Annotated in this window: 53 protein-coding genes (1 of these 53 cut by a window edge); 23 read left to right on the top strand and 30 right to left on the bottom strand. The window is 67.0% G+C overall.

Annotated elements, in window-relative coordinates:
- The first annotated feature begins 246 nt into the window (after positions 1-246).
- The 11 genes from GOY17_RS11625 to GOY17_RS11675 all read left to right on the top strand — a co-directional run bounded on the left by GOY17_RS11625 (position 247) and on the right by GOY17_RS11675 (position 10,903).
- Positions 247-1,413: a glycosyltransferase family 4 protein gene (locus tag GOY17_RS11625; RefSeq protein WP_232338412.1), complete on the top strand. Its 1,167-nt coding sequence runs from the start codon at positions 247-249 to the stop codon at positions 1,411-1,413.
- A gap of 8 nt (positions 1,414-1,421) precedes the next feature.
- Positions 1,422-2,717, top strand: a complete 1,296-nt coding sequence (locus tag GOY17_RS11630) for a lipopolysaccharide biosynthesis protein (RefSeq protein WP_198173671.1) — start codon at positions 1,422-1,424, stop codon at positions 2,715-2,717.
- Positions 2,714-3,898 carry a polysaccharide pyruvyl transferase family protein gene (locus tag GOY17_RS11635; RefSeq protein ID WP_157030530.1) on the top strand — a complete coding sequence of 395 codons (1,185 nt, stop codon included), beginning with the start codon at positions 2,714-2,716 and terminating at the stop codon, positions 3,896-3,898. Before GOY17_RS11630 ends, GOY17_RS11635 begins: the two co-directional genes overlap by 4 nt.
- On the top strand, positions 3,898-4,731 hold the full coding sequence (locus tag GOY17_RS11640; RefSeq protein ID WP_198173672.1) for a glycosyltransferase family 2 protein: 834 nt from the start codon (positions 3,898-3,900) through the stop codon (positions 4,729-4,731). The genes GOY17_RS11635 and GOY17_RS11640 overlap by 1 nt, the downstream gene beginning before the upstream one ends.
- The gene (locus GOY17_RS11645; protein ID WP_157030532.1) at positions 4,728-5,798 is read left to right on the top strand and encodes an EpsG family protein; all 1,071 of its coding nucleotides are present in this window, start codon (positions 4,728-4,730) and stop codon (positions 5,796-5,798) included. Before GOY17_RS11640 ends, GOY17_RS11645 begins: the two co-directional genes overlap by 4 nt.
- Positions 5,799-5,813: 15 nt before the next feature.
- Positions 5,814-6,578, top strand: coding sequence for a YdcF family protein (locus GOY17_RS11650; protein WP_157030533.1), 765 nt, complete (start codon positions 5,814-5,816; stop codon positions 6,576-6,578).
- A gap of 217 nt (positions 6,579-6,795) precedes the next feature.
- A complete protein-coding gene (locus tag GOY17_RS11655) occupies positions 6,796-7,920 on the top strand; it encodes a polysaccharide biosynthesis/export family protein (protein ID WP_232338413.1) in 1,125 nt (374 codons plus the stop codon).
- 141 nt (positions 7,921-8,061) lie between these two features.
- On the top strand, positions 8,062-8,718 hold the full coding sequence (locus tag GOY17_RS11660) for a glutathione S-transferase family protein (protein WP_157030534.1): 657 nt from the start codon (positions 8,062-8,064) through the stop codon (positions 8,716-8,718).
- Between the two features lie 63 nt (positions 8,719-8,781).
- Positions 8,782-9,678 (top strand): hypothetical protein, encoded by an 897-nt coding sequence (locus tag GOY17_RS11665; RefSeq protein ID WP_157030535.1) that lies wholly within the window; start codon positions 8,782-8,784, stop codon positions 9,676-9,678.
- 52 nt (positions 9,679-9,730) lie between these two features.
- Positions 9,731-10,207, top strand: a complete 477-nt coding sequence (locus tag GOY17_RS11670) for a VOC family protein (RefSeq protein ID WP_157030536.1) — start codon at positions 9,731-9,733, stop codon at positions 10,205-10,207.
- Positions 10,208-10,330: 123 nt separating this feature from the next.
- The gene (locus tag GOY17_RS11675; RefSeq protein ID WP_115841732.1) at positions 10,331-10,903 is read left to right on the top strand and encodes a mechanosensitive ion channel domain-containing protein; all 573 of its coding nucleotides are present in this window, start codon (positions 10,331-10,333) and stop codon (positions 10,901-10,903) included.
- Positions 10,904-11,402: 499 nt separating this feature from the next.
- Here the strand turns inward: GOY17_RS11675 and GOY17_RS11680 are convergent, their stop codons facing one another.
- From GOY17_RS11680 to GOY17_RS11690, 3 genes are all read right to left on the bottom strand, one after another.
- A complete protein-coding gene (locus GOY17_RS11680) occupies positions 11,403-12,170 on the bottom strand; it encodes a TerC family protein (protein ID WP_115841733.1) in 768 nt (255 codons plus the stop codon).
- Positions 12,171-12,474: 304 nt separating this feature from the next.
- Entirely contained in the window at positions 12,475-12,648 is a 174-nt protein-coding gene (locus GOY17_RS11685; protein WP_157030537.1) for a hypothetical protein, read from the bottom strand.
- 109 nt (positions 12,649-12,757) lie between these two features.
- The gene (locus tag GOY17_RS11690; protein WP_157030538.1) at positions 12,758-15,433 is read right to left on the bottom strand and encodes a PAS domain-containing protein; all 2,676 of its coding nucleotides are present in this window, start codon (positions 15,431-15,433) and stop codon (positions 12,758-12,760) included.
- 128 nt (positions 15,434-15,561) lie between these two features.
- Between GOY17_RS11690 and GOY17_RS11695 the strand changes: the two genes are divergently transcribed.
- On the top strand, positions 15,562-15,939 hold the full coding sequence (locus GOY17_RS11695; protein WP_181902740.1) for a response regulator: 378 nt from the start codon (positions 15,562-15,564) through the stop codon (positions 15,937-15,939).
- A 15-nt stretch (positions 15,940-15,954) separates the two neighbouring features.
- On the opposite strand, the gene GOY17_RS11700 is transcribed toward GOY17_RS11695, so the two are convergent.
- Positions 15,955-17,391, bottom strand: a complete 1,437-nt coding sequence (locus GOY17_RS11700) for a pyridoxal phosphate-dependent decarboxylase family protein (RefSeq protein WP_157030539.1) — start codon at positions 17,389-17,391, stop codon at positions 15,955-15,957.
- Positions 17,392-17,728: 337 nt separating this feature from the next.
- Between GOY17_RS11700 and GOY17_RS11705 the strand changes: the two genes are divergently transcribed.
- Positions 17,729-19,093 (top strand): cation:proton antiporter domain-containing protein, encoded by a 1,365-nt coding sequence (locus GOY17_RS11705; protein WP_157031705.1) that lies wholly within the window; start codon positions 17,729-17,731, stop codon positions 19,091-19,093.
- A gap of 30 nt (positions 19,094-19,123) precedes the next feature.
- Here GOY17_RS11705 and GOY17_RS11710 read toward each other — a convergent pair whose 3' ends face one another.
- Complete coding sequence (locus tag GOY17_RS11710) at positions 19,124-19,477, bottom strand: YciI family protein (protein WP_115841820.1); 354 nt, start codon at positions 19,475-19,477, stop codon at positions 19,124-19,126.
- Positions 19,478-19,643: 166 nt separating this feature from the next.
- Here GOY17_RS11710 and GOY17_RS11715 point away from each other — a divergent pair, with 166 nt between their 5' ends.
- The gene (locus GOY17_RS11715) at positions 19,644-20,819 is read left to right on the top strand and encodes a serine hydrolase domain-containing protein (RefSeq protein ID WP_157030540.1); all 1,176 of its coding nucleotides are present in this window, start codon (positions 19,644-19,646) and stop codon (positions 20,817-20,819) included.
- A gap of 306 nt (positions 20,820-21,125) precedes the next feature.
- On the opposite strand, the gene GOY17_RS11720 is transcribed toward GOY17_RS11715, so the two are convergent.
- Entirely contained in the window at positions 21,126-21,557 is a 432-nt protein-coding gene (locus GOY17_RS11720; RefSeq protein WP_157030541.1) for a VOC family protein, read from the bottom strand.
- A gap of 24 nt (positions 21,558-21,581) precedes the next feature.
- The gene (locus tag GOY17_RS11725) at positions 21,582-22,064 is read right to left on the bottom strand and encodes a BON domain-containing protein (protein ID WP_157030542.1); all 483 of its coding nucleotides are present in this window, start codon (positions 22,062-22,064) and stop codon (positions 21,582-21,584) included.
- A 204-nt stretch (positions 22,065-22,268) separates the two neighbouring features.
- Here GOY17_RS11725 and GOY17_RS11730 point away from each other — a divergent pair, with 204 nt between their 5' ends.
- A complete protein-coding gene (locus GOY17_RS11730) occupies positions 22,269-23,045 on the top strand; it encodes a hypothetical protein (protein WP_157030543.1) in 777 nt (258 codons plus the stop codon).
- A 45-nt stretch (positions 23,046-23,090) separates the two neighbouring features.
- On the opposite strand, the gene GOY17_RS11735 is transcribed toward GOY17_RS11730, so the two are convergent.
- The 3 genes from GOY17_RS11735 to GOY17_RS11745 all read right to left on the bottom strand — a co-directional run bounded on the left by GOY17_RS11735 (position 23,091) and on the right by GOY17_RS11745 (position 25,558).
- Complete coding sequence (locus GOY17_RS11735) at positions 23,091-23,999, bottom strand: dienelactone hydrolase family protein (protein WP_157030544.1); 909 nt, start codon at positions 23,997-23,999, stop codon at positions 23,091-23,093.
- 223 nt (positions 24,000-24,222) lie between these two features.
- Entirely contained in the window at positions 24,223-24,396 is a 174-nt protein-coding gene (locus GOY17_RS11740; RefSeq protein ID WP_115841744.1) for a DUF1328 family protein, read from the bottom strand.
- Between the two features lie 346 nt (positions 24,397-24,742).
- Entirely contained in the window at positions 24,743-25,558 is an 816-nt protein-coding gene (locus tag GOY17_RS11745; RefSeq protein ID WP_157030545.1) for an extensin-like domain-containing protein, read from the bottom strand.
- 64 nt (positions 25,559-25,622) lie between these two features.
- On the opposite strand from GOY17_RS11745, the gene GOY17_RS11750 reads away from it, so the two are divergent.
- Both GOY17_RS11750 and GOY17_RS11755 read left to right on the top strand, forming a co-directional pair.
- Positions 25,623-26,663, top strand: a complete 1,041-nt coding sequence (locus tag GOY17_RS11750; RefSeq protein WP_157030546.1) for a GGDEF domain-containing protein — start codon at positions 25,623-25,625, stop codon at positions 26,661-26,663.
- A gap of 74 nt (positions 26,664-26,737) precedes the next feature.
- Positions 26,738-27,286, top strand: a complete 549-nt coding sequence (locus GOY17_RS11755) for a peroxiredoxin (RefSeq protein ID WP_157030547.1) — start codon at positions 26,738-26,740, stop codon at positions 27,284-27,286.
- 335 nt (positions 27,287-27,621) lie between these two features.
- Here the strand turns inward: GOY17_RS11755 and GOY17_RS11760 are convergent, their stop codons facing one another.
- Positions 27,622-28,326: a hypothetical protein gene (locus tag GOY17_RS11760; protein WP_157030548.1), complete on the bottom strand. Its 705-nt coding sequence runs from the start codon at positions 28,324-28,326 to the stop codon at positions 27,622-27,624.
- A gap of 127 nt (positions 28,327-28,453) precedes the next feature.
- Between GOY17_RS11760 and GOY17_RS11765 the strand changes: the two genes are divergently transcribed.
- Positions 28,454-29,086 (top strand): DUF4136 domain-containing protein, encoded by a 633-nt coding sequence (locus GOY17_RS11765; protein WP_157030549.1) that lies wholly within the window; start codon positions 28,454-28,456, stop codon positions 29,084-29,086.
- A gap of 27 nt (positions 29,087-29,113) precedes the next feature.
- Here GOY17_RS11765 and GOY17_RS11770 read toward each other — a convergent pair whose 3' ends face one another.
- The 12 genes from GOY17_RS11770 to GOY17_RS11825 all read right to left on the bottom strand — a co-directional run bounded on the left by GOY17_RS11770 (position 29,114) and on the right by GOY17_RS11825 (position 39,563).
- Positions 29,114-29,404, bottom strand: a complete 291-nt coding sequence (locus tag GOY17_RS11770) for a hypothetical protein (protein WP_157030550.1) — start codon at positions 29,402-29,404, stop codon at positions 29,114-29,116.
- Between the two features lie 68 nt (positions 29,405-29,472).
- On the bottom strand, positions 29,473-30,657 hold the full coding sequence (locus GOY17_RS11775) for a glycoside hydrolase family 18 protein (protein WP_157030551.1): 1,185 nt from the start codon (positions 30,655-30,657) through the stop codon (positions 29,473-29,475).
- 283 nt (positions 30,658-30,940) lie between these two features.
- Positions 30,941-32,041, bottom strand: a complete 1,101-nt coding sequence (locus GOY17_RS11780) for a Gfo/Idh/MocA family protein (protein WP_157030552.1) — start codon at positions 32,039-32,041, stop codon at positions 30,941-30,943.
- 52 nt (positions 32,042-32,093) lie between these two features.
- Entirely contained in the window at positions 32,094-33,014 is a 921-nt protein-coding gene (locus tag GOY17_RS11785) for a M14 family metallopeptidase (protein ID WP_157030553.1), read from the bottom strand.
- Positions 33,015-33,135: 121 nt separating this feature from the next.
- Positions 33,136-33,396 carry a hypothetical protein gene (locus GOY17_RS11790; protein ID WP_147298579.1) on the bottom strand — a complete coding sequence of 87 codons (261 nt, stop codon included), beginning with the start codon at positions 33,394-33,396 and terminating at the stop codon, positions 33,136-33,138.
- 140 nt (positions 33,397-33,536) lie between these two features.
- Positions 33,537-34,094 (bottom strand): DUF3228 family protein, encoded by a 558-nt coding sequence (locus GOY17_RS11795; RefSeq protein ID WP_157030554.1) that lies wholly within the window; start codon positions 34,092-34,094, stop codon positions 33,537-33,539.
- A 314-nt stretch (positions 34,095-34,408) separates the two neighbouring features.
- Positions 34,409-34,948, bottom strand: coding sequence for a demethoxyubiquinone hydroxylase family protein (locus tag GOY17_RS11800; RefSeq protein ID WP_157031706.1), 540 nt, complete (start codon positions 34,946-34,948; stop codon positions 34,409-34,411).
- A complete protein-coding gene (locus tag GOY17_RS11805; protein ID WP_157030555.1) occupies positions 34,948-35,559 on the bottom strand; it encodes a hypothetical protein in 612 nt (203 codons plus the stop codon). The genes GOY17_RS11800 and GOY17_RS11805 overlap by 1 nt, the downstream gene beginning before the upstream one ends.
- Before the next feature lie 67 nt (positions 35,560-35,626).
- Entirely contained in the window at positions 35,627-36,277 is a 651-nt protein-coding gene (locus tag GOY17_RS11810; RefSeq protein ID WP_157030556.1) for a hypothetical protein, read from the bottom strand.
- Positions 36,278-36,310: 33 nt separating this feature from the next.
- Positions 36,311-37,201, bottom strand: coding sequence for a restriction endonuclease (locus GOY17_RS11815; RefSeq protein WP_198173674.1), 891 nt, complete (start codon positions 37,199-37,201; stop codon positions 36,311-36,313).
- A 26-nt stretch (positions 37,202-37,227) separates the two neighbouring features.
- Positions 37,228-37,986, bottom strand: a complete 759-nt coding sequence (locus tag GOY17_RS11820; RefSeq protein ID WP_232338414.1) for a hypothetical protein — start codon at positions 37,984-37,986, stop codon at positions 37,228-37,230.
- Positions 37,987-38,009: 23 nt separating this feature from the next.
- Positions 38,010-39,563: a DUF4034 domain-containing protein gene (locus GOY17_RS11825; RefSeq protein ID WP_157030558.1), complete on the bottom strand. Its 1,554-nt coding sequence runs from the start codon at positions 39,561-39,563 to the stop codon at positions 38,010-38,012.
- Positions 39,564-39,712: 149 nt separating this feature from the next.
- Between GOY17_RS11825 and GOY17_RS11830 the strand changes: the two genes are divergently transcribed.
- A complete protein-coding gene (locus GOY17_RS11830) occupies positions 39,713-40,435 on the top strand; it encodes an rRNA pseudouridine synthase (RefSeq protein WP_157030559.1) in 723 nt (240 codons plus the stop codon).
- A 12-nt stretch (positions 40,436-40,447) separates the two neighbouring features.
- Here the strand turns inward: GOY17_RS11830 and GOY17_RS11835 are convergent, their stop codons facing one another.
- The 6 genes from GOY17_RS11835 to GOY17_RS11865 form a co-directional block, all read right to left on the bottom strand.
- Positions 40,448-40,918: a YehS family protein gene (locus GOY17_RS11835; RefSeq protein WP_157030560.1), complete on the bottom strand. Its 471-nt coding sequence runs from the start codon at positions 40,916-40,918 to the stop codon at positions 40,448-40,450.
- Between the two features lie 344 nt (positions 40,919-41,262).
- On the bottom strand, positions 41,263-42,411 hold the full coding sequence (locus GOY17_RS11845) for an SDR family oxidoreductase (RefSeq protein WP_157030561.1): 1,149 nt from the start codon (positions 42,409-42,411) through the stop codon (positions 41,263-41,265).
- A gap of 305 nt (positions 42,412-42,716) precedes the next feature.
- Complete coding sequence (locus tag GOY17_RS11850) at positions 42,717-43,394, bottom strand: lysophospholipid acyltransferase family protein (RefSeq protein ID WP_198173675.1); 678 nt, start codon at positions 43,392-43,394, stop codon at positions 42,717-42,719.
- A 254-nt stretch (positions 43,395-43,648) separates the two neighbouring features.
- The gene (locus GOY17_RS11855; protein ID WP_157030563.1) at positions 43,649-44,410 is read right to left on the bottom strand and encodes a hypothetical protein; all 762 of its coding nucleotides are present in this window, start codon (positions 44,408-44,410) and stop codon (positions 43,649-43,651) included.
- A 708-nt stretch (positions 44,411-45,118) separates the two neighbouring features.
- The gene (locus tag GOY17_RS11860) at positions 45,119-45,373 is read right to left on the bottom strand and encodes an XAC0095 family protein (RefSeq protein ID WP_157030564.1); all 255 of its coding nucleotides are present in this window, start codon (positions 45,371-45,373) and stop codon (positions 45,119-45,121) included.
- A 607-nt stretch (positions 45,374-45,980) separates the two neighbouring features.
- Positions 45,981-49,424 carry a methylmalonyl-CoA mutase family protein gene (locus GOY17_RS11865; RefSeq protein ID WP_157030565.1) on the bottom strand — a complete coding sequence of 1,148 codons (3,444 nt, stop codon included), beginning with the start codon at positions 49,422-49,424 and terminating at the stop codon, positions 45,981-45,983.
- Positions 49,425-49,916: 492 nt separating this feature from the next.
- Here GOY17_RS11865 and GOY17_RS11870 point away from each other — a divergent pair, with 492 nt between their 5' ends.
- The 4 genes from GOY17_RS11870 to GOY17_RS11885 all read left to right on the top strand — a co-directional run bounded on the left by GOY17_RS11870 (position 49,917) and on the right by GOY17_RS11885 (position 54,956).
- Entirely contained in the window at positions 49,917-51,182 is a 1,266-nt protein-coding gene (locus GOY17_RS11870; RefSeq protein WP_157030566.1) for a 2OG-Fe(II) oxygenase, read from the top strand.
- Between the two features lie 190 nt (positions 51,183-51,372).
- On the top strand, positions 51,373-52,476 hold the full coding sequence (locus tag GOY17_RS11875) for a Glu/Leu/Phe/Val dehydrogenase dimerization domain-containing protein (protein WP_115841767.1): 1,104 nt from the start codon (positions 51,373-51,375) through the stop codon (positions 52,474-52,476).
- 428 nt (positions 52,477-52,904) lie between these two features.
- Positions 52,905-53,612 carry a carbonic anhydrase gene (locus GOY17_RS11880; protein WP_157030567.1) on the top strand — a complete coding sequence of 236 codons (708 nt, stop codon included), beginning with the start codon at positions 52,905-52,907 and terminating at the stop codon, positions 53,610-53,612.
- A 186-nt stretch (positions 53,613-53,798) separates the two neighbouring features.
- Positions 53,799-54,956 carry an isovaleryl-CoA dehydrogenase gene (locus GOY17_RS11885; protein ID WP_115841769.1) on the top strand — a complete coding sequence of 386 codons (1,158 nt, stop codon included), beginning with the start codon at positions 53,799-53,801 and terminating at the stop codon, positions 54,954-54,956.
- Positions 54,957-55,031: 75 nt separating this feature from the next.
- On the opposite strand, the gene GOY17_RS11890 is transcribed toward GOY17_RS11885, so the two are convergent.
- Positions 55,032-56,531, bottom strand: the 3' portion of a protein-coding gene (locus GOY17_RS11890) for an autotransporter serine protease (protein ID WP_157030568.1). 1,398 nt of this gene lie beyond the right edge of the window; only the last 1,500 of its 2,898 coding nucleotides appear in the window; its start codon lies beyond the right edge, outside the window — the gene reads right to left on this strand; it ends in the stop codon at positions 55,032-55,034.

A 56,531-nucleotide genomic window follows, 5' to 3' on the forward strand; every position in this document is an offset into this window, starting at 1 on the left:
GGGCAAACGGCCGGCGCAAGCCGGCCGTCTTTTTATGCGCGATCCATGACGCATCCGGCCGCGTCCGTGACGTGTCGCCCAACTGTTTCGCTTTCGATACAGGACGCGGCGCCCGTTTATCTCAGGATGCGAATGTGACAGCGCGGTGGAGGTCGGCAAAAAAGCATTCGTTACCATCGAGCGACCTCCACGACCGGACGTTCCGCCGCTTCCATCGCTGATCTTCCATGCGCTGGGCGGCCCGCCATGCCGATGCGAATCGTCTTCTTCGCGAACACCGACTGGTACCTCTACAACTTCAGGCTTTCCACGGCCCGTCATCTCCACGCGCACGGCGCAGAGGTGGTGATGGTGTCGCCACCGGGAGAGTTCGGCGCGCGGTTCGCCGAACACGGCATCCGCTGGGAGGTCCTGCCAATGGATCGCGCGAGCCTCAATCCCGCTCGCGAGGCCGTGACCATCCATCACCTTACCCGGCTGCTGCGCCGCGAGCGCCCGCAGCTGATCCACAACTTCACCGTCAAATGCGCCGTGTACGGCGCGCTCGCGGCCAGGCTGGCGAACGTGCCGGCCGTGGTCAATGCCGTGGCGGGCATGGGCTATGTATATGCAAGCGACACATTGAAAGCCCGCGTGCTGCGCCCGGTGGTGAGCGCGCTCATGCGATCGACGCTCGGCCACGGGCATTCACGCGTGATCCTGCAGAACCCCGACGACGCCGCGGCCCTGACCGAATCGAAGCTCGTGCCGGACGATCGCATCCGCATCATCCGCAGTTCGGGCGTGAACATCGATCGCTTCCAGCCCGTGACGCACGAAGGCGACGGGCCGCTGCGCGTGCTGCTCGCGGCCCGCCTGCTGCGGGAGAAAGGCGTCGGGGAATTCGTCGAAGCCGCGCGCATGCTGAAGGATCGGGGACGGACCGTGCAGTTCCTGCTGGCCGGCACGCCCGACCCGGGCAATCCGTCGTCCTACGCGAAGCACGAGATCGAGCAGTGGCATCGGGAAGGCCTCATCGACTGGCTCGGCCACGTCGACGACATGCCCGCCCTGATGCGCACGGTGCACGTCATGGCACTGCCCAGCTACTACCGCGAAGGCGTGCCGCGCTGCCTGATCGAAGGTGCCGCGAGCGGGCTTTGCCTGATCACCACCGACCTGCCCGGCTGCCGCGAGGTCGTCACCGGCCACGGCATCGACGGATTGCAGGTGCCGCCACGCGATGCGCCTTCGCTGGCCGCGCTGGTGATGCAGCTCGACGACGACCGCGCGCTGGTGAAGCAGCTCGGCGTCCGCGCGCGCGAGCGTGCCGAGCGCCATTTCGACGAACGGCTCGTCATCGACCGGACCCTGGAGGTGTACGCCGAGCTGCTCGCCGATCCGTTCCCCGCGCGCTCGGCCGTTGCTGGATGAGCGCCCGCATGAGTGCGAGCGCCTGGCGGCCGGCGGCGACCGCGATCGGCATGCTGTGGCTGGCCACGCTGGCCGGCGCGGCCATGGTGTTCCTCGCGCAGATCCTGCTGGCGCGGCGCCTGGGGCCGGATGACTACGGCCTGTTCGCGTCGTCGCTGGCGACGGTCACCGTCGTGGCGCCGATGGCCGGCTTCGGGCTGTCGCAATTCCGCCTCAAGGCCTACGGCGCCGAAGGATGGGCGGCCGATCGCTGGCTTCGCCCGTCGCTGCGCTTCTCGGCCTTCACCGGCGCGCTGGCATGCGCGGCGGTGATCGCATGGGCGCTGATGGGCAATGCGGTCGACGATGACACGCGGTTGACGTTGCTGCTGCTGGTGCCCGTGATCGCGGGCGTGTTCGCGGTGGACCTGGTGGGCAGCAAGCTGCGCCTGGAAGAGCGCCACGGTGCACTGGCCGGCTGGCAACTGCTCATGCCCGCTGGCCGCCTTGCGGTCGCGGCCACGCTGCTGGTACTGCCGATTGCGAGCGCGCAAGGCGCGGCGCTCGGGTACGGGCTGGTCGCGCTGCTGATCGCCGGCCTTGCGTTGCCCCAACTCATGGCGATGCAGCAGGGACGCGTGGACCTGAAGGGCCATGGTCCGCGACCGGCCGCTGCAAGCTTCGAGTCGACGCCCGGCGCGATGCAATTGTGGTCGAGCGCGTGGGCCTACGGTGTCGCGGCCGTTTTGTATCCGGTCTTCTTCCAGGTCAGCACGGTGCTGCTGAAATACCTGGGCAGCAACGCGCAGGCGGGCCATTACGGCGTGGCGCTGGCGGTCATGACGGCCATCTACCTGTTTCCCGCCACGGTCTACCAGAAGTTCCTGCTTTCGCGCCTGCATCGGTGGGCCGTGCACGACAAGGCGCGCTTCTGGCGCGTGTACCGGCTCGGCAACCTCGCGATGCTCGGGATGGGCATGGTCGTGGGCGTGATGCTGGCCGTCGTGTCGCCCTGGCTGGTGCCGATCGCGTTCGGACCGGCGTTCGTCGACGTCGTCGAATTGCTCACCATCCTCGCGCTGTGCGTTCCGATCCGCTTCCTTTCCACCGCGGTCGGTTCGGCGCTCCTCACCGAACACCACATGCGCTACAGGGTGGTGGCGATGCTCGTGGCCACGCTCGTCGCGGTGGCGCTCAACTGGGTGGCGATCCCTCGCTGGGGCCAGACCGGCGCGGCCTGGGCCACCGTATTGGCCGAAACGGTGTTGCTGCTCGCCATGTGGCTTGGCACACGCCGCCTGACCCGACCGGAGAAAGCAGCATGACGCATCGCCCGCGCGTGGGTTTTACCGGCTACTACGGGATGCGCAATTTCGGCGACGACCTGTTCGGCGTGCTGTGCACCGCCGCGGCGCGCCAGTACTGGAACGCGGACCCGCTGCTGGTCGGTCCTGGCCTAGATGGCGCCCCTGCGCGTGCCATGTGGCCGTCGGCGTTTCCGGCCGAGCTGTACGGCTCTGCCGGTCCCGTCGGAAAGGCCGCGCGCCTGGTCGGTTTCGTGCGCGGCCTGCACGCGAGCGACGTGCTCGTCATGGGTGGCGGCTCGGTCATCACGGCACGCGAGTCGTTCCGCAAACCCATGATGCTGTCCGCGGCACGCCGCAATCGCGTGCAGCTCGCGGCGGTCGGCGTGTCGGTCGGACCATTCCCTGACGCCGCGTCGGAAGCAGCTGCCGCCGCGTTCGTTCGCGAGTTCTCGTACCTGTCGGTGCGCGATCGACGTTCGTACGAGCTGGCCTGCCAGATGGGGCTGGAGCACATCGTCCACGAGGGACGCGATCTGGCCGGACTGTTGCAGAGCGTGGCGCCGCAAGTGCCGACGCGCGATAACGAGCGAGGGGGCGTGCCGCGCATCGGCCTGGCCCCATGCCGCTACCAGGTACGCGCCGACCATCCCGCGCCCACACCTTCGCAATGGCACGATGCGGTGGTGCATGCAGTGACGCGCATGGCGTCGAGCGCCCCCCTGCAGGTCGAGGTGTTCAGCCTCAATGGCCACCCCCAGCATGGCGACAACGCGATGGCCGAGCAGTTGCAGCAGCGCCTGCGCGAGCGCGGCGTCGCCGCCGAGCTTCATGCCTATGGCGGCGGCGATCCGCTCCGCACCGTGGACGCGATCCGCCGGTGCGATGCCTTCATCAGCGCCCGCCTGCATGGCGCGATCGTGGCCTACCTGTGCTCGGTGCCGTTCGCCATCGTGGATTACCACCCCAAGTGCCGCGACTTCGCCCAGGACATCGGCCTGCCGGCACATCTGCGCATCAGCGATGGCGCCCACGACACGAGCGCGTTCGTGCACGTGGTGGATGCGTTGCTGAATGACAGCGGGGCACGCGCCCGCCTTTCACCCGCCGTATACGCGCAGGAGGCGCAGGACATATTCCAATGCGCTCCATGGTCGAGTCCCGCCACCTTCCACACACGCGCGTCGAGCGCGCCCGCCTGATGACCGATCCCGCCACCACCGCCCCAGTCAGCGTCGTCGTGCCGTGCTACCGCTGCGGTGCGACCATCGCCGATGCCGTGGCCTCCGTCGCACGCCAGACCTTGCCTCCGCGCCAGGTGGTGCTCGTCGACGATGCGAGCCCCGACGACACCGTCAGCGCATTGCACGCGGTGGCCGCGCAATACGCGCCCGGGTGGGTGCAGGTGGTCGCACTGCCTGCCAATCGCGGGCCCTCGGGCGCACGCAACACGGGCTGGGAACACGCGACGGAGCCGTACGTCGCCTTCCTCGACTCGGACGACACCTGGGCGCCCACCAAGATCGAACTGCAGATGCGCGCCCTGCGTGCCGATCCGGAGATCGCGCTGCTCGCGCACCGCATGGCCGTACGCGATCGAGACCGTCCCGCGCCGCCACCACCGCGCCAGGCGCGCACGCATATCGTGCCGCGTCGCCGTTTGCTGCTGAACAACCCCTTCCCGACCGCCTCGGTCGTGCTTCGACGCGACCTGCCGTTCCGGTTCGACGAGAACTACCGCCGCGTCGAGGACTTCCTCCTGTGGGGCCAGATCGGCTTCTCCGGCTACCGTTGCGCCAAGCTCGACCAGGTGCTCGCGTACTGGCACAAGGCCAATTACGGCGCCGGCGGCCTGAGCGAAGACCTCAAGGCCATGCATCGCGCGGGCCGTGAGGTGCGGCGCGAACTGTTGCGCCAGGGGCTGGTGAGTTATCCCGAGCATCTGTTCGCGCGCAGCGTCGGCATGGTGCGCAAGGCACGCCAGCGCATGCTCCTCGCCCTGCGACGTGCCACCGAAGGAGGCGCCACCTCGTGAACGCCAATGTTCCCGAATACGGCATGACGCAGCGGCGTTCGACGTACATTCCCGCCACGACGACGCTCAGCGTGCTGCTGTTGATGGCGGTTGGGCTGTTCGGCTGCTGGCTCGTCGGCACGCGTCCGCTGGACGTGGGCACCGACACGCAAACCTACGCCGGCTTCTTCCAGGGCCTGAGTTCCGGCGGTGGCGAAACGCGCCTGGAGCCCGGCTTCGTCTACCTCACGTGGGCGCTGTGGAAACTGGGCTTCGGCGTGGTCGGCTACCAGACCGCGCTTTTCGCGTTGATGCTCGGCACGGTCTTCGTTGCGACGCGCCGTTACCAGGACTATCTCGTCGGGGACGACCCCGTGCAACGCCGGGGATTCCTGACGTTCCTCGGCGCGGCGATCATGCTGCTGTACGTCTCGCCGATGTTCGTCAACGCGACGATCAACGCGGTGCGACAGGGCCTGGCTGCGCTGCTGGTGTTCGCCGCGCTGCTGTCGTTCCAGCGCAAGCAATGGTGGAGTTTCGTCATCCTCGGCGCGGTGGCGAGCAGCCTGCACCTGTCCTCCCTGATGTACCTGGTGTTCGCGCCGGTACTGCTGTTCGGTACGAGGATGCAGCGCGTGATCGCGCTGATCGCGTTCGCGTCCTACGTCAGCGGCCTGTCGACGATGGTCATCCGCGCAACGATTCCCGCCCTGTACGAGCTGATGATGACCTACACCGCATCGGGGCGCTCCAAGGTCGGCGTACGCGTCGACTTCGCGGTGTTCTCCATCTTCTGGTACACGCTGCCCTACGTGCTCGCGCCGCTGGTACGCGCGGACTATCGCGAGAAAATCAAACGAAGCGCCGCGGTCTACCTCGTGATGACGCTGCCGTTCTTCGCCGTGGGCTGGGGCTACTTCTCCAACCGCTACCTGCTTCCGGCATGGCTGAGCGTCTCGTTGATCCTCGCCGCGATGCTGGTCCACAGCCGCGTCGCGTTGCTGCGCAATCCGTTGCTCCTGCGCTTCGGGCTGATCCTGTCGTGCGCGGCGTTCTACTACTATGTCACCAACGAAATCCTGATCTGAGGATGTCCGCCACGCATGCAGGCCCTGCAATCGTTGCTTGTCGCCCTGACGTTTCCCCCTGCCCTGTCCGTCGCGCTGCTCATCGTCGCGGCGCTGTTCGCACTCATCCGCTGGCGTCGCATCGCCATGGCCACGGCCGTGCTCGCCGTCGCATGGTCCGCATTGCTCGCCATCCCGAGCGTTTCGGACTGGGTGCGCGGCCGGCTCGAAAGCCGATATCCGCCCGTCGATGAATCCACCTTGCCGCAGGCCGACGCGATCGTCGTACTCGGCGGCGCCACGCACTTCTACTGGCTCGAACGCCAGAACGTCACGGCCTACGACCTCGAGAACAGCCGCCTCGCCGCGGGGGCGCGTGCATGGCTCGAGGGAAAGGCGCCGGTCATCGTGCTGTCCGGCGGCGGCGACAATGGTGGAAACGAAGCCGCGAGCGAAGCGCGCCTCATGGAGAACGCCATCCAGCGCCTGGGCGTTCCGCAGGATGCACTGCTGCTTGAAACAAAGAGCCGCAACACGCGCGACAACGCGCGCTACACCGCGCAGATCGCCCGCGAACACGGCTTCGATCGCATCCTGCTGGTGACCTCCTCGCTCCACATGACCCGTGCCGTGATCGAGTTCCGCAAGGCCGGTGTTGAAATCACGCCCGTGCCGGTTCCCGAAAGCGGCAAGCGCGAACGCTGGACACAACGCTGGCTTCCGTCGGGTCGTGCGTTATGGCGGAGTGGACGCGCGATCAAGGAAATGGGAGCGATCGTGATGTCGCGTCTACGGAACTGAACGACGTGTGGCACGGGTCACACCGCCATTCATTCGCTCGTTCGCATCACTGAATGCAACTGCACTGCCCGCTCATGGCATCACGCCGTGTGCGCCATGCGCGATCTAGGCTTCCGTGGCGAACACAAGGACATCGCTACGTTCACAACGTCGTTCCACCGGCCGCGTCCCGCATGGAAATGGTGACGAAGGGCATCGCGCAGCTGACCAGCCGCGCATGTCGCGCCAAGAACCCGAGGGCCATGCATTGAAGACGCTCACTCTTGCCTGCTCGGTCGCGATCGCGACCGTCATCACCGGGTGCACCGGCCAGCAGATGACGCGAGGCGACATACAGGATTCGCGCTTCGTCGGGGGCGAGGTGAAGATGATCCCGATCACCTCCGACGTCGTCTCCGCGCCCGCGCCCAAGGCCGTCGTACCGCAGGAACTGCTGGCGTTCCGCGGCGAGACCTACAAGATCCAGCCCGGCGATACGCTCATCGTCACCGTGTGGGATCACCCCGAACTCACCACGCCTGCCGGCAACCAGCAGCAGGCCGTGACCAACGGCCGCCTGGTGCAGCCGGACGGCACGTTCTACTTCCCGTATGCCGGCAAGCTCAACGTCACCGGCATGACGATCGAGGACCTGCGCAGCACGCTGACCTCGCGCCTGGCGAAGTACCTCACCAATCCGCAGCTCGACGTCAACGTGGTCGGCTTCGGTAGCCGCGTCGCACTGCAGGGCGCATTCGTCGACACCACGCCGCAGGACGTGACGACGGTTCCGATGACGCTGTCGCAGGTCGTGGGTCGCGCGCGCATCGACGTCGCGCAGGCCGATCTGTCGGGGCTGGTGCTCACCCGCGACGGACGCAACTACAACCTCGACCTGGATGCGCTCAACCGCGACGGCAACGTCGCGCAGGACATCTACCTCAAGCCGGGCGACCGCCTCTTCCTGCCGTTCAACGACCGCAAGGAGGTCTACGTCATCGGCGAAGTCGCGCGTCCGCAGGCGCTCACGTTCAAGACGACCGATGTCACGCTCACGCAGGCGTTGGGTCGCGCGGGCGGTTTGAATCCCATCACCTCCAAGGGTGAGGCGGTCTACGTGATCCGCGGGCTCGAAGACATGGGAACGCCGCAAGCGACGCAGGGCGCCACCACGGTGTACCAGCTCGATGCGAAGTCGCCGGTGGCCTTCGCGCTCGGCGACAAGTTCCGGCTGAAGCCCGGCGACGTCGTGTGGGTCGGCCCGGCCGGCGTGACGCGCTGGAACCGCTTCCTGTCGCAGCTGCTGCCGCTGTCCTCGCTCGTGACCAACGCCGCCTCGGCCCAGTACGACCTGACGCGGTAACGGCCAAGATTCAAGCGTGGGTGGGAGGAGAAAGAGGAGCTTCGGCTCCTCTTTCTCTTTGTGCGAATGCCGGATGTCGATTCGCAGGCCCTGCGCTCGTCGGGGAAGATGAGGCGAGCCGCCTCGTCATCCGGAGCGCCCATGCTGCAGCTGTATGCCCACCCGTTCTCCTCGTATTCGCAGAAGGTCCTGACCGCGCTGTACGAGAACGGCACGCCGTTCGAATGGAAACTGCTGGAGTCGCCCGAGTGCGACGCCTGGCGCGAGCTGGTCGCGATGTGGCCCGTGCGGCGCTTCCCGGTCATGGTCGAGGAAGGCCGCATGGTCGCCGAAGCCAGCTGCATCATCGAATACCTGCACGTGCATCATCCCGGCCCGGTGAAGCTGATCCCGGACGATGCCGATGAGGCGATCGAGGTGCGGATGATGGACCGCTTCTTCGACCACTACATCTCCACGCCGCAGCAGAAGTTCGTGTTCGATGCACTGCGCCCGGAAGCCGAACGCGACACGCGCGGCGTCGAGGAAGCGCGCGACATGCTCGAAAACGCCTACGGCTGGCTCGACGGCGTGATGGCGAACCGCGAATGGGCCGCCGGCTCGCGCTTCAGCCTGGCCGATTGCGGCGCGGGGCCGTTCCTGTTCTACGCGGACTGGACGCACCGCATCGGTCCGCGTTACGCGAACGTGCGCGCCTATCGCGAGCGCCTGCTTGCACGTCCTGCGTTCGCGCGCGCCGTGGACGAAGCGCGGCCGTACCGCTCCTACTTCCCGCTCGGCGCGCCCGATCGGGATTAGGCGCGACTGGACCCCGTTGCCGCGACACGGGCATCATGCGCGCTGCTCGTTCGGGGACCGCGCATGTTGCTCATCATCACCGCCATCGTGCTGCTGGCCGGGCCGGCACTGCTCGCGCTGGCGGGCCTGTTCGCCTCGAAGTCGACCACGCCGGCGCGCGCGGCGCGCATGCGCTGGAGCTGGAGGACCGTCCTGGTGTCCGCCCTGCTCTACGCGCTCGCCTTCAACCTGACGTTCTTCGTGCAGGAAGTCTTCCTCGTCGTGCCGAAGGCGCTCACGCCGGGATTGCAGCCGACGCTGTTCCACAACAACCACCTGTGGACCGGCGAGAACCCGCTGGCGAGCCTGTTCCAGGGCACCGGTGCGCTGGCGACCGCCATTGTCGGCCTGGCGTGCCTGTTCGCGGTGCGCGCGGGTCGTCCGCGTTCTGTTGCGTGGCGGTTGTTCGTCCTGTGGATGGCGTATTGCGGGCTGCTGATGGCGTTGCCGCAGGTGGTGATCGGCGCACTGAGCACGGGCAGCGACGTCGGCATGGCGATGGTGTACTTCGGCCTCTCGCCGGAGACGAAATTCATCGCGGCCTTGATCGCGCTGGCCGCCATCGTCGTCGTGTCGCTCGCGCTGGTGCGACCCGCGCTCGAGCTGGCCGACGAGCCGGCAGCCGTCGCCACGCCGGCGGCGCGTACGCGCTTCGTGCTGCAGACGATCGCGCTGCCGATGCTGATCGGCACGGCGCTGGTGATTCCCTTCCGCGTGCCGCGCGAAATGCTGGAAGTCGTGCTGCTGCCGCTGATCGTCGGCGTCCCCGGGGCGCTGTGGATGCTCGCCGGCGCATGGCGCGTTCGCGATGCGCAGGCGACGGGCACGCCTTTGCGCGCGATCGTGACGCCCCTGCTCGGGGCCATCGCGCTGCTGCTGGTGTTCCAGCTGGTGCTGCGGCCGGGCGTCGCGTTCTACTGAGGCATCACGCGCCCGCGCGCATGCTCGCGCTTTGCCGCCGGGAGCGCACGCCATGGCCGTCGATCCGATTCCGCCGGGACATCACCGCATCACGCCGGGCATCGTCGTGGGCGATGCGAAGGATGCGATCGCCTTCTACGAAGCCGCCTTCGGCGCAACGCTCACCTATCGCCTCGACGTCGGCGGCAAGGTCGCGCATGCCGAGATGCGCATCGGCGATGCGCGCTTCATGCTGTCGGACGAGTTCCCCGAATGGGACGCGCTGGGCCCGGAATCGCGTGGCGGCACCACCGGCAGCCTGCTGGTGTACGTCGACGACGTGGACGCGGCTTTCGAGCGCGCAATCAAGGCCGGCGCGACGGTTTTGCAGGCGGTGGAGAACCAGTTCTGGGGCGACCGCACGGGCACGGTGGTGGATCCCTTCGGCCATCGTTGGATGCTCGGCACGCATGTCGAAGACGTCGACGAGGACGAGATGCGCCGGCGTGGCGCAGAGTGGGCCAAACAGTACGAAACGGACCACACGTAAGCTCCTCGCGCTACTCGCCGCCGCGATCAGCGATTACGCTTGCGGCATGAACACCGCATCCCGATACGAACGCATCCCCTTGCACGCTCGACCGCATCGCGCATCGCGCGCAGGAACCACGCGATGAACGTGTTCTCTCCCGCAGGGCACCTGCCGAACGCGAAATGGGTGCGCGACGGCGTCGACCTGGTCGTGCCGCTGGGCGAAGCGGCACTGATCCTCGTTGCCGCGTGGTTGTTGCGGCTGCTGCTGCGCAAGGCGCTCAACCGCGTGTGCGCGCGCTACGAGTTGCCGGTCGAAATGACCATCGGCGCGCGGCGCGTGATGGGCACGCTGATCTACGTCGCGGCCACTTTCCTGATCCTGCAGCGCCTGGGCGTGTCGGCGTCGGTGTTGTGGACGGCGATCACCGGATTCGCCGCGGTCGCGGCGGTGGCGTTCTTCGCGGCGTGGAGCGTGCTGTCGAACATCTTCTGCACGTTCCTGATCCTCACCTCGCGCCCGTTCCGCCTGCACGACGAGATCGAACTGCTGGAGAACGGCGAGAAGCCGGGCCTCAAGGGCCGCGTGGTCGACATCAACCTGATCTACACGACGCTGCAGGAAACGCGGGCGGACGGCTCGGACACGACGCTGCAGATACCGAACAGCCAGTTTTTCCAGCGTTCGATCCGGCGCTGGCGGGGGGCGTCGTGATCGGTTGACCGTGATCGTGATTGGTTGACCGCGCGGCGCGGCAAGGAGCACAAGGGCGTTGTCGGTATGACATGCTTTTTCGCCGTCATTCCCGCGAAGGCGGCAATCCATCCATTCGACTTTGCTGTCATTCCCGCGCAGGCGGGAATCCATCCGCCCGACGCATCACGCTCTCCGGAAGCCATGACAGCGCCGACAGTTGGATCCCGCCTTCGCGGGGATGACGTTGCTATTAGCTGTCATTCCCGCGAAGGCGGGAATCCATCGATCCGACGCATCACGCCCTTCGGAAGCCATGACGGCACCGACAGTTGGATCCCCGCCTTCGCGGGGATGACGTTGCTATTAGCTGTCATTCCCGCGCAAGCGGGTATCCATCCGTGCGAGGCATCACGCTCGTCGGAGGCCATGACAGCACCGACAGTTGGATCCCCGCCTTCGCGGGGATGACGCCTCTTGGTGCGGTCATCCCGCTCAGGCGGGATCCATCCGTGCCGCCTCACTCCGACGGCACTTCCTCGTACCGCTCGCGCAGCTTGACCGGCTCGGTCTTGCGCGCTTCGCGCTTGCGGATCCACAGGTTGATCATCTCGACGAACACCGAGAAGGCCATCGCCGTGTAGATGTAGCCCTTGCTGATGTGCTGGCCGAAGCCGTCGGCGATCAGCACCAAGCCGATCATGATCAGGAAGCTCAGCGCGAGGATCTTCACCGTCGGATGGCGTTCGACGAAATCGCCGATCGGCTTGGCGAAGGCCAGCATGAAGACGATCGAGATCAAAATCGCGGCCACCATCACCCAGCGCTCGTCCACCATGCCCACGGCGGTGATGATCGAGTCCAGCGAGAAGACGATGTCCAGCACCATGATCTGCGCGATCACGCTGCCGAAGGTCGCGCCGACGACCTTGCCGGTCGAGACCGCTTCGCTGGCGCCTTCGAGCTTCTGGTGGATTTCGTGCGTGGCCTTGGCGATCAGGAACAGGCCGCCGCCGATGAGGATCAGGTCGCGCCACGAGAATTCGTTGCCGAAGACTTCGAACAGCGGCTTGGTGAGGCTCACGATCCACGCGATGGTCAGCAGCAGGCCCAGGCGGGTGATCGCGGCCAGCGCGATGCCAAGCTTGCGCGCCTTGTCGCGCTGGTGCGGCGGCAGCTTGCCGGACAGGATGGAGATGAAAATGATGTTGTCGATGCCGAGCACGAGCTCGAGCGCCGTCAACGTAGCCAGGGCGATCCAGATTTCGGGGTTTAGAAAGATGTCCATCGGATGGATTCGGTTCGGTGGGCGGGAGCCGCAACCCACGCGCGAAACGCATCCGTCGGATCGATCACCCGCCCTTCGCCGTCGCTCATCGCGAGCAACCGACGATCCTTCGATCGGGCTTGATCCGGACGCACCTTCGCCGTGGCTTTACGGCGAAGGTCTTGCTCACAGGCCTGCGGCCTGCTGCTGCACCGGGGCCGGTCCCGTTGCAGGACGACCCGTAATGACGGCGACAGCACGATGGAGCTACTCCCCTTCTGCGGCGATCCTAGCACGGGCGGATCACCGCAACGGAACGAGACGTTCAGGCATGACCCGCACTCAGCCGGCGCAGGCGCATCTGGTGTTCGGCGCGATCGGCGCGCGTGGGTTTGCGCGCGTCTTCCCTGCGCGGCAGACGAACCAGACGCGGCATCCGGGGACGGGTCGAGATCGCGGCCGGCGCCTGGGGAGGAGTCGGAAGCTTGCGGGTGGCCATGGGGGAAAAACCTGTCGGTTCGGGCAAACAGAATCAGGGCAGGCAGGTTAAGCCGGAGCGAAGCAGGCATTCGCCGCGACGTCGCCGGCACGCGCCATGTTTCATGCCTTCATAACCGCGCGTCATGACCGTGCGGTGACGCCATTTCGCGGCGCGAAATCGGCATGGCGATGGTGCAGTGGACGCCGGCATCGGTGAGTTCGTACGTCGTGCGCGCGCCGAACTGGTACGGCAGCGCCCGCTCGATCAGCTCGCGCCCGGCGCCGCTGCCGCGCTCCACGTCGCAGGCGGCCGGCGGCACCACGCCGGTCTCGCGCCAGTCCACGTGCAGCCACGGGCGGCCGTCCTCGTCCTGCACGCTCCAGGCGATGCGCAGGTACCCGGCGGGGTCGCGCAGCGCGCCGTACTTGACCGCGTTGGTGATGAGCTCGTGGATGGCCAGCGCCAGCGGCTGCACGCTGGAGGAGCGCAGCGTCACGCCGTCCGGCCCGGACAGCGTGAAACGCGAGCCGTCCTGCGCGTCCAGGTGCGCCGCCAGTTCCATGCGCAGCAGTTCGTCGAAGGTCACGCGCTGGCCTTCCTTCAGGCGCGACAGCAATCCCTGCACGCGCGCCAGCGAGCCCAGCCGTTCGCTGAACACGGTCGCGAACTGCGCCATGTCGGCGCTTTCGCGCAGCGTCCGGTCGGAAATCGAGCGCACCACGGCGATGAGGTTGCGCGTGCGGTGCTGGAGTTCGGCCACCAGCACGCGCTGGGCGTCCTCGTACTCGCGCCGAAGCGTGGTGTCGATCATCGAACCGACCATGCGCACGGGCCGGCCCGCGGCGTCGTAGAAGAAGCGGCCTCGTGCGTTGGCCCAGTGCACGCTGCCGTCGGGATGCAGGAAGCGCACCTCGCGCGCGTATTCGCCACCGGTGAGCATCGCCTGCCGCACCGCGGCTTCGGACGTCTCGCGGTCGTCCGGGTGCACGCGCGCGACCCAGGCGTCGTAGCTCGGCACGACCTCGCCGGGCAGATAGCCTTCGATGCGGTAGTGCTCGTCCGACCAGGCGACCTCGCCCGTGGTCAGGTTCCAGTCCCAGGTCGCCAGGCGGCCGACCTCGATCGCGCTGCGCAGGCGCTCCTCGCTCTCGCTCAGGCGGAACTGCGCCTTCTTCAGCAGCGTCGCGTCCTGCGCGATGCCGCCGATGCGGTTGATGCGGCAGTCGTCGTCGCGCATCGGGAATTCGGTGCCCAGCAGCCAGAGTTCGTCGCCGGTTTCGCCGTGCAGGATCCGGTACTCCTGTTCCACGCGTTCGCCCTGCTGCACGCGGCGCACCGCGCGGCGCACGGCTTCGCGATCGTCCGGGTGCACCATCGCCAGCCACGCATCGAAGCCGCTGCCGACCACCGCGTCGCAGCGCCGTCCGCAGATGGTCTCGAACGCCGCGCTGACGTATTCCAGCTCCAGCGTGTCGGCGTTGCGGATCCACAGCACGCTGGACGCGGCCTGGCCGAACTGGCGGAAGCGCTCCTCGCTGTCGCGCAACGCGAGTTCCGCGTCGCGGCGCGGCTTGATGTCCTGGAACAGGATGCCGACCTGTTTCTGCCGACCCTTCAGCCGGAACACGCGATAGCGGAAATAGCGCTGCACGCGCGCCGAAGGTCGTTCGAGCGAGCGTTCCTTGCCGGTGCGGATGACCTGCTCGACGATGTCCAGCCATTCCTGGTCGAAGTCCGGCACGACCTCCGACAACCGCCGGCCTGCGATGTCGCGTCCGATGTAGCGACGCGCCATCGGGTTTTCCTGCAGGAACTGCAGGTCGACGATGCGCCCTTCCTCGTCCTTCACGACTTCGCCGATGTAGAACGCCTCGCCCATGCTGTCGAACAGGTCGCGGTAGCGGCGCTCGCTGTCGTGCAGCGCCGAGGCCGCGCGCACCAGCCGCCCCTGCAGCAGCAACGCGTGGCGCAGCAGCAGCCCGAGCATCACCAGCGTGCCGACCAGCCCGTACACGCGACCGATGTAGAAACCCAGCTGATAACGGGCACTGATCATCATCCCGCTGAGCGCCAGTTCGATCACCGCCGCCAGCAGCGTCACGCACAGCCACAGGTCGAGCAGTCGTCGCAGCCGCGTGCGCCAGATCAGCAACGCGATCGCGATCAGGTGCACGGTCCAGACCGCGGTCCCGATCAGGCGCGTCATCAGCGGCCGGTATTGCACGCTCACCAGCAATTGCGGCAGACGATCGTCCAGGCGCACCAGCGCCAGCGCGATCAGCACGACCGAAAGGACCACCGCCGGATACGCGACGCGATGCAGCGGCCATCCGCCGTTGCGCCAGCGCCCGGTACCGGCCAGCGCATACGCGACGACGAACAGCGGCGACGCGCCATGCCAGAAGATCCACAGCCACACGGTGGTTTGCGAGTCGCCGAACAGGCTGCCGCTGACGAAGGCATCGGGGAAACTCAGGCCGTGCAGCAACGCGAACAGCGCGCCGTACAGATAACCGCAGGCCAGCCACAGGAAGCTGCGCTGGTGCAGGTCGCGATACTGCGCGTGCAGCATCAACGCGGCGATCGACGCCAGCACCATCACCGCCGCGTCGTAGGCCGGAACGAAGGTCGGCACCGCCGGTAGCGCGCGCCCGGCGAACGGCGCCGTCGCCGCGAAGGCCAGCAACAGCACGACGGCGACGCAGGCCGCGCGCCGGCGGTCGCCGCGATCGGCCAGCACCATGCCGAGGAAACTGGAGGCCTCGGCACCTGACGTGGACGTCGCAACGGGATGGACGGTCACGGGCGGGCTCCGGGCGGGCTCGCGGACACGATCCGCTCCTGTACCGTGGGCGCTGCGTGAATGCGTGGCCGTCTCGCGGCCTTAACTTTTCGGCGCGAACAATGCGGGTAAACCCGAGGAGAGATCCCATGCGCGACGCTGGCCTCCGCGGTCTCCACCTCCTGCTGGTGGAGGACGACTATCTCCTCGCCTCGGGGCTGCAGGAAGCGCTCGAACTGGAAGGCGCGACCATCGTCGGCCCCTACCCCGATGTCCAGGGCGCGCTGCGCGGCATCGCGCTGGCGACCGTGCTCGACGGCGCGCTGCTCGACGTGAACCTGGGCGACGAGACCTCCTTCGCGGTGGTCGAAGCACTGCGCGGACGCGGCGTGCCGATGCTGTTCCTCACCGGCTATGACGACAGCGCGCTGCCGGCGATCTACGGCGACATTCCGCGCTGCCGCAAGCCGGTTGGTCTGGCCGAACTGGTGCGAGAACTGAACTCGCACCTCGTCCGCGTGGGTTGACGTCGCCCTCGATCGTTATGCGGTTCCCGCCGCGGCGTGCAGCGCGTGGAACACGCGCAGGATCGCCGCGACGCTGCGCTCCGCATCGTCCTCGCTGGTCGCCCAGTTCGACACCGAAATGCGCATCGCGGCCTTGCCCTGCCACGTCGTGCCACCGAGCCAGCACGTGCCGTCGCGCTGCACGCCGGCGATCACCGCACGGGTGAGGTCGTCGTCATCGCCGAAGCGCACCAGCACCTGGTTGAGCACGACGTCGTTCAGCACCTGCACGCCATCGGCGGTGCGCAGCGCGTCGGCCATCTGCCGGGCGCGTTCGCAACTGGCGTCGATCAGGTCCTGCACGCCGCCCTTCCCCAGCGCACGCAGCGTCGCGTATACGGGAACGCCGCGCGCACGACGCGAGAACTCGGGCACCCAGTCCACCGCGTCGCGTTCCTCGCCGTGCGTCTGGATCAGGTAGGCGGCCTGCGAGGTCATCGCCTCGCGATGATCCTGCGCGTGGCGCACGATCGCGACGCCGCAGTCGTAGGGCACGTTGAGCCATTTGTGCGCGTCCGTCGCCCACGAATCGGCGAGTTCGATGCCATCGGCCAGGCCGCGCAGCGATTCGCTGGCGCGCGCCCACAACCCGAACGCGCCATCCACGTGCAGCCACGCGCCACGTTCGCGCACGACCTCGGCGACCTCGCGCAGCGGGTCGAACGCACCGGTGTTCACGTTGCCGGCCTGCGCGCAGACGATCATCGGCCCTTCGATTGACGCGACGACCTTGCGCAGGCGATCGGCGTTCATGCGCCCCTGCGCGTCGGTTTCCACGCGATGCACCGAACGCGTGCCCAGGCCGAGGTAACGCAGCGCGACGTCGATGGTGACGTGCGATTCGGCCGACGCCACGACGTGCAGCCGCGGCGCGCCCTGAAGGCCGTCGGCTTCGACGTCCCAGCCGGCGCGTCGCAGCATCTGGTGGCGCGCGGCGGCCAGGCAGGTGAAGTTCGCCATCTGGCAGCCGGTGACGAACCCGACGCCGCTTTCGCGCGGCAGGTCGAACAGGTCGAGCAGCCATTGCCCGGCGACCTCCTCCACCACCGACACCAGCGGCGAGATCGCATAGATGCCGGCGTTCTGGTCCCACGTGGACACCAGCCAGTCGGCGGCGAGCGCCACCGGATACGCGCCGCCGACCACGAAACCGAAATAGCGCGGCGAATTGCACGCGACCGCGCCGCGTTCGGCCTGCTGCGCGAGCAGGTCGATCACCTCGCCGCCTTCGTCGCCGTGTTGCGGCAGCGGTATGCGCAGCGCGGACAGCAGTTCGTCGCGACCGGCACGCGCGGCGACATGGCGGTCCGGCAGGCGCCGCAGGTAATGCCCGGCATGCATGCGGGCGTTGTCGAGGTATTCGTCGAACACGGCGGACTGGAACAGGCTCGACGGGATGGGATCGGTGGCCATGGCGCGCAGTCCTCGGGAGGAGGCCGAAGCATAGGCGCGTGGTGGGGGTTTGCCGTTAAGAATGTGTGGATCAGGGGTGTGCGGTGCTTCGCAAGTTGTCCGAAGCAAGACCGCAGCGCTGTGCCCAAGCGGCAGTTCGACGTGATCGCTCCGTTACCCCTCACCCCAACCCCTCTCCCGAGGGGAGAGGGGCTCATTGGCCGTCGCTCAAGCGAACGCTGGAATACATTTCGATCTTCGCGAGGACGCCAAACCACGCGCGAAACCGGGCGCCGGGCCGCTATAGTCCGTCGAATCGCCGCCGGAGCGCCCCTTGGCCACGTCCCACCCGCATCGCATGCAACCCAAGTTCCCGTGGCGTTACCTGTTGCTGGTCGTGGTGCCGCTGGTCGCAGCCGTGGCGATGTCGCGCCATGGGTTGCCGATTCCCGACGTCCTGACATCCGCGCCAACGCCGCCCTCCGCCGCACCCGCCGCCACGCACGGCCCGCTGACCACCCCGCTCGCGCGCTTCCTGCTGCAGCTGCTGGTCGTGCTGTGCGTGGCGAAGGGCGCCGGGTGGTTGCTGCGCCGGTTCGGGCAGCCAGCCGTGATCGGCGAAATGGCCGCGGGCCTGCTGCTTGGCCCGCTGTTGTTCGGCGCCGTCGCTCCGGACGTGCAGGGCTGGCTGTTCGCACCCGAAAGCCTCGGCGCGCTCGGCATGGTGAGCCAGCTCGGCGTGCTGATGTTCCTGTTCGTCGCCGGCGCCGAACTGGACCTGTCGAGCCTCAACGGCCGGCGCGGGTTCGCGCTGCTGGTCAGCCACGCGGGCATCGCCTTGCCGTTCCTCTGCGGCGTCCTGCTCGCGCTCGCGTTGTTCGCGGAACACGCGCCGGCGGGCGTGGGCTTCGCCGGGTTCGCGTTGTTCATGGGCGTGTCGCTGTCGATCACCGCCTTCCCGGTGCTGCTGCGGATCCTCTCCGACCGCGGCATCGCCCAGACCGAAATGGGCCGCATCGCGATCGCCTGCGCCGCGCTTGGCGATGCCAGCGCGTGGTGCCTGCTCGCGGTGATCGTCGCCACCGTGCAGGCCACCGGCTGGATGACGGCGGTGGTGAGCCTGGCCGGCACGCTGCTGTTCGCGGTGGCGGTGCTGGCGCTCGCGCGCCCGTGGATTTCCCGCCGCGAGATCACCGTCGAACGCGAAGGCCGCGCGCTCATCGCGTTGCTGCTGCTTGCGCTGCTGTGCGCGCTGGTCACCGAGGCGCTGGGCATCCACGCGCTGTTCGGCGCATTCCTCGCCGGCATCGCCGTGTCGGGCAATGCGCGGCTGCGGCACCTGCTGGTCGAACGCGTGGAGCCGTTCGCCATCTCGCTGCTGCTGCCACTGTTCTTCGCGATGACCGGCCTGCGCCTGCGCGTGGAGGGCTGGCAGGCGTCGGACCTGCTGCTCGGCGTGGTGGTCATCGCGGTCGCGACGCTCGGCAAGGGCGTGGGCACCTGGCTCGCCGCGCGCACCGCCGGCATGCCCAACACCGACGCGCTGCGCCTGGGCGCGCTGATGAACACGCGCGGGCTGATGGAGCTGATCGTGCTCAACCTCGGCTACGAGATGGGCCTGATCGGCGACCGCCTCTTCGCCGTGCTGGTGATCATGGCGCTGGTCACCACCGCCATGACCGGACCGCTGCTCGATCTGATCGAACGACGCGCGCGCCGCTGAGGGCAGCGGCGGCACGGCCGCAGCGTTGGATCAGATGCCCGGCTCCTCGATCTGCCGCACCTCGCACTCGATGTTCCATTCGTCGCCGTGGATCGCGACGAAGCGGCGCGTGAGTTCGGTGGCTTCGTCCAGATCGGCCGCTTCGAGGATGGCGTAGCCGCCGACGACTTCCTTCGCCTCGGCGAACGGGCCGTCGATGTTCGACAGCTTGCCGTCGTGCAGCCGCACGCGCCGGCCCTTCGCGGTGGGCTGCAGGCCGCCGGTATCGACGAGCTTGCCGGCCGCGCGCATCTCGCCGATGAGCACGGTCATCTCGTCGATCAGGCGCTGGCTCGGCACCTGGCCGGTGTTTTCGTCGACTCGGATCAGGGACATGAAACGCATGGGATCTCCTTCGGTTCGCGGGCGCGGGAGCGCGCCCTTCAGTGGGTACGACGAGCAGGACCGGGCCGAATCGACAAAACGTCCCGAAGCGACAGACGGCGTCGAAGTCGGCCCTCGCGCCGCCGGCTATGCTGCGGCGATCCTTCCGCCCCCTGCGACGCGCCCGATGACCCGCCCCGCCGCCCTGCACGCCCGCTTCGTCCTCCTGCTATGGCTGCTGCTGGTCGCTCCGGCGTTCGCACAGGGCTATTTCCCGCCACGCGGCGACTGGGCGCGGGCCACGCCGGCGCAGTCGGGCTTCGATCCGAAGCGGCTGCAGGAGGCGATCGATTACGCCATCGCGCACGAGGCGAAGGAACCGCGCGACCAGTCCGTCGCGCTGGCGCAAAGTTTCGGCGCGAAGGAGCCGTTCTTCGACGGCCAGATCGGCCCGACCGCGGTGCGCGCCGGGCTCAACGGCATCATCGTGCATCGCGGCAAGGTCGTGGCCGAGTTCGGCGACACGCGCAGCCTCGACATGAGCCACAGCGTCACGAAGACGTTCCTGAGCACGGTCGTCGGCATCGCGTGGCAGCGCGGCCTGATCCGCGACACGAACGACCGCGCCGCCGACTACATGCCGCGCGACGTCGACCTGTTCACCTCCGAACACAACGCACCGATCACGTGGGAGGACCTGCTGCGCCAGACCAGCGACTGGCAGGGCACGCTGTGGGGCAAGCCGGACTGGGGCGACCGGCCGTCGGGTCCGCCGGAACAATGGCCGAACCGGGAGCGCCACGTACCGGGCACGCACTACATGTACAACGACGTGCGCGTGAACGTGCTGGCGCTGGCCGCATTGCAGGTGTGGCGTCGCCCGCTGCCGGAGGTGCTGCGCGAGAACGTGATGGACCCCATCGGCGCAAGCACGCGCTGGCGCTGGCACGGCTACCGCAACTCGTGGGTCGAACTGGACGGGCAGAAGATGCAGTCGGTCTCGGGCGGCGGCCACTGGGGCGGCGGCATGTTCATCGACGCGTGGGACCTGGCGCGTTTCGGGTATCTCTTCCTTCGCGATGGACGCTGGGACGGGAAGCAGATCGTTTCGCGCGAATGGATCGCCAAGGCGCGCACGCCCGGCGCCGACAACCCCGAATACGGCTACTGCAACTGGTTCCTCAACACCGACCGCAAGTCGCTGCCGTCGGCGCCGGAAAGCAGCGTCACCTTCCGCGGCAACGGCCAGAACATCGTCTACATCGATCGCGACAACGATCTGCTGATCGTCGTGCGCTGGATCGATCGCGGCGACGCGCTCGATACGTTCATCGGGAAGGTGCTGGCGGCGCGGGTGAAGTGACCAGAGGTCCGGTGCCGCGTCCTGTTCCTATCATGCCGTCATCCCGGCGTAGGCCGGGACCGAGGCCTATGTCGTTTGGGCACTCCGACTTGAAGCATCAGAGATGCCGTCATTCCAGCGAAAGCTGCAACCCATTTTGATCTTCGCGATTCGGTGCGAAGCAACACCGCAGCGTTGCGCTGCAACGTTCGTTCACCGCTCCCGCTTCGTTGCCTGTCACTTCAACCCCTCTCCCGACGGGAGAGGGGCTAAAAGCCGACGACGTCGTCATTCCAGCGAAAGCTGGAATACATTTTGACCATTCGTTCAGAACGTCACCTTCACCGAAGGCGCGCTGCGGGTGTGCTCGCCGTGGTACACCGCTTCGATGTTGTTGCCGTCCGGATCGAGCACGAACGCGGCGTAATACCCCGGATGGTACGGGCGCTCGCCGGCGGCGCCGTTGTCGCGACCACCCGCGGCGAGCGCCGCCTTGTGGAACGCCTCCACCGCCGCGCGATCCTTCGCCTGGAACGCCAGGTGATGCCGGCCGGTGAGTTCGCCCTGCGCCGCTTCGCTGTCGGCGGTCGAGACGAACAACTCGTCGTACCAGAAGGCGCCATCATCGAGCGTGCCGCCGAGCGGCACGCCAAGCACCTTGAACACCGCATCGTAGAAACGGCGGCTGGCCGGCAGATCGCGCACGACCAGTTGCACGTGGTCGATCAACCGGCCGCGGTGGAGTTCCTGGGTTTCCATGTGCTCGTCCTTGTGTGATTGCGCTCAGTGCGGCGCCGATGGCGGCTGCGTTGACGATGTCGTGCGCAGCAGGCTTTCCAGATTCTGCACGCCGCGCATCGATCCGACCGTGTGCAGGAGGTCATGGAATTCCTCTTCGGCTACATGGCCCTTCAGCTGCACGCGTCCATCGCGCACGTGCACTTCGACGTTGTGCGGATGTCCGACCAGGCGACCCAGGCGCGCACGGATACGCTCGTGCAACAGATCGTCGTCGATAGGCTCCGACGTCATGCTCGCGCGCGTGCGTGCCGCCACGCCGCGCAGGCGATCGGCGGCGCGCTTGGACTTGCCGCGAACGTAGCGTTCGGCGTCGTTGCGCATCGAGAGACCGCGATCGCGCACGATCGCGCGGCGACGGCGGCCGGCGTTGGGATCCATGAGGTACATCACCAGGGCGCCGGCCGCGAATGTCAGCGCGGCGCTGGCGAGCGTGCCCAGGGCAGTGCGTGCGGATCGTTCGTGCATGGGATCACCTCGGTTGACTCGGCCTCGACAGGCTCGCGGGAGCCCCACCCTGCCAGAACGCACGGAAACATCGCGCGAAGGTTCGCCGACTCGAACCTTAACGGGGCTGCTCGCGCGCAATGCCCTGAATTTCGGAGGATTCCGAGAGATCGCACGCGATCGCGTTGCTAACGTTCGCGGCCCTCTGCCGCTGCCTTCGCCGCCGTGCCCACCTACATTCCTTCGAGCGCCGCGTCGCGCTTCTCCATCGCCGTGCTCGCCTGTTGCGCCGCCTTCGTGCTCGCATCGTGCGGTCGTCGCGATGCGCCGGTCGCCACGGCAACCACGCCGGATGCGCCCAAGGCTGAAACCTTCGCCGCACCGCAGGATGTGTTCGAACGCGATGCACGCGCGATCGTCGGCATCAGCTATCCGACCGGGCTGGATCGCTATCCGGCGCTCGCGAAGCTGCTCGTCGCGCACGCGGCTGCTCGCCGCGCCGCGCTCGATGCCGCGCTGGAAAAGACGCCGCGTCCGTCCGTGCCGTTCGAACTCACGCTGCGTTTCAGCACCGCCGCCGACGCGCCGCGCATGTTCGCGGTGATCGCCGACGAAGAGCTGTATACCGGCGGCGCGAGCAGTCGCCCTGGTCGCGAGGTGTTCCTCTGGTCGCCTGCGGAAAACCGCCTGCTGTCACCGGAGGAAATGATCCCGAACCCGGCGGCGTGGGCGAGGCTGCACGAGCAGATCCGCCATCTGGCGCTGGAGGAATCCGCCTCGCTGTCCGCGCCTGCCGCCGAACGTGCGATGCAGCACGTGTTCGTGCCGCGTTTCAATTCCAGCGGTCGCATCGCGGGCCTGCGCTTCCGCACCGACGATGGCGGCGAAGTCGAAGTGCCGGGCAGCGAACTCAAGCCGCTGGTCGCGCCGGCGTACTCGGGCTGGTTCGAGGATGCGCCGGCCGTCGCGGCCGAGTCGCCGGTCGCGACCGCGAAGCTCTGAGCGGATTCCGCCGCATCGCCGAACGCGACGCGGCGGCATCAACCATCACGCAGCCGGCTTGCGCAACGTTTCGTCGAACAGCGCCAGCGTTTTCTTCCACGCTTCGCGCGCGGCCGCTTCGTCGTATCGCGGCGTGGTGTCGTTGTTGAAGCCGTGCTGCGTGCCGGGCGGCTGGAACAATTCGTACTTCACGCCGGCCTGCTTCAGCGCGGCTTCGTAGGAAGGCCAGCCGGCGTTGACGCGTTCGTCGTTCTCGGCCAGCACGATCAGCATGCGCGCCTTGATGTTCGGCACGCCCTCCAGCGGCGCCGGCGCGCCATAGAACGGCGCGGCCGCATCGAGGTCCGGCAGCTGCGTAGCGAGGAAGTTCGACATCCCGCCGCCGTAACAGAAGCCCACCACGCCCAGCCGTCCGTTGCCGCCTTCGATCGTGCGCAGCATCTTCGCGGCGGCGATGAAGTCCTGCCGCGTCCTGGCCTGGTCGAGCTTGGCGAACTCGGCGCGTGCCGCGTCCTCATTGCCCGGATAACCGCCAAGCGGGAACAGCGCGTCCGGCGCGAAGGCGATGTAGCCCTCCAGCGCGAGGCGACGCGTCACATCTTCGATGTGCGGATTGAGACCGCGATTCTCGTGTACGACCAGCACGACCGGCAGCGGGCCGCTCTTCTTCGCGGGGCGGACGAGATAGCCGCGCGCGGTGCCGTAGCCCTGCGGTGACGGGAATTCGAGGTACTTCGCGACCAGCCGCTTGTCGTCCGGCTTGACCTGCTGCGCCGCGGCGAAGTTCGGCGCGAGCGCGGCGAGGATGCCGGCGGCACCGGCCGCTCCCACCGCGAAACGCGCCGCGCCGCTGAGGAAACCGCGCCGGTCGATGATGCCGTGCACGTACTGGTCGAACAGTCGCATCACTTCCGGATCGAAGTCGCTGGCCTTGCGACGTGGCGTGTCGGCCATGGGGAACCTCCGCGGCGTGGTCGGAACGTGCCGGCGAGGATAGCGGCCCCTGCGTGACGAAATGCAACCGTGCGGCGAGCCGGTGCGCTGGTGCGACGGACGGCGCCGGGATTGGGGTATCTGGAAGAAGCGAGGCGCCTTGCGCGCCCGGATCATCGGAGCGGGAATCCCGTCCGGAAAAGAAACCGCCGCCGACGCCCCACGCATCGGCGGCGGTGGCGACTTACGTCACCTTCTTGGCGATGGTCACGCCCAAGATGAAAAGCACGACTGCGATCACCAGGCCCACCCAGAACAGCAGCTTGGCAATGCCCATGGCCGCGCCCGCGGCGCCGCTGAAACCCAGCGCGCCCGCGATGAGGCCGATGACAGCAAAGATGATGGCCCACTTCAACATCGCAACCACTCCTGGCAACTTCGTTGCGAACGACGGTAGTCGCGGGGTTGTCGTTCTGGCGTGAGTGGCGTCGCGGGTGATTTATCGGTCGTTTCTTCGGGCAACGGGCGGCGTTCGAGCGAGCGGTTGCTTTGAGCCCCTCTCCCGCGGGAGAGGGTTGGGGTGAGGGTCGGGACGTGCGCGCACGGTGGCACTCGCAATGCCCTGCTTTTCTGCGAGACGAAGCAGTGGACTCCCAGCTTTCGCTGGAATGACGATGCCTTGGCTGAAAGACCGCCAGCCTGGATCCCGGCCTTCGCCGGGATGACAGTGATCGCGATGGCTCGCGCGCATCGACTGCGCAAGCTCACCGACAAGCCCGATACGTACCCCGATCGAAGTGGAAGTGATCCGCATGGGCCCGGTTGTAGTCCGGGCCGAGCACCACGTCGAAGTAGTCGCACGCGCCGTCGTGCACGGCGCGGAGGAACCGGGCTTCGTCCAGGTCGGACGCGTCTTTCGTCGCTTCATCGGTGACCACGGATGAAGCCGGTGCAGCGGACGTCGGCGTCGATCCGGCAGGCGCGGATTGCCAGTCCTTCAACACCCGCACTCGCCGCCCGTCGTCGAGCACGAAGCCGGCGATGTCGAGCGCATCGGCCGTGGCGTGCTGGCTGCGACGGCGCCCCTCTTCGCCGTAGAGGTTCCGGCACGCGTACGAACCCAGGTGTTCGATGCGCGCCACGCGTGTCCCCAGGTGTTCCTCCGCGGCCTGCTGCAGCACGTGGCGCTCCCACATCGCCAGCGACAGCGCCGTGCGGCAGCTCAGGGTGAAATCCGATCCCACCGCCACGCTCGTGCGCTGGATGCGGACTGCGTTGGTGAAGCCGCAATGCTCGCCGGTGACGCGGTCGTCCACCGGCGTCAGTTGCATGTCCGCCTGCGCGAGCGCGACCTGGCAGGCGGCGCGATCGCCCGCCGCGCGGTCGAGCTTGAAGCGCGTCAGCAGGTTCGGCGTCGCATCGATACGCAGCGGCGCCCAGGGGTTCCACGCCTCGGGAATCCGCACCCGCCCCGACCAGAGCGCCCAGCCCGCACCCAATGCGGCGGCCAGCAGGAGCAGCCACACCACGCGCAGGATCGGGAACGGCTTGCGGTTCGGACTCGGGTCGGGGGTCGCCATCGCCGGATTGTCGCCGACGCCACGTCAGGGTGAACGTAGCGGTCTGTCGGCCGATAATGGCGGCATGGAAACCGCAAGCGCCTCGATCACCGCCCTTCCCTTCGTCCGCGTCGCCGATGCGGTGACCGGCGCACGCACGCTGGAGGAACTCGTCCGCCCGCTGCTGGAAGTGCTGGAAGCGCTGACCGGCATGGAATCGACCTACCTGACGTCCGTGGACGCCGATGCGGGCGTGCAGCACGTGCTGTTCGCCCGCAACACGCAGACCTTGCTGATCCCCGAGCAGCTCACCGTGCCGTGGTCCGACACGCTCTGCCGGCGCGCGCTCGACGAGGCGTGCGCGTACACCGACGACGTGCCCTCGCGCTGGGGGGATTCGGACGCCGCGCGGGCGCTGGGCATCCACACCTACGTCAGCACGCCGGTGAAGCTGGAGGACGGTTCGCTCTACGGCACCCTGTGCGCCGCCAGTGCGCGCCAGTTGCCGCTGCCCGACGATGCGCAGCGCGCTCTGCTCATGTTTTCCCGCCTCATCGGCCAGCAGCTGGAACGCGAACGCCTCGTCGACCGGCTGCAGGAGGCCAACGCCGCGCTGGCCGCGAGCGCGCTCGTCGACACGGTGACGGGCCTGCCGAACCGCCGTGCGCTCATGGCCGAGATGACGCGCCGCATCGCGCACTGCCAGCGCCAGCATGAGGCGCTGGTGGTGGCCTTCATCGACCTGGACGGCTTCAAGGCCATCAACGACCGCCATGGCCACGAGGCGGGCGACCGCTTCCTCGCCGCGATAGGCCGCACGCTGCAGGGTGCGCTGCGCGCGGACGACTTCGCGGCGCGACTGGGCGGGGACGAGTTCGTCGTGGTCGGGACCGTCGCGCACGTCGAAGGACCCGGAAGCATCGAGGCCTTCCGCGAGCGGCTGGCCGCAAGCACGCGCCGTCGTTTCGACCTCGGCACGGTGACCGTGGACTACGAAGGCGCCAGCGTCGGCGCGGTCGTCGCCGCCGACGACCAGCCCGACCCCGACACCCTGATCGCCCGCGCGGACGCCGCCATGTATGCCGTCAAGCGCAGCCGAAAGATGCGCGATCGCGCCATCGCCTGACGGGCGTTGCGCCCGCCCGCGCGACCGGGGCGAAACCCGTATCGTATGGACACCCGTCCGCACTGGAGCGCGTCATGAAGCACCTGTTGAAGCAGGCCGCCGCCGGCCTCGTCGTCACCATCGCGCTGGCCGCGCCGGCCGTGGCTGCACTGAAGGCCGGCGCGAAGGCGCCCGACTTCAGCGCCCCGGCGTACCTCGCCGGTGAGGCGTTCACCTTCAAGCTGTCCGACGCGCTGAAGAAGGGCCCGGTCGTGGTGTATTTCTTCCCCGCCGCCTTCACCCCCGGCTGCAACCTCGAGGCGCACCTGTTCTCCGAGGCCATCGACAAGTTCAAGGCCGAAAAGGCGACGGTCATCGGCATCACCGCCGGCAACACCGACCAGCTGGCCGCGTTCTCCAAGTCCACCGAACACTGCGGCGGCAAGTTCCCCGTCGCCGCCGACAGCGGCGCGAAGATCGCCAAACAGTACGACGCCATCCTCGCCAAGAAGCCGGAATGGTCGGACCGCACGTCGTATGTCATCGCGCCGAACGGCACGATTTCCCACGTCTACTCGGACCTCAATCCGCAGAAGCACGTGAAGGAGTCGCTGGACGCGGTGGCGGCGCTGGAGAAGAAGTAAGCCTTGCAGTTCCTAGCTGCGGCTCCTCGCCCGTCGTGTTTGAGCCCCTCTCCCACCGGGAGAGGGGTTGGGGTGAGGGGCAACGGAGGGGCGGCGGTGAACCATCGCTGCGATGAAGCGCTGCGGTGTCGCTTCTTCCTTCTCGTACCCACGGAGCGCTGCAATCAAGATGGATTCCAGCCTTCGCTGGAATGACGAGATGGTTCGGAAAGGTGATCAGCCTGGATCCCGGCCTTCGCCGGGATGACGGTAAATGACGAGCGGTTTCGGAAAGGTCATCAGCCTGGATCCGACCTTCACCGGGACGACGGCCTTTCAGGCGACGAGTGCTCCGACTACCGCCCCTCCTCCGCGTCATCCGTCAGCCCCGCGCCGAGGCCCATCCCGACACCGCCCGCGGCGAGCCCGCCTCCCATTCCGCCGCCGCCCATCCCACCGCCACCGCCGCGGCCACCCTGCTTTCCTTCCTCGCGCGCGCCCTCGCCTTTTCCCTTCGCCGCAGACGACGGCCGGCTCGGACCCTGCCTCGGGATCTGCAGGTTCGACGGCACCGGATCCAGATCGAGCACGCCACGGATGAAGTCGCGCAGCGACACGACCAGCTCCGCCGTATGCACCGGCCGGCCCGCGACGAGTTCCGCCGCCGCGCGCGCCGCCAGCTTCACCTGTTCGTCGGTGCCCAGCAGCAGGATGTCCGACAGCGCGCCTTCCACCGCATCCCGGATGCGGCGCGAGCGGTCGGAGCTCGGCCACGCCAGCTCGGCATTGCCCGGCTCCGCAGACGCCTCGCCACGGCGCTGCACGTCGCGCAGATGGGTGGGGTCGACCGACAGGTCGCCCGTGAACGATCCACCCAGCGTCTTGTACGCGGCGATGAGCGTGCGCAGCCGCTCGTTGATCTGCCGGTTCTCGCGCTCGCGCCGGGCCTGGACGGTCTGCATCACGATCAACCGGATGCCCACGCCGATGAGCGTGATCACCGCCAGGCCGATCAGCGTCGACAGCACCGCCTGCCAGGAACTGAAATCCAGATTGCGCATGGAACCTCCTTCGCGGACGCCGGCAAGGTAGCGCATCGACCGCCCCGGTCCCGTGGACGAGCCCGCCTCACGCCGCCCTAATGCCAGCGCCACCACAGTGACGCCACCTTCCGGTCGGGGACGCACCATGAGGACGCTCGCCTTCGCGCTCGTTTGCGGCACGCTGCTCGCCACGCTGGTTCCGGTTGCCCATGCGCAGTCGCGCAAGCAGCCGGCGGCAGAAGTCGATGTTTCCAAGGGCGCGACGTCCATGCCCGGCCCGACCTACGCCTGGGTGCCGATGCCGGCGCGATTGCAGGCAGAGCTCGACAAGCGCGCACAGGATCCCGCCTTCCGCACGCGCCTGCAGGCCTCGCTCGACAAGGCCTTGCAGGCGAAGGGTTATCGCCGCATCGACGACGTGCGCAAGGCCGATCTCGCGGTGGCGTATCGCGTCGGCGTGCAGGACGTGCAGCAGACCAGCGTCACCGAGCGCATGCAGCAGGGCGGCGTGGTGCGCGAAAGCGCGGTGGAATGCGGTCCGTACGGCTGCTCGCAGATCCTGTCGAAGGGCACCGAAGGCGTGCCGACCTTCAAGGTGCACACCGTCGACACGATCGAAGGCGGCCTGCAGGTGGAGGTGATCCAGCCGTCGGACATCCGCGTACTGTGGCGCGCCCTCTACCGCGGCTCGATGAAGGCGAAGGACGCCGGCAAGCTCAACCTCGACGCCGTCGCGACGCAGACGCTCGCCTCGCTGCCACGCGCACCGGCGAAGTAATGCGCGAGCCAGAAGGCGGACGGCGTATCACTCGCCGTCCGCGGCTTTCTTTTCGTTCTCTGTGGCCTTCTCGACGATTTCCTCGTAGAGCTGCGCGACTTTCGCGCCGAGCGCGTGGAGCTCCGGATGGCGCGCGACGAAATGCTGTGCATCCTGCGCGTCTTCCAGCGATTCCTTCATGAAGGCGATGTCGGTATCGCTCATGCGTTCGCCCGCATCGACGCGCTCCTTCAGCGACATCGCGCGCGGCAGGCGGAACTTCACCAGACGTTCGAGCAACGCCTGCAACGTCGCCGTATCGTCGGTCGGATGTGACATGGAAGCCGGCCTCGCGCGCGGGAGCGTGATTGTGCCTTCGTCGCCGCGCGCGTGGCTTCACATGCGATTCACCGCGGCGGCGCGGCTTCGCGGGTTTCGAACGGCGCCGCCATCGCCTTCAACAGGCTGCGCTGGTCGTCGTCGCCGGTGAGTTCCCACATGAAGACACCGCGCAGTCCGCGCTCCTTCGCCAGTTGCGAGCGCAGCGCGATCGACTTCGCATCTTCAAAGCTCACGAACACGCGCTCGTCGGCGTTGAACAGGTACGGCGTCTGCGCAATCTCGTGCCAGTGCTGCGTCCACTTCGGATCCTTCAGCAGCTTCGACTGGATGTCGCGCCAGTCGCCGGCGGCATACGGCTCGGTGTACGCCTGGTAGAGCCCGTGGTTGTCGGCGCTATTCACGCGAAAGCCGCGGCCGTAGAACGGCACGCCGAGCACCAGCTTGTCTGCGGGCACGCCGTGCTGCAGATAGAAATCCACCGCGCCTTCGACATTGTTGGCGCGGCGCAGCTCCGGCGGCAGCGGATCCTGTGGCACTTCGCGTAGCGGCGCGTTGAACGTGGACACGGTGGAGAACGCGGTGCCCATGTCGTAGGTCATAAGGTTGATGAAATCGAGGATTTCGCCGAGTGCTTTCAGGTCGTAGCTCTTCGCCGGATCGTACGGACCCGCCGACTGCATGCGACCGGCCGGCAACGCGGCGGTGAGCAGGTACGACTGGCCGCGAGGCTTCGCCTTCGCGTCGAGCTGGCGGCGGAATTCGTTCGCCAGCAGCGTCGCGTTAACGCGATCCTGCGGCCGCGCGGCGATCTCCTTCGGGCCGCCGTACACCGGGAATTCCCAGTCCAGGTCCACGCCGTCGAAGCTGCCACGGTAGGTGTCGAAGAACATCGCCACGCACGAGGACACGAAGCGCTCGCGGCTTTCCTTCGTCAGCGCGGCATCGGAAAAGCCGCCAGCTTCCCAGCCGCCGATGGAGATGATCGTGCGCAGTTTGGGATGCTGCTTCTTCAGCGCGGCAAGTTCCCTGAAGCGGGCGGGCGCGTCCTTCTCGATCACGCAACGTCCGTCCTCGATGCGCGCGAACGCGTAGAACAGGTGCGTGACGGTGTCGGCCGGAATGTTCGACACCGGATAGCGCGCGGCATTCCCGCCCGGGTAGTACGCGCCGACGATCGGCTGTGCGGCGAAGGACGATGCGGAAATCGCGGAAAGAACGATGGCGACGGCGGCCAGGCGCTGGCGAAGCATGGGGGCGTCTCGTGTGTATGGGTGTATGGGGCTGTTAAGCCCCTCTCCCACCGGGAGAGGGGTTGGGGTGAGGGGCAACGAAGCGGATGCGTTGAATCAATGTCGCGGCACAGCGCTGCGATTTTGCTCCTTCAGCGGAGTGCCAAAGATCAAAATGGATTCCAGCTTTCGCTGGAATGACGGTCGATAGTTCACCGCTTCCGGCATTCCCCAGCGCTGCGGGCCTGGGTCCCGGCCTTCGCCGGGATGACGGAGAACGAAGCTGGTGAGCAAGCGCAACCCATCACCCCAACGTCACCGCCCTGCCCGTGCGCGCCGACTCGTAGATCGCCTGCATGATCCGCACGTCGCGCAACCCTTCCTCACCGGGCACCTTGGTCGGGCGGTTCTCGAGGATGCATCGCGCGAAGTCGTCCATTTCCGCGGCGAACAGGTCGATCTCGGGAAACCGGATCTCCTTCCCGTCGCTGCGGCGGCCATGGTTGCCGTCGTAGAAGAAGGCCGGGTCGAGTTCGAACCAGCCGCGTTCGGCGTTCACGCGCAGGTTCTGGATGCCGCCGTCCTTGTAGCTGGTGCTGCAGTACGCGACGACGCCGCTGGGGAATTTCGTCGTCCACACCATCGTTTCGTCGACCTGCGCGAACTTCACCGGATCGGTCTTCGTCTCGATGGCCGACACCAGGATCGGTTCTTCGCCGGTGAGATACCGCGTGGCCTGCAACGCGTAGATGCCCACGTCCATCAGCGCGCCGCCGCCGGCGAGGTCGCGCTTGAGGCGCCACTGCGTCGGCTCGCCCACATCGATCGCGAACCCAGCCTGCACGATGGTGGGCTTGCCGAACGCTTCCTCGCGCACCAGGCGGATGCATTCCAGATGATGCGGGTCGTACTGGCAGCGATACGCGGTGCCGAGCAGGCGGCCCGCCTTGCGGCAGGCGTCGATCATCGACTGGCAGCGCTCGACCGAGATCTCCAGCGGCTTTTCGCAGAACACGTGCTTGCCGGCCTGCGCCGCGGCGATGGTGTGCGGCGCGTGCAGCGCGTTGGGTGTAACCACGTAGACGATGTCGATGTCGGGGTTGTCGGCCATGCGATGCATCGTGTCGTACGAGTACACGCTGCCCTCCGGAATGCCGTACTTCGCCTTCCACGCCGCGGCCTTGGCGGGCGTTCCGGTGACGATGCCTGCGAGTCGGCAGTGCTGCGTCTTCAGCAACGCCGGGGCGATCTGGTTCTCGCTGAGACGGCCCAGGCCGCACACCGCGACGCCAAGTTTTCGCGACTGCTTCGATTTCTCGCGCGTCGCGCTGGTGCTGATGAACGGCGCGGCGGCCAGCGCGATGGCGGTTTCGGCGAGGAACTTGCGGCGATGCGGGTTGGGCATGGTGGCGTCTCGAAAGGATCGTCCGGTCACGCGATGCTGCGGGTGATACGGCTTACGGATGCGCCAGCGCGTACTCCAGCGCGGCGCACACGGCGGTGGCCTGCGCGAGGTTGCACTGCTCCGGCGTGGCGCGCGGGCTGTCCGGATACACCTCGGTCGTGGTCTTGTAGCGCGCATCCGTGACGCCCGCGCACAGGCCGAGCTTGCGCAGCGAATACTCGATCACGCCCGGCGCCACCACGGGCGAGCCGATGATGCGGCCCTGCGCGTCGGCCGGCGCGATGTGCGTGACCTTCGCCACCGCTTCGATCACGGCCTTCTGGAATTCCGGCTGCGGGTTCTCGCTGTCGTCGACCAGGTAAAAGCCGTCCGGGATGCCGTCCGGCTCGAACGGCTTGCCATCGCGCGCCGCGAGCGCAGGGCGGAGCTCGGTTTCATCGGTGTCGGTGGTTTCATGCAGGTCGATGTGGACCAGCACGCGATCGCGCACGGGTTCGACCAGCTTGATCAGCGCCGCCGATTCCTGTGCCGGGCTGTCGGCGCGGAAGGAGCGGTTCGGATCGATCGCGTCGGCGTTCCAGCGATGGATGCGCTCGTACGCCCACGGGCTGATGCACGGCGCGACCAGCAGGTTCACGCGCCCGGCGAAATCGGCCGCATGATCGCGCACGAACTGCAGCGCGCCATGCACGCCGCTGGTTTCGTAACCGTGCACGCCGCCGGTGACCAGCGCGACGGGCAGCGCGTCGTTCCAGTCGCGGCTGCGGATCGCCAGCAGCGGGAAGCGTTCGTCGCCGTACTGCAGCGTGCCGTACTCGACGACGTCGAACGTCGAACGCAGCGGCTCGATCGCCGCGACCACCTCGTCCGCATAGCTGCGACGGCGCACCTGCCCCGCGAGCCACTGCGCCTTCTCCGCGGAGCCCCAGGGCGTTCCGGGCGTGCCGATGGGATACGGGGCGGTGTGGTTCATGGCGGGCTCTTGCGGGGTTCGGATGAAGGCGGACTCTAGCATCCGGTGCGCCATTGGCGACGGACGCGGATGAGCGAAAGGCCCGCGTGGCGGGCCTTTCAGTGCCGGCGCAGCCCACGCGTCAGGGCGCGTCCGCTACTTCGCACGACCACACGGAACTGGCGATCCACTGGTTCGCCCGCGTCACGTGGTTGTAGACCTCGGCAATCGGCTCGCCGCCCTGCGCCGTGCATTTGCCGATCGCATCGGCGCGGGCGTCCTCCAGCGCGATGCCCGGATCGTAGCTGACGCCCGAACCGCTCACGTGCGTGATCGCGGCCGTCGCCGCGCCGGATGCGAATAGTGCGACCGCCATCGCGGCGGCGCTCCATGTCTTCCTCATGATCGATCTCCTGCGCTCGTGGTGAACGCAGGCATTCGATGCGTCGCCCGGCAACGCACCGGTGAAGATGCGGTAAGCGGCGTGTAAATCAGGCGGGTGGATGTCGCGCGACGTGACGCGCGTCGCACCGCGTGGGCGAGTCAGCCGCGCCAGTTCGCATGCGTCCGCCAGAACTCCACGCTGCGCAGGTAGGCGTCGCGATCCAGCGGGACGCCGGAGCCGCCCTCCTCCACGCCCAGCGCGTTGCGCATGATCGTGATCGGTGCCATCGGCGTCTCAACCGGCTCGGCGGTGTACATGCAGCCGACCACGCCCCAGTCGGCGTCGATCTCGGTGCCTTCCTTCGCCAGTTGCTCGCGGCTGTAGAGGATGACGATGAGGAAGTTCGCCACCGGCGGCTCGAGCCCTTCGAACCAGCGCACCAGCACCGGCAGTTCGTCGCGCGTGCGCGCGTCGTAGTCGGAGCGCAGCAGGTGGCGGTTGTCGTCGGTGATCGGCACCGCCAGGCACTTCGTCGAGGTCCAGTTGCGGTGCACGTGCAGCTTGCAGAACGGCGCGTATCCCTCGAGCACGGCCAATGGCGGCACCTCGTTCAGATGCCGCTCGAACTGCTCCGGCGTGCAGTCCTGGATCGTGTTGCGCCGCGGCTCGCGCGGAAACAGGCGTGGGCGGGCGAAGTCGGTGAGGGTGATGGTCATGACAGGGCTGGCTTGTGCTGAAGCCGCATTATTTGCGATGCGGCGTACTCGTGCGCATCAACGGGTGGCGTGATCCGGATATCGGCCGTGCGATCGTGCTGCGACGCTGGCGTCCGGCCTCCCGTCAACACGCCCCATGAACAGAATGCGCAGCGCCTGCCTGTCGATCTTCCTGCTTCAGAGCCCTGCTACCCACGCCGACTGCAACCTGGCGTTCGCACCGCCGGAGGTGCGGCGCGCCGCGATCGGGCACTACTACCGATTATCGAGACGGGATACGCCGCCGCCCGGAGGCCTAGCGACGCCCCCGCCGATCAAAGCTTCATCCCCAGCCAGATCACCGACTCCGTCGCCATCGACACCACCGGCCGCAACACGCGATACAGAAGCCCGCCTTCATCCACATGCAGCGCTGCCTGATCGTGATGCGCACGCTCTTCCTCGGTGATCGCGCTGATCGCTTCGACGGCGGCCGGGTCTCTTCCGCGCAGCATGTGCTGCTGATGTTCCAGGTGCCGGAGGACGACGCTCTCGACGGCCACCGTCGTGGCCGAGATGGCCGAACGGCCCAGCACGCCCGTCGTCAACCCGAGCACCAGACCGCCCAGTCCGCACAGCCAGTAGCTCCTGCACCGGCGACGTCCGCGCCGCGCCAGCTCCGCGCCGAAGATCTCGCGATGGCGGCGCTCATGCGAGCGGAACTCGATCAGCTCGGGCACCAGGTCGCGCGCGACGAGTCGCGCAATCGCGATCTGTCCGCTGTAGATGGCGATGGCGCCGAACTCGCCGGCATGGTTGACCTTGAGGATGCGGCTTCCCAGGTCGGTGACGCCCAAGTCAGCGGCGATGGCCATCACGCGTCCGCCATCGCCGCGCCGCGCAGCCGGCCCGCAGCGGAGGCATAGATCGCGCCCACCACGAGGAAGCAGCCGAAGTACACCGCCGCCTGCAGCCCGCCCGACCCGAACGCGAGCGCGGCCGTCGGCACGAACGCGAGGAAGATCGCGAACAGCAGCAGGAAGCGCTGCATCAGCGGCTCGTAATGCGTCGCCTGCCATTGCGGCCAGCGGCGCGCGAAGGCGAAGGCGTCTGCGTCGTTTGGCGGCAATCGCGATGCGATGCTCGCCTCCACGCGCGCGAGGTTGGCGAGGTAGTACTGCACCAGCGCCTGCTTGGCGAGCGTGCGCGTACCGACGATGGCGATGAAGAACAGGATCGCCACGAAGCCTGTCAGCGGCGCCCACCGCCCCAGAGCAGCAGCGGGAAACTGCGCCGACACCGGCACCCACGCCGCCATCGCGCCGGTCGAGAACAGCAGTCCGAAGTCCTCGAACGAACTGCGCGAATAGCTGTCGCACTTGTCGCCCAGGTAGGTGTACTGCTGCCACAGATCTCGCGGGACTTCGATGGGCGTGCCGGTCTGCGTCGATGCGGTACGTTGCGTCCGCTGTCCTGCTCCGTCCATGTCGTCTCCTGCGTAAGGATGGGTCGTGTGGTTCAAGCGGCCGTACTGCGAGCGCGTCGACGGAGCTTCAGCTGACCCAGACGCCCTGCAGCCCGGCAACGCGCCAGCCTTGTGGCGTCCGCTCGAGCCGGATCAGGGTTCCGCTGGCACAAAGACCGCTACACCAGTGGGTCACGTACATGACGGCGACGTTGCGATCGTCATCGAGCACGGGATGCGCGATCTGGACGTAGCCGGCCGCATCGGGAAACCGACGGTAGAAGTCCGACCACCATTCCAGCCGGAACGGCCCGGAGACATCCTCGTCGCCGATCATGGCAGTGCCCGGAATGCCGGACAGATCGAGCGGAGCCTGTGCCGCATTCGCCTGTACCAGCGCGTCGAGCAGTCCGCGTGGCGCGAACGCATCCACGTGGGGCGGCAGGTCGTCCAGGTGCGAGTCGCATTTCGCGTTCGAGCCTAGGCATAGCGTTCGATCAACGAGCAGCAGCACTCGCCGGGCAGGCTCAGCGTTGGAATCGCCCGCGTCCTCGGGGGGAGGCAACATATCGGCGAACCCCAGCGCCTTCAGTACCACCGACATCATTGCGCGGGTCTCCCGCATCGTCGCGAGCACGGGCGCCTTCTTCATCACCACTTCGGCCGCTACCGCGCATGGCGCCAATGCGCATGTCACCACGATGAAAAGCCCGAGCATGCCGAGTTGCTTCCAGCGCATCCGCATTTCTCCTGAAAACACGCTACGCGAAACCTAGAGTTCGGGAGTCGAATCAGCGATGACCTTCATCGCTTCCTCCGCGCGATGCTGCTGTTCGCGCGTCTGCGCGGCGCTCGGCGCGTGCACCGCCCCCTGCGCGCAGCGGTCGATGTAGCTGCCCGACTTGGCGTCGATGATCTCGCGGCAGGGATCGATGGTTGTCGCAAGGGGCGGCGCAACCGCAGGCGCTGCGGGCTGCGAGGCAGAAGCCGGCGGCGTCGAAGGCGCGATCGTGCGCATGATCGAATCGACGAGCACGCGATACATCAGCAGCATGAAGGCCATGAACACGATCGTGGCGAGCAGCTTGAGCGCAAGCACCGTCGCAAGACTGCGCGTTGTCGAACGCCGCTCCCGGCGGCCGGTTCCGTGGCGAATACGATCCTCCGTCGCCGACAGCAACCGCTCGCCGATGCGGCGTGCGACCGCTGCTGGAATGCCATCCCGCGCACCCATGCGTACCGAATCGAACGCCGGGGCCGGTTCGCGGATCGGTCCGAGCATCATCCGCAGCTCGTCGCCGTCGATCAGCTTCACGTGGCCCAGCTTCTGCGCGGCCTCGATCGCGACCTTGGTGAACTCGCCGCTGGTCGCGAGGATCGCACCCGTCGCGCCATGGTTCACCATCAGGCCCAGCAGCTGGTGCACGTCGTTGTGCGGCACCTTCATCGCGTTCCAGTGCTTGCACTGCACGATGACGAACTGCTCGCCGCGGCGCAGCTTCAGATCGATGCCGCCGTCGGTCTTCGCACCGGTCGCGCCCGTGCCGGCGTGTTCGACGTCATAGCCCTCGCTGCGGTAGTACGCCGCCAGCAGGAGTTCGAGCTGATCCCAGCCCACGCGCGAGAGGGCGTCGCTGCGGCGATGGGTTACGGGCTTGAGCACGTGCGTCCTCCTCCCTCGACGATGCGTCACCGCAGCCCGGCCACCCGCGGGCGACTGCGATCCGGAAGCTCCAGCGCCATCTCCGTGCGCCCGCCTACGTGCAGCACGTATTCGAAGTTCTGCACCATGCGGCCGTACCCGTCGTCACCCGCGTCGTAATTGGCGCCGATGGTCAGCGTGTGGCGGCCCGGCGGAAGCGGCTTGATCAGCAGCCAGTAGCCGTCAGCGGCGGTACTGGGGGACGTCTCGTCGTCCGCGACCAGCGGAAAACACCCGTCGCTTCGCACGCGATAGCGCGCGACATCGGTCACGCGCACGCCGTCGATCAACGCGATCGCGCTGCCCAGTCGCTCATTGTTCACCGCGGCCGACTGCTGCAGCACCTTGCACGGGATCGGCAGCGCGTCGGCGCCGTGACGTCGCACGTTGCTGTAACGCATGTTGATGATCGGCACCAGAATGTGCCGGTCGGCCGGGATCACGCACTCGCGTCGCGCGTTGAACGTGCCGTCGGTGCCGGCGAGGAACCACACCGGCCCCTCCTGCCCCAGTTCGCACAGGCGGCCGTCGGGATCCAGGAACGGCGCCACCGGCATGTGCTCGGACCATTGCCACCAGCGCGACGTCAGCGCACCGAAGGTTTCACCGTCGACCTGCCCGTCGGGCGGAAGCAGCATCGCGTCGGCTGTCGTGCCAGCCTTGTCCGCCGCATGGGACAGCGTGGCGCCGCATGCGGCGATAAGGGCTGCCGCGACGGCGGTCCGCAGGTTGCAGGTGATGCGCACGGATCGTTCCTTGTATCGACTGATCATTTGCCTGGTACGCCGCCAACCGGCGCGCGCTTCTGCGATCTGAGGACGGCTTCGACGCCCTTGATGTCGTCGAGCTTGCGCCGATCTTCGACATCGTCCGAATCGGCCAGTGCCTTGAACCGCTGGGCCGCGACGAGTGCGCCATCGACATCGCGGTCGGCCAGCGCCCACACGCGCATGTACCAGCCGGTGGCCGAACCGGGAAATTCGTCGACCAGGTTTCGCGTGCAGGCCTCCGCGTCCTTCAACACGACGGGAATCATGAAGCTCTGGCAATAACGTTCCATGGCCTGCGGGCGTCGTTCGCCGTCCATTGCGCGTTTGAAGTACGGGCGCGCGGCGACCGCGCTTTCCAGCGCCTCGGTAGCCACGCCCATGATGTACAGGTAGCGCGAATTGTCCGGCTCTTGTTTCAGGGCGATTTCGATGTCCGAACGCGCCCACGCGTAATCGTTCGCGCCGCCCATCAACGTGGCGCGGTTGTAGCGGTAGTTCGCATTGTTCGGCCAGAACCGCAGCGCCTGCGAGTAATACACGACCGAGCGCCACCAGTCGTGTTTGGTCCAGTAGCCCGCCGCGGCTTGGGCCATCAGCGTTCCGCTGGGGCCCATGCGCGAGGCGCCCGCGAGTTCGTCCACCACTTCGCCATAACTGTCCGCATTGGCCGGCCGGTAGCCTGCCGCCTCGCCAAGCAACGCGCCGAGGATGGGGTTTCGCTCCGTGCGCGCCGCAGCGTAGGCAACGGCGTGGAGTAGTTGTTCGTCCGACCCGCCCCACTTGGGCTGGGCGGCGTTGATTTGTTCCCACGCGACGTAATACGAATCCGGATCGACCTTCAGGCAATGCGAGGCCGCGAACGTCTGCAAGGCGTCGGAACTCTGTCGCCCGATCGCGCCAAGCTTGGTGCATGCCACGCTGAGCCGCGGCTCGACCTCCATCGCCTGCATGTACAACGGCACCGCCTTTGCAAAGAGCTCCGTCATGCGCTTGAGCTGGGCCTCCGGGGTCCGCGAGGCGAACTTCGTGCCGCGCGCGTTCCACCCGGATTCGCCGAAGTGGAGGCCGGCGGCCACCATCGCGAACGGGCTCTTCGGCACCGCCGTCAGCCAGCGCTGGGCCACCTCGCCTGCGCGCGCGTCTTCGTTGAACACGTTGAAGGCGATGAAGATCTGCTCGCGCTGGTCCTGGTCGCGATAGTGCGCGTCGAGCAGCGCGGCGAAGGTGCGCTCCAGATCGGCCACGCCTTCATCGGTGTCGAGCAGCGCGTCGATCTGGTCCAGCGTATACACCGGCGCCCGCAGTACCGAGCAGCGCCCCTGCGCGGCGCCTGGTCGCCACTGGTTGCCGGGTAGGTCGGGGTGCGCCTTGCAGCGGGCTTCGTCGCCCGGCACCTTGTCGGCTGCCTTTACCTGCGCGATGTATTCGGCCCACTCCGCAGGCGGCGTATCCGGCTCCGGTGGCCCGTTCGATGGCGAGGCGGCATGTAGTGGCTGGAACAGCAACGCGCTCCCCAGCGCGATGCCGACGACGGCATTCCGGATCCCTGGCATGTGTTCCCCCTGTGTACGGCAACGCTAGCGCAGTTGTGCGGCGCGGAACAGGTGCACGCTCCCGGCGGCGCCTCGTGCCGCGTTCCCTCCTCCTGACCTGCATGCGCCACCGCATGTGCGAAAGTAGCGCCCCCCGCCGAGCCCCGCCCATGACCGATCCCGTCCGACTCTCCAAACGCGTGGCCGAACTGGTTGGGTGTTCGCGCGCCGATGCCGAGCGCTACATCGAGAACGGCTGGGTCCGCGTGGACGGCGAGGTCGTCGAAGCGCCGCAGCACGCGGTGACGGACGAGCGCGTCGAACTCGACCCCGATGCCGTGCTGGAAGCGCCGGAACCGGCCACCGTGCTGCTGCACAAGCCGGCCGGTTTCGATGCGTTCGACGGCGGCGACCCCGCCGCCGCGCTGGTCACGCCCGCCACGCGATGGGAAGGCGACGCCAGTGGCGTGCGCCCGCTGAAGCGCCACTTCGTCCGACTGACGCCTCTGGTGCCGCTGGAGGCCGAGGCCAGCGGGCTCATCGTGATGACGCAGGACGGCCGGGTGTGGCGTCGGCTCACCGAGGACGCGGCGCAGATCGAGCAGGAATACGTCGTCGAAGTCGCCGGCGAGATCGCTCCGTACGGCCTGCGCCGCCTCAACCACGGCCTGCGTTATCAGGGGCGCGAACTGCCACCGTGCAAGGTCAGCTGGCAGAACGAGATCCGCCTGCGCTTCGCCCTCAAGGACGTTCGGCCCGGGCAGATCCAGGACATGTGCGCACAGGTCGGGCTGAAGGTCGTGGCGATGCGGCGCCTGCGCATCGGCAAGGTGTCGCTGGCGAAGATGCCGCCGGGCGAATGGCGCTACCTGCCGGTCGGCGAGCGCTTCTGACGCAACGCCGCCTCAGGCGCCGCGCACGCGCAGCGTCAGGCCCTTCAGGAAATTGCGCAGCAGCTGGTCGCCGCACGGACGGTAGTTCGGATGGCCCGGCTGGCGGAACAGCGCCGTCAGTTCCGGCTTCGACACCGGCCAGCCGGCCGATTCGAACACCGCATGCATGTCGACGTCCTTCAGTTCGAACGCGACCCGCAGCTTCTTCAGCACGACGTTGTTGGTGACGCGCGTTTCCGGCGGGCGCGGCGGGCGGCTGTCGTCGCGACCGCGGCAGTAGATCACCAGCCCGTCGAGGAACCGTGCGAGCACCGCGTCGCTGCAATCGGCGTACTCGGGGTCGTCCTCGCGGCGCAGGAACGCCTGCACGTCGGCCTTGTCGAGCGCGAATGCCGGATCGACCAGGTGGACGATCTCCACGACGCGCTGGTCGCTGAGATCGAGCATGTACCGGATGCTGCGCAGAACGTCGTTGGTGATCATGGGGCGTCGAGCGGTATTGCGTGGGGCCGCCTAGTTTAGGCCACCCCACCGTGACGGGCGTCCGGCTACGCGCGCGCCCTGCCGCAGGCGCATACTTCGCTCGCCGACGGCCGCCGCCGTCCACCGCCACCGCATCCAGGAGACGCCGCATGAAGGGCATGGACCAGAAAAAGGAACAGAAGAAGAAGCCGGCGAAAACCATGAAGGAAAAGAAGGCCGAAAAGCGCGACAAGAAGGCCGCAAAGGGCTTCGCGCCGGTCTGACGTCGCTGGTGTCACCGCATGAAAAAGGCCCGGAAACCCGGGCCTTTTTCATGCGCGCTATGACGAAGCTACGCGTCCCGTTTACGCACCCTGCTGCGCATGCCACGCCTTGAGCAGCTCCGCTTCCTTCTCGCGCGAGATCCCGGCATTCAGCTTCGCCTGACGCTCGGCCGGCAGGCTGCGGAACCACGCCATCAGGTCGGTCACGGTGGTTTCCAGCGGGCGATAGGTGAGCCCGGCCTTGAGCGCACGCGCATTGCTGACCGCGCCATACCCGGCGTACTCGCCGCTCTTGCGCGACACCCAGATCGGCAGTTCGCCGACCTTCTGCGCTTCCAGGAATTCCGGCGTGACGTGCGTGTACGTCGGCTTGCCGCCGGTGGCGTTCTGGCAGGCGTGCAGCATCTCGTCCATGGTCATCGGCGTTTTCGGGCCGACGGCGTTGAACGTGCCGATCGTTCCCGCCTCCGCCAGACGGATCATCCATTCGCCCAGGTCGCGCCCGTCGATGACCTGCACCGGGTCGGCGCCATCGCCCGGCACCAGCATTTCGCCGCCCTGCGCGACGCGATGCGGCCAGTAAGTGAAGCGGTCGGTTTCGTCGCGCGGACCGACGATGTAGCCCGGCCGCACGATCGTCACGCGCTTGCCGAATTGCTTGTGCGCCTCGGCCTCGCTCAGCGCCTTGAGCGGGCCGTACAGGTTTTCGATGTCGGCGCGCAGCGATTCCTGCGTTTCGGCCATCGCATCCTTGCCCTTGTAGACGGCCACCGGCGCGTTCTCGTCGATGCCCGGCTTGCTGCCATCGGCATACACCGAGATGGTCGAGATGAAGAGGTAATGCCCCACGTTGCCGGCCAGCACCTTGCCCGCGTCGCGCACCCAGAACGGCAGGCTGGTCGGGTTGTCGATGCACACGTCCCACTTGCGGCCCTGCAGCGATTTCAGATCGCCCGTGTTGCGATCGCCGAACAGCTGCTCCACCTCGCCCGGCCACTCCGGCGACGGCTTCTTGCCGCGATTGAACAGCGTGACCTTGTGCCCGCGCGCCAGTGCGTAGTTCACCTGAAACGGCCCGGTGAACCCGGTGCCGCCGAGGATGAGGATGTCCAGTGGCTTCTTCGCGCGGCCGACGGGTTTGGCCTTCTCTTCGGCGAACGCGAACGACGGCAGCGTCGCGGCAGCGGCGGCAAGCGCGCTGAACTTGAGCAGGTCACGGCGGGTGGTCATCGGGACGTCTCCATGCAGGGCGGGCGGACCGTCCAACGCCCTGCCCTCGCCTGGCGTCTTCCTGATCCAAACGGGGCCACTCTAGAGGCGCGCGCCGGGTGGGCGGGAATGTCGATAGTCACGGGGGTGGCCATGGGGACCCGGTAATGGCGAAGCCCGCATCTAGATGCGCTGCCTCCACCTCACCCTCGCCGTCGCCTTCCCTTCTTGACTGTCATCCCGGCGAAAGCCGGGACTAGGCCTTCCTCGGCCAGCGAACGACCGAAGCGAAATCTCTCCTCACTACATGCCTGCGCACCAATGGGTTATGCGGCGCCGAGCGCAATGTCGCCTGGACACTTCACCGATCGAGCTGCGGTAGCGGAGTCGGTCGACGCGCCATGCGCCCAGCGTTCTTCAAGCTTGTGCCACATCATCCACTGCCCTGGCTCTTCAAGAATCTTCTCGCCTACACGGAGATTTACCGTGGCAGCAATCTCCGCGGGCTCCAGGCCAGCACCGGGAATCAAAGGACCAAGTTCGATCTCCGTAAGGCCCTTCCTCCGAAGGCAGAACACAGGGATCGTCGTCGCACCGTATCGACTGGCCAATCGGTAGATGCCGGCAGGTGAGGCAGCCGGACGCCCGAGGAACGGCGCCACCAGGCGATCGGTTGTCGGCAGATACGTGTCAAGCATCGTCGCGACTACGCCGCCGGCAGCAAGCTGCCGCGCGACAGTGATGCCCGAATGCCGGTCGGCCTGTACAAGTCGGATGCGCGCCCCACTAATCGCTTCGATCCTCTCCCTGAGCGCCTGCTCTCCGCGCGGGACGGGGCCGCCGATTACAACCAGCACATCACCAAAAATCCCTCCAGAAGCCAGTAGCGCGTGGTAGAAGCAACCGAAGTTTGAACACCCCAGGATCACGCCTCGGCCGTGCAGCCGAGCCTGCGCAATACTTTCGATTGGACTTCCCGCAATGCGTATGGGCAGCGAGCGCACAGTCCGGTTGGACGCGTGACGCAGGAGCGCAACATCTGCGATGAACTGCGATGGGAGCCGAGATACGGAGACCTCGACCGCCCGGCTGTGTATTCCAGCAAGCAACATCGCCTCTCGCGAGCGCTGAAGATACACAGCTCGCCATGGCGCCTGCGTGCAGTGCGCTCGATACTGAACCCATCTCCTCGTCAAATGCGGCCATCGCTTCATCGCCCAGGGCATCCACCCCCTGAACTCTGGCGCAGACAACACGCTCACTCGCGCCCTTTCCATTTGCAGCCGCCAATACGCACGAGGGAATCGCGATCAAAGTCGATTTCCGCGCCAGACGTGGCGCCAGGCAAATCCAACGGCACCTGCACCTTAAAGGCCGACTTTGAAGACCAACGCGAGTGGTCCGACAGCATCACCGTAATCGCACGCGGCGCAGTGAACTCGAACTCAGCGCACGTAAAGACGGGCACCGTTATTGCGGCAACCTTGCCATAGACCGCCTTCCATCCTTCCCTCGCCCGTGCCGCACGCTCGCGCAAGTCTCCCAACGTGAGTGCCCCTTCCGCAGGTGGCACAAGGTCGACCTTGTAGATGATCGACAACGCATGTTCCGGCACGTTGGCGATGACCTTGGCGTTCTTGACTTCCTGTGTTGGGATGGAGGGGAGGACAACGCGCCCTCCGTTCAGAAGTTCGACAGGCCACGAAACGTCCCCGGCGACCACTTCCAACTCCAAGCCACCAAGATCAACGCCTTCATGTGTCGGCCGTGCATAAAAGGCCAACCGAATGCCATCCCGCCGAGCGGGTTCAAGGCGGTCGAATCGCTCAAGGAGTCGCGCACCATCGGAGTACTCGAACTCCTGGGGATGCCGGATGCCGTTCACCGCTACGGAATCCAACGTTCGCACTGCTGGCGTATCGAGGGCGTCGTCGGCCCTTGCACTCTGCAACGCTGTCGCGATCACCAGGATCGACAACGCCAACGTTCTTGCTTGGTTCATGCTCACTTCCTCGTCCATGGGTAAGGGCGCCCTCTGAAGACCAGAGGGCGCCATGTGAATCACCAAGCCAAGCAGACGCACTCGAAAGCAGTTGCTTGCGGGCCACCCGCCGGGACTGAAGCCGGAGCCTGGAACATTGCGAGGAACGAGCTGATCAGGTGCTTCATGACATCTCCATCTGTCTAATGATTGGGAATGCCGACCTTTCGGCGGCGCACAAGCAGTAGCGCGGGACGTGCAGCTCGCGCAAATTCGCTCGCACTGCAAAGACATTCGACGGATGTCGCGAATCGCGCAAACCAGAACACGTACGTTTTTGGCGTTTCGACGGAATTCCCTGCGCAAACGCTCGGCTGATCACGCGGCCAGAAGCCGGCACTTCAAGTGTCGCTAAGGAGGTAGGCCGCTGTGGCTTACGCGTCTTCGAAATCGCGGTCCTCGTTAACGACGAGGGACAACCGATCATCCACATAAGATGCGGTGCGTTCGGCAAGCGAGCGTTTGCTGCCCAGGTAAGGGCGAAGCTCGCACCCGAGTGCACTTAGGATTGACGCTAGCGGGAAGGTGAACCCGGGTGCACTCCGCTTACACGGGCTACAAACGCGGCGTCGCTGAAGCGCCTCCCTGCCGTCGCCGTCGCTCCGCCGCCCTCCCTCACCGCTGCCACCCTTCACCGTCATCCCGGCGAAAGCCGGGACCCAGGCCCGTAGCGCTTACTTCAGACAATCACGCAGGCTCAGCATCGGCCTCGTGCACCACGACGACAGACAAGGCGTCGTCGACGTAGGACGCGGTGCGCTCGAAAAGTTCGGACAGCGCGTCGGGTGGGATGACGATGTACTCGGACGATTCGCTGCGGGCTTCGGTGAACTGCGCCAGCAGGCGGAGCTGGTCGCGGGTGTGGATCAGCGAGTCGTGGGCGGAACGGGGCAGCAGGTAGCCGCGGAATGCGGCGGGGATGGAACGCGTGTCCTTGCTCATGCGGGGTCTCCAGCAAACCAGCCGGGCTTGCGCCGGGGATTCGGCGCAAGGTGTCGGGAGGTTCGAAGCCGCACACAGCCGGCGGGCGTATTCCCTCTTGCGAGGTGTTGTATTAGCCGCCCTCCCGACGCGGAACATGGCACTGCGTCGGACTCACGCCCAGGAATCGGGCATAAGAAACCCGCCTGTGATTCGGTGGCGGGTTACCGCTGTGTGAGGAGCTTCGACTCTCCTTGAGGGCGAGTCTGCGCACGCCGTTTGCGGGCTACAACGCGAGAATGTCGCAGGATGCTTCGTCATGGGCTGAAACCGCGCGCGCGTCGCGGCCGTCATTGAACATCAGATTGAATTTTAGGTACCCGTGGACACCTTCCGCTCTAAATGTCTTGATTCGCATCACAGCCCCTAGTTCCGCGCATGTCGAAGGATCGTTGGCCACCTATCAGGGCTCTTCACGTGAAGCTCCGAAGGTCGAGCCTGCGAGGCTATGACTGCTCCGCACCTCGCCTGCCCGCCGGCAACCCCTTGCGTCGAGTTTAGCGACAGGCAACGCAAAAAAAGAAGGCCCGCCGAAGCGAGCCTTCCAGTGTCCGATAGACAAGACCAATTACATGTTGCGCCGGTACTCCCCACCCACGTCATAAAGCGCATGACTAATCTGCCCAAGGCTATGCGTCTTAACCGCCTCCATCAAACTGGCAAACACATTCCGCCGCTCCCGAGCCGTCGCCTGTAGCGCCTTCAACCCTTCCGGCGCATAGCCGTTGCGGTTGCCCTGGTAGCCGGCGACGTTGTCGATCTGCTGGCCCTTCTCGCCTTCGGTCGAGCGGATCAGTTCGATCTCGGTGACGATGTCGCCGCCGTGGTCCTTCGGCAGAAAGGTGTTCACGCCGATCAGCGGCAGGGTGCCGTCGTGCTTCTTGTGCTCGTAGTACAGGCTTTCTTCCTGGATCTTGCCGCGCTGGTACATGGTGTCCATGGCGCCGAGCACGCCGCCGCGCTCGCTGATGGCTTCGAATTCCTTGTAGACGGCTTCCTCGACGATGTCGGTGAGCTTGTCGACGATGAAGCTGCCCTGCCAGGGGTTCTCGTTGAAGTTGAGCCCCAGTTCCTTGTTGATGATCATCTGGATAGCGACGGCGCGGCGCACGCTTTCTTCGGTCGGCGTGGTGATGGCTTCGTCGTACGCATTGGTGTGCAGGCTGTTGCAGTTGTCGAACAGCGCATACAGCGCCTGCAACGTGGTGCGGATGTCGTTGAACTGGATTTCCTGCGCGTGCAGCGAGCGGCCGCTGGTCTGGATGTGGTACTTCATCATCTGGCTGCGCGCGGACGCGCCGTAACGCTCGCGCATGGCGCGCGCCCAGATGCGGCGGGCGACGCGGCCGATGACGGTGTATTCCGGGTCCATGCCGTTTGAGAAGAAGAACGACAGGTTGGGCGCGAAGTCGTCGATCTTCATGCCGCGGGCGAGGTAGTACTCCACGATGGTGAAGCCGTTGCTGAGCGTGAAAGCCAGCTGGCTGATCGGGTTCGCGCCGGCTTCGGCGATGTGGTAACCGCTGATGGACACCGAGTAGAAGTTGCGGACGTTCTTGTCCACGAAGTACTGCTGGATGTCGCCCATCATGCGCAGGGCGAATTCGGTGCTGAAGATGCAGGTGTTCTGCGCCTGGTCTTCTTTCAGGATGTCGGCCTGCACGGTGCCACGCACGGTGGCCAGCGTCTGCGCCTTGATGGTGGCGTAGGTGTCGGCGTCGACGACCTGGTCGCCGGTCACGCCCAGCAGGCCCAGACCGAGGCCGTCGTTGCCTTCGGGCAACATGCCGCTGTATTCGGGGCGCTTGCGGCCTTCGAACAACTTTTCGATCCTGTCGTGCGCTTCGTTCCAGCGCGCGTCGTCGGCACGCAGGTACTTCTCGACCTGCTGGTCGATGGCGGTGTTCATGAACATCGCCAGGATGATCGGCGCCGGGCCGTTGATGGTCATCGACACCGAGGTGCTCGGCGCGCACAGGTCGAAGCCGGAGTACAGCTTCTTCATGTCGTCGAGCGTGGCGATGTTGACGCCGGAGTTGCCGATCTTGCCGAAGATGTCCGGGCGTACGGCGGGGTCTTCGCCGTAGAGCGTGACGCTGTCGAACGCGGTGGACAGGCGCGCGGCCGGCTGGCCGACGGACAGATAATGGAAGCGGCGGTTGGTGCGCTCCGGCGTGCCTTCGCCGGCGAACATGCGGATGGGATCCTCGCCGGTGCGGCGGTACGGATACACGCCGCCGGTGTACGGGTAGTAGCCCGGCAGGTTTTCCTTCTGCAGGAAGGTCAGCAGTTCGCCCCAGCTCTTGTAGGTGGGCGCGGCGATCTTCGGGATCTTCTGGTGGCTCAGCGATTCGCGGTAGTTCTCGACGCGGATGGTCTTGTCGCGGACCTGGTATTCGTTGACTTCGTCGGTGATGGACTTCAGGCGCGCGGGCCAGTCGCGCAGCAGCTTGAGCGCTTCGGACGTGAGCGACTGCACTGCGTCGTTGTAGCGCTGGCGCAGGGTGAGGAGCGTCTTGTCGCCGCCGTCGGTGAGGGCATCGGCGGCGTAGAGGTCCAGCGCCTTCGGCAGTGCGTCGTCGCCCAAGTCATTGAGCGACTGCCAGTAGCTCTGCGCGCGATCGGCGACTTCCGCCTGCGTTTCGATCTTCGCGTTGATGCTGCGGCCCTGCTCGGCGATTTCGGCGAGATACCGCACGCGGGCGCCGGGAATCAGCACGGTGGCGCGCGGTTCCTTCAGCGAGGTGTCGATCTCCGGCGTCCACTTCTCGGCCGGCAGCTGGAGCTTGTCGCGCAGCAAGCGGCAGAGGTTGGCGAACATCCAGCTGATGCCGGGGTCGTTGAACTGCGAGGCGATGGTCGGATAGACCGGCACGTCCTCGTCCTTGGTCTGGAAGGCGACGCGGTTGCGCTTCCACTGCTTGCGCACGTCGCGCAGCGCGTCTTCGGCACCGCGCTTGTCGAACTTGTTGAGCACGACGAGCTCGGCGAAATCGAGCATGTCGATCTTCTCCAGCTGGCTCGGCGCGCCGAAGTCGCTGGTCATGACGTACATCGGGAAATCGACGAGGTCGACGATTTCGGAATCCGACTGGCCGATGCCCGCGGTTTCGACGATGACCAGGTCGTAGCCCAGGCCCTTGAGGAACCCGATGCAGTCCTTGAGCACGGTGTTGGTGGCGGCGTGCTGGCGGCGCGTGGCCATCGAACGCATATAGACGCGCTTGCTGCGCAGCGAGTTCATGCGGATGCGGTCGCCCAGCAGCGCGCCACCGGTGCGGCGGCGCGTGGGGTCGACGGAGATCACGGCGATGCGCATCTCCGGGAAGGCGGCGAGGAAACGGTTGAGCAGTTCGTCGGTGACCGACGACTTGCCGGCGCCGCCGGTGCCGGTGATGCCGATGACGGGCGTCTTGCCGCCGGCCAGCTGCCACTGCTTGCGCAGGTGCGCGAGCTGGGCTTCGTCGAAGATGCCCTCCTCGATGGCGCTGAGTGTGTGGCCGATGCTGATTTCGTCGTCGATATCAGCGGCCTTGTCGGGATGCTGCGCGGCCTTGCGCGCATCGCCGGCGCGGCGGATGACGTCCTCGATCATCGCAACGAGGCCCATGTGCATGCCGTCGTTGGGGTGGTAGATGCGCTCGACGCCGTAGGCCTGGAGTTCGCGGATCTCCTCCGGCGTAATCGTGCCGCCGCCGCCGCCGAAGACGCGGATGTGGCCGGCGCCGCGCTCTTTGAGCATGTCGACCATGTACTTGAAGTACTCGACGTGGCCGCCCTGGTAGGACGAGAGCGCGATGCCGTCGGCATCCTCCTGCAGCGCGGCGCGGACGACGTCTTCCACCGAGCGGTTGTGGCCCAGGTGGATGACCTCCGCCCCCTGCCCCTGGATCAGGCGCCGCATGATGTTGATGGCGGCGTCGTGCCCGTCGAACAGGCTGGCGGCGGTGACGAACCGCAGCGGGCTGGTCTCGGTCTGGGCTTCGGGCAGGTTGCTTGCGGGGGTGCTCATGGACGCTCGAAATACGGAAACGGTCGAATCCGTATTGTAGCCCGAGGGGGATTAGGGGCTTGTTGTGCGGCGCGGGAGAGGTGGCTCCGCTCTCGCCTCGTCGTTCCTCCGGAAGCTGGAATCCATGTTGATGGTCGGCGCGCTCGGCGGGCATCGCCAGCGCGGGCGTGGTCGCGCGTCCCTACCCTCACCCCAACCCCTCTCCCGCAGGGAGAGGGGCTAAAGCCTGCGCCCCCGATACGCCGTCATCCCGGCGAAGGCCGGGATCCAGGCTGGCATGCGTTCAACCCTGTCACCCGCTGGCTTCAGACGGAGCGGGTCTGGGTCCCGGCGTTCGCCGGGATGACGGGGATCGGATGACGGGCATTGAGATGCCGGCGCGCGATTCGATGCATCAACCTTGGGGAACCCGTGAGACTCCAGCAACCGCCCGTCCCGGCAAAGTCGCCCTTCCTTTCTGGCTACACTCGCCGTCCGATCACGCGAACCGCCATGAACGAAGACGCCGTCCTGCTCGACCTTCGCCGCCGCGCCCACGACGGGTCGCCGCAGGCGCTCTATCAACTGGCGTCGGCGCTGGTGGCACGGCACGAACTGGACGAAGCGTTCACCCTGCACCGCCGTGCGGCCGAGGCGGGACTGGCAAACGCGCAGATCGAATACGCCCGCATGCTGATGTACGGCGTGGGCTGCGATGCCGAACCGCTGCGCGCGGCCGAATGGCTGCTGCGTGCCGAGTCGGTTGGAAGCCCTATCGCCTCGTATTTCCTCGCGCTGATGTCGCTCGGCGGACGCACGTTGCCGCGCGATGGCCGCATCAACGAACGCGTGCTGCGCGCAGTCCGCGCCGATTACCCGCCGGCGCTGCGCGCGGCCGCCGTGCATTTCGGCCGCAAGGCCGATCCGGCGGACCAACTGCGCTGCCTGCAGTTGCTCGAACGCGGCGCGGGACTCGGCGACGTGATCGCGGCGCGGCTGTTCCTGGAGCGCCTCACGCGCGGCGAAGGCGACGTTCCGCAACCCGAAGCCGCGGCCGATCTGCGCGCGCAATTGCAGGCGATTGGCGTCAGATCGTTGCCGGAGATCGTCGTGCCGGAGTTCGCGCGAAGCGAAACCGCGCCGGGCGTGCTGTCGATGGACGACGTATTGCAGCCGATGGACCTGCATCTGCAATCCACGCGCCCACGCGTGATGACCGTGGACGGCCTGCTCAGCGCGGAAGAATGCCGGTTGTTGATCGCCAACGCGGAAGTGCACCTGACGCGTTCGCGCACGGTCGACCCGGACACCGGGTTGCCGATGGAACAGGAGATCCGCACCAGCAGCGACGCATCCTTTGACGCGATCCAGGAAGACCTCGCGCTGCGTTGCGTGCAGCTGCGCATGGCGAGCGCGGCCGGCGTGCCGCTCGACCATGCCGAACATCTGGTCGTGTTGCGCTACGAGCCCGGTCAGGAATACCGCCCCCATCGCGATTACCGCCCGCCCAGCTCGATCGAACGCGATCGCCCGGAAGCCGGCAACCGCATGCGCACGATCTGCGCGTACCTCAACACCGTGGAAGCCGGCGGGCAGACCGAGTTCCCGGTCGCCGGGCTGCGCGTCGAACCGCGGCCGGGCCGCGCGGTGGTGTTCGAGAACCTGCATCCGGACGGCTCGCCCGACCCGGATTCGCTGCACGCCGGCTTACCGGTGGAACGCGGCGAGAAGTGGCTCGCAACGCTCTGGCTGCGCCAGGGACGCTACCGGGCTTTCTGAACGGGCAGCGCGGGCGAAGCCGTCCGTCGGCATGCCTGTCCCCTCCGGCCGATTGGATTAGACTGTCGCGCCTGCGGCGGGGTCCTGGACCTTGGCCGCAGTGTCATTTCCATTTCGATTCAACGACTTACCCATCACAGTTGGCGTAAAGCGCGACGCGCAACCTCTCGCGCCAACAGCGGAGCACCCGATGATTTTCGAAACGCTGGACACCTTCGGCCACGAGCAGGTCGTGTTTTGCCACAACAAGGACGCGGGCCTGAAGGCCATCATCGCGATCCACAACACCGTGCTCGGTCCGGCCCTCGGCGGTACGCGCATGTGGCCGTACAAGACCGAGCAGGACGCGCTCAACGACGTGCTCCGCCTCTCGCGCGGCATGACCTACAAGAACGCGGTCGCCGGCCTGAACATCGGCGGCGGCAAGGCGGTGATCATCGGCGATCCGTCCACCGACAAGTCCGAGGCGCTGTTCCGCGCGTTCGGCCAGTTCGTCGAGGCGCTCGGCGGCCGTTACATCACGGCTGAGGACGTCGGCATCGACGTCAACGACATGGAATACGTGTACCGCGAGACCGAGTACGTCACCGGCGTGCACCAGGTCCACGGCGGTTCGGGCGACCCGTCGCCGTTCACCGCCTACGGCACGCTGCAGGGCCTGATGGCCACGCTCAACAAGCGTTTCGGCGACGAGGAAGTCGGCAAGTACTCCTACGCCGTGCAGGGCCTCGGCCACGTGGGCATGGAGTTCGTGAAGCTGCTCAAGGAGCGCGGCGCGAAGATCTTCGCGACCGACATCAACAAGGGCCTGGTCGACAAGGCCGTCTCGGAATACGGCGTTGAAGCCGTGGGCCTGGACGAGATCTACGACGTGCCGGCCGACGTGTACTCGCCGTGCGCGCTGGGCGGCACCGTCAACGAAGGCACCCTGCCCCGCCTGAAGGCCAAGGTCATCTGCGGCGCGGCCAACAACCAGCTGGCCAACAACGCCATCGGCGACGAAGTGGCCAAGCGCGGCATCCTGTACGCACCGGATTACGCGGTGAACGCGGGCGGCGTGATGAACGTGGCGCTGGAACTGGACGGCTACAACCGCGAGCGCGCCATGCGCATGATGCGCACGATCTACCACAACCTCGCGCGCATCTTCGAGATCGCCGAGCGTGACGCGATCCCGACCTACCGCGCGGCCGACCGCCTGGCCGAAGAGCGCATCACCGCGATCGGCAAGCTGAAGCTGCCGCTGGGTCGCAGCGCTCCGCGTTTCCAGGGCAGGATTCGCGGCGGGCACTGATTTTCCAGTCTCGACTGGAAAATCCCCAAAGTTTGCATTCGCAAACTTCGGGCCCCAGCAGTCTTCCTCCAAATCCCTGCCGCTGCCGCGGCGCCCCCTTTACTAAAGGGGGCTATGGGCCGCGGAGGAGGTGGCAGCGGTTGCAGCGCAATGATTCGAGAAACGCCCGGCTGTCCGGGCGTTTTCTTTTGTGGGTCTTCTTGCATCGAGACGCCACCGTCCTTCCACCGTCATCCCGGCGAAAGCCGGGACCCAGGCTGTCACGCTGTGACAGAAGCGGCGTATCACTGACGATCAGCGATATCAGCCTGGATCCGGCCCTTCGCCGGGCTTCGGTACGCGACAAACGGCCTGCTTTTCAGGCAATTCCGAAAGACGTGGCTCAGCGCCCGGCGCAAAGTGGCATTCCCCCACTCGGAGTTGCCTCCATGCGCATCGCCCTTCCCCTCGCCGCCCTCGGTCTCGCCGCTGCCTTCGCAGCCCACGCAGGCGATGGCCGCATCGACTACGACCATCAGGCGCAATGGCAGTCCGCGCACGACATGGCGCAGTCGCCGATCGACATCGTCACGCATGACGCCGTCGCCGCACGCGACGATGAGCCGCAGGCGCTGGTGTTCGCGCATACGCACGCGCCGATGGAAGCCGTCGACAACGGCCACGCGGTGGAAGTCGAAACGCATGCCACGGACGCCACGATCCGCGGCCGGCATTTCGCGCTGACGCAGTTCCACTTCCACGCGGAAAGCGAGCACACCATCGACGGCCGGCACTATCCGCTGGAAGGCCACTACGTCTTCAAGGCGCAGGACGGGCGCCTGGCCGTGGTCGGCGTGATGTACCAGGTCGGCAAGGCCAACCCACAGGCGCAGGCGGTGCTCGACAGCCTCGCCCACAAGAAGAGCGCGCCGCACGAGGTCGACATCGACGCGTTGCTGCCGGCGCAGCGCGGCTACTACCACTACCTGGGCTCGCTCACCACGCCACCGCTGACCGAGAACGTCGAGTGGTACGTGTTTCCAACGCCGGTCACGATGTCGAAGAAGCAGATCGACGCGTTCCTGGCGCACTACCGCCACAACAATCGCAACGTGCAGCCGCTGAACGGCCGTCCGCTGGTCCACGCCGAAGGCTGATCGCCACAGCTTTCGCGCAATCGCGCCCCGCACCGTTGCGTACGGTGGCGGGGCGCTTCGCTTTGGAGCCCCTGAAAGCGCGGTTTTATTGCACCGCACGACGACCGATTCACCGCCTCCGCCTAGAATTGGCGCATCGCGCGCGGCGTTCGATCGCGCGCCGCCCTCTCGAACACAAGGATTCCCATGCGCCCTTTCCCCCTCGGTGACGAAATCGATGCCCTGCGCGACGCCGTTCGCCGCTTCGCCGAGGTCGAGATCGCACCGCGCGCGGCGCAGATCGACGAGGAGAACTGGTTCCCGCAGGACCTCTGGCCGAAGCTCGGCGAAATGGGCCTGCTTGGCATGACGGTGCCCGCCGAGTACGGCGGCAGCGAAATGGGTTACCTCGCGCACCTGGTCGCGATGGAAGAGATCTCGCGCGCGTCCGGCTCGGTTGGTCTCAGTTACGGCGCGCATTCGAATCTGTGCGTGAGCAACCTGTACGCGAACGGCACCGACGCGCAACGCCAGAAGTACCTGCCGAAGCTGTGCAGCGGCGAATGGAAGGGCGCGCTCGCGATGAGCGAACCGGGCGCGGGTTCGGACGTGGTCGGATCGATGAGTTGCCGCGCCGAGCTTCGCGACGGTACGTGGATCGCCAACGGCAACAAGATGTGGATCACGAACGGCCCGGAAGCCGACGTGCTGATCGTCTACATGCGCACCGCCGGCAAGGACGCGGGCAGCCAGTGCATGACGGCCTTCATCGTCGAGAAGGGGATGAAGGGTTTCTCCACCGCGCAGAAACTCGACAAGTTCGGCATGCGTGGCTCCAACACCTGCGAACTGGTGTTCGAGAACTGCGAGATTCCGGCCGAGAACGTGCTCGGCGAAGTGAATCGCGGCGTGAAGGTGCTGATGAGCGGCCTGAACACCGAACGCCTCGTGCTGACCGGCGGGCCGATCGGCCTGATGCAGGCGGCGCTCGACATCGCCCTGCCCTACGTGCGCGAACGCAAGCAGTTCAACGCGGCCATCGGCACGTTCGGGCTGATGCAGGGCAAGATCGCCGACATGTACACCGCGCTGCAGTCGAGCCGCGCGTTCGCCTACCAGGTGGGCCGCGATTTCGATGCCGGCCATCGCAGCCGCGTCGATGCCGCCTCGTGCCTGCTGCACGCGTCCGAGGCCGCGGTGCAGGTCGCGTTGGAAGGCATCCAGGCGCTCGGCGGCAACGGCTACATCAACGAGTTCCCGACCGGCCGCATCCTGCGCGATGCCAAGCTCTACGCCATCGGCGCGGGCACGAACGAAATCCGCCGCATGCTGATCGGCCGCGAGTTGTTCGAAGAGCGGCACTGAGCCGTCGCGAAGCCGTAGCCTGAAACGAAACGGCCGTCGAATCGACGGCCGTTTTGCATTGCGCCGACGATGCGATCAGAACGCGGTCGTCCAGGTAGCCATCGTGCCGATCCACTGCTCTGCCCCGGCATGCCGGCTGTCGAGGTCGAAGCGCAGCGTGCTGCGACGGCCGATGCCCGCTTCCAGGCCCAGACCGAACAGACCCACGTTGCGATCCAGTCCATCGGCGACGATCGGCGCCCACGCGTCCATGCCGGTGAAGCGGGCCTGAAGGGTTTCGCCCGACTGCGAGAGCAGATGCTGCCATTCGATACGGCTGGTGAGCGCCCATCGGGTCGAGGCGCCGAGCCACTCGTGGCTCCAGCGCGCGCCGGCCAGCGCCTGCGTGGCCAACATCGAGGCGTCGTTCGTCGTCAGGCCGAAGCCGGACGCGCCGTTTTCACTGAAGCCATCGCGTTCGAGCTGCAGGGCCTGCACGCCTACATAGGGCGTGATCGTGCTGCCACCGAACGGAATGCGGCGTCCCGACTGCAACGACAGCGCGCCGTAACGATGCGCGTAGTCGCTCGACACGCGATACGTCTCGTCGCCCAGCAGCACCTCACGCTGCAACCAGCGGTGCATGCGGCCAAAGCCCGCCGATCCGAGCACGTACGCGCCGTCACCCAGGTCCCGCGATGCATAGACCTGCGCATCGATCTGACGATTGCGTTCGCGGTCGAAGCGCCGCGAGTGCCACGCGTCGCCATCGGTCTGCGACAGCGACGCGCCGATCGTCGTGCCGTCCCGACCGGCCTGGTCGAAGCCGAGCATCCAGCCGTGGGTGCTTACGTCGAACGACGACCATCCGCGCGTTGCGTCCAGCCGCTGCGACCAGGCGCCACGCGCTCCACCCGCATCCAACCCGTCGAGCCGCGACTCGAGGGTACGGCGGCTCCCGTCGATGGCCATCATCGCGAAGGCGGCGTCCATGTCGTGGAGTTCGCCGGACAGGCTGTCGATCGCGCGTCCGTAGCCATCGGCCGTATCGATGCGCTGCAGCCTGGCGGCGCCGTCCTCGAAGGCGGTTGCGCCGCCTTCGGTGCCGTGCCGCTGGTCCAGCTCGTCGAACGCGTTCTCGATGCGCTGCGCACTACCCACCGACGTCGCTTTCAGGCCCAGGCTGGTAGCCGTGACCTGCATGTCGGCGCGCACCACATCCAGCCACGCCGTCGTGGAGTCGTATCCCAGGTTCGCCACGAGCGTGAGCGAAGCGGGCCACGACATCCCGAGGAACGTGCCGGTCAGGCCGCCGTCCGCCACCAGCAATTCCGTACGTGCCTTGGCGACGTAACCCGGCGCGACACCGAAGATGTCCAGGTAGCCGCCCAACTGCGCGGCACCGGCCACCTTCAACGCGGGCGCGCCAAGGTAAACGCCCATGCGACCGCTCGGGCCCTGCGAGAAATCGCCCTTGAACACGCCATTGGTCGTGTTGTCCAACGTGAGGTAGCCGTCGTTGCGAACGTCGCCGGTGAAGACCACGGCACCCTTGTTGACGTTGACCGCGAAGTACAACTGACCGCCGGGCTGGAT

Origin of the sequence: Lysobacter soli (genome assembly GCF_009755585.1) — a bacterium.
GTDB classification, from domain to species: Bacteria; Pseudomonadota; Gammaproteobacteria; order Xanthomonadales; family Xanthomonadaceae; genus Lysobacter_J; species Lysobacter_J soli.

Excerpts from the sequence above, each read along its gene's own strand:
- GOY17_RS11635 (WP_157030530.1), top strand. The coding sequence starts at position 2,714 with ATGACGCATCGCCCGCGCGTGGGTTTTACCGGCTACTACGGGATGCGC.
- GOY17_RS11680 (WP_115841733.1), bottom strand. The coding sequence starts at position 12,170 with ATGGACATCTTTCTAAACCCCGAAATCTGGATCGCCCTGGCTACGTTG.
- GOY17_RS11705 (WP_157031705.1), top strand. The coding sequence starts at position 17,729 with ATGCAACCCAAGTTCCCGTGGCGTTACCTGTTGCTGGTCGTGGTGCCG.
- GOY17_RS11880 (WP_157030567.1), top strand. The coding sequence starts at position 52,905 with ATGCGCATCGCCCTTCCCCTCGCCGCCCTCGGTCTCGCCGCTGCCTTC.
- GOY17_RS11740 (WP_115841744.1), bottom strand. The coding sequence starts at position 24,396 with ATGTTGAAGTGGGCCATCATCTTTGCTGTCATCGGCCTCATCGCGGGC.
- GOY17_RS11805 (WP_157030555.1), bottom strand. The coding sequence starts at position 35,559 with ATGGACGGAGCAGGACAGCGGACGCAACGTACCGCATCGACGCAGACC.
- GOY17_RS11655 (WP_232338413.1), top strand. The coding sequence starts at position 6,796 with ATGTCGCGCCAAGAACCCGAGGGCCATGCATTGAAGACGCTCACTCTT.
- GOY17_RS11830 (WP_157030559.1), top strand. The coding sequence starts at position 39,713 with ATGACCGATCCCGTCCGACTCTCCAAACGCGTGGCCGAACTGGTTGGG.
- GOY17_RS11855 (WP_157030563.1), bottom strand. The coding sequence starts at position 44,410 with ATGGACGAGGAAGTGAGCATGAACCAAGCAAGAACGTTGGCGTTGTCG.
- GOY17_RS11775 (WP_157030551.1), bottom strand. The coding sequence starts at position 30,657 with ATGCTTCGCCAGCGCCTGGCCGCCGTCGCCATCGTTCTTTCCGCGATT.
- GOY17_RS11885 (WP_115841769.1), top strand. The coding sequence starts at position 53,799 with ATGCGCCCTTTCCCCCTCGGTGACGAAATCGATGCCCTGCGCGACGCC.
- GOY17_RS11845 (WP_157030561.1), bottom strand. The coding sequence starts at position 42,411 with ATGACCACCCGCCGTGACCTGCTCAAGTTCAGCGCGCTTGCCGCCGCT.
- GOY17_RS11760 (WP_157030548.1), bottom strand. The coding sequence starts at position 28,326 with ATGCGCAATCTGGATTTCAGTTCCTGGCAGGCGGTGCTGTCGACGCTG.
- GOY17_RS11750 (WP_157030546.1), top strand. The coding sequence starts at position 25,623 with ATGGAAACCGCAAGCGCCTCGATCACCGCCCTTCCCTTCGTCCGCGTC.
- GOY17_RS11785 (WP_157030553.1), bottom strand. The coding sequence starts at position 33,014 with ATGAACCACACCGCCCCGTATCCCATCGGCACGCCCGGAACGCCCTGG.
- GOY17_RS11835 (WP_157030560.1), bottom strand. The coding sequence starts at position 40,918 with ATGATCACCAACGACGTTCTGCGCAGCATCCGGTACATGCTCGATCTC.
- GOY17_RS11755 (WP_157030547.1), top strand. The coding sequence starts at position 26,738 with ATGAAGCACCTGTTGAAGCAGGCCGCCGCCGGCCTCGTCGTCACCATC.
- GOY17_RS11770 (WP_157030550.1), bottom strand. The coding sequence starts at position 29,404 with ATGTCACATCCGACCGACGATACGGCGACGTTGCAGGCGTTGCTCGAA.
- GOY17_RS11765 (WP_157030549.1), top strand. The coding sequence starts at position 28,454 with ATGAGGACGCTCGCCTTCGCGCTCGTTTGCGGCACGCTGCTCGCCACG.
- GOY17_RS11670 (WP_157030536.1), top strand. The coding sequence starts at position 9,731 with ATGGCCGTCGATCCGATTCCGCCGGGACATCACCGCATCACGCCGGGC.
- GOY17_RS11825 (WP_157030558.1), bottom strand. The coding sequence starts at position 39,563 with ATGCCAGGGATCCGGAATGCCGTCGTCGGCATCGCGCTGGGGAGCGCG.
- GOY17_RS11810 (WP_157030556.1), bottom strand. The coding sequence starts at position 36,277 with ATGCGCTGGAAGCAACTCGGCATGCTCGGGCTTTTCATCGTGGTGACA.
- GOY17_RS11800 (WP_157031706.1), bottom strand. The coding sequence starts at position 34,948 with ATGGCCATCGCCGCTGACTTGGGCGTCACCGACCTGGGAAGCCGCATC.
- GOY17_RS11685 (WP_157030537.1), bottom strand. The coding sequence starts at position 12,648 with ATGGCCACCCGCAAGCTTCCGACTCCTCCCCAGGCGCCGGCCGCGATC.
- GOY17_RS11675 (WP_115841732.1), top strand. The coding sequence starts at position 10,331 with ATGAACGTGTTCTCTCCCGCAGGGCACCTGCCGAACGCGAAATGGGTG.
- GOY17_RS11865 (WP_157030565.1), bottom strand. The coding sequence starts at position 49,424 with ATGAGCACCCCCGCAAGCAACCTGCCCGAAGCCCAGACCGAGACCAGC.
- GOY17_RS11665 (WP_157030535.1), top strand. The coding sequence starts at position 8,782 with ATGTTGCTCATCATCACCGCCATCGTGCTGCTGGCCGGGCCGGCACTG.
- GOY17_RS11725 (WP_157030542.1), bottom strand. The coding sequence starts at position 22,064 with ATGCACGAACGATCCGCACGCACTGCCCTGGGCACGCTCGCCAGCGCC.
- GOY17_RS11790 (WP_147298579.1), bottom strand. The coding sequence starts at position 33,396 with ATGAGGAAGACATGGAGCGCCGCCGCGATGGCGGTCGCACTATTCGCA.
- GOY17_RS11745 (WP_157030545.1), bottom strand. The coding sequence starts at position 25,558 with ATGGCGACCCCCGACCCGAGTCCGAACCGCAAGCCGTTCCCGATCCTG.
- GOY17_RS11660 (WP_157030534.1), top strand. The coding sequence starts at position 8,062 with ATGCTGCAGCTGTATGCCCACCCGTTCTCCTCGTATTCGCAGAAGGTC.
- GOY17_RS11695 (WP_181902740.1), top strand. The coding sequence starts at position 15,562 with ATGCGCGACGCTGGCCTCCGCGGTCTCCACCTCCTGCTGGTGGAGGAC.
- GOY17_RS11870 (WP_157030566.1), top strand. The coding sequence starts at position 49,917 with ATGAACGAAGACGCCGTCCTGCTCGACCTTCGCCGCCGCGCCCACGAC.
- GOY17_RS11700 (WP_157030539.1), bottom strand. The coding sequence starts at position 17,391 with ATGGCCACCGATCCCATCCCGTCGAGCCTGTTCCAGTCCGCCGTGTTC.
- GOY17_RS11875 (WP_115841767.1), top strand. The coding sequence starts at position 51,373 with ATGATTTTCGAAACGCTGGACACCTTCGGCCACGAGCAGGTCGTGTTT.
- GOY17_RS11860 (WP_157030564.1), bottom strand. The coding sequence starts at position 45,373 with ATGAGCAAGGACACGCGTTCCATCCCCGCCGCATTCCGCGGCTACCTG.
- GOY17_RS11630 (WP_198173671.1), top strand. The coding sequence starts at position 1,422 with ATGAGTGCGAGCGCCTGGCGGCCGGCGGCGACCGCGATCGGCATGCTG.
- GOY17_RS11715 (WP_157030540.1), top strand. The coding sequence starts at position 19,644 with ATGACCCGCCCCGCCGCCCTGCACGCCCGCTTCGTCCTCCTGCTATGG.
- GOY17_RS11735 (WP_157030544.1), bottom strand. The coding sequence starts at position 23,999 with ATGGCCGACACGCCACGTCGCAAGGCCAGCGACTTCGATCCGGAAGTG.
- GOY17_RS11625 (WP_232338412.1), top strand. The coding sequence starts at position 247 with ATGCCGATGCGAATCGTCTTCTTCGCGAACACCGACTGGTACCTCTAC.
- GOY17_RS11795 (WP_157030554.1), bottom strand. The coding sequence starts at position 34,094 with ATGACCATCACCCTCACCGACTTCGCCCGCCCACGCCTGTTTCCGCGC.
- GOY17_RS11720 (WP_157030541.1), bottom strand. The coding sequence starts at position 21,557 with ATGGAAACCCAGGAACTCCACCGCGGCCGGTTGATCGACCACGTGCAA.
- GOY17_RS11710 (WP_115841820.1), bottom strand. The coding sequence starts at position 19,477 with ATGCGTTTCATGTCCCTGATCCGAGTCGACGAAAACACCGGCCAGGTG.
- GOY17_RS11650 (WP_157030533.1), top strand. The coding sequence starts at position 5,814 with ATGCAGGCCCTGCAATCGTTGCTTGTCGCCCTGACGTTTCCCCCTGCC.
- GOY17_RS11640 (WP_198173672.1), top strand. The coding sequence starts at position 3,898 with ATGACCGATCCCGCCACCACCGCCCCAGTCAGCGTCGTCGTGCCGTGC.
- GOY17_RS11780 (WP_157030552.1), bottom strand. The coding sequence starts at position 32,041 with ATGCCCAACCCGCATCGCCGCAAGTTCCTCGCCGAAACCGCCATCGCG.